General features: G+C 47.3%; 47 protein-coding genes and 1 pseudogene (1 of these 48 running past the window's edge). 16 read left to right on the top strand and 32 right to left on the bottom strand.

The features are described from left to right. Nucleotides 1-266 precede the first annotated feature (266 nt). From GXP22_04935 to GXP22_04965, 7 genes and pseudogenes are all read left to right on the top strand, one after another. Nucleotides 267-1,488: pseudogene (locus tag GXP22_04935) on the top strand (transposase). Nucleotides 1,489-1,575: 87 nt separating this feature from the next. Then, complete coding sequence (locus GXP22_04940; GenBank protein ID NOX08825.1) at nt 1,576-2,169, top strand: polysaccharide export protein; 594 nt, start codon at nt 1,576-1,578, stop codon at nt 2,167-2,169. A gap of 199 nt (nt 2,170-2,368) precedes the next feature. Then, nucleotides 2,369-3,367 carry a hypothetical protein gene (locus tag GXP22_04945; GenBank protein ID NOX08826.1) on the top strand — a complete coding sequence of 333 codons (999 nt, stop codon included), beginning with the start codon at nt 2,369-2,371 and terminating at the stop codon, nt 3,365-3,367. 103 nt (nt 3,368-3,470) lie between these two features. After that, entirely contained in the window at nt 3,471-5,210 is a 1,740-nt protein-coding gene (locus GXP22_04950) for a lipopolysaccharide biosynthesis protein (GenBank protein NOX08827.1), read from the top strand. A 17-nt stretch (nt 5,211-5,227) separates the two neighbouring features. Beyond that, nucleotides 5,228-6,034 (top strand): CpsD/CapB family tyrosine-protein kinase, encoded by an 807-nt coding sequence (locus GXP22_04955; GenBank protein NOX08828.1) that lies wholly within the window; start codon nt 5,228-5,230, stop codon nt 6,032-6,034. Between the two features lie 13 nt (nt 6,035-6,047). Continuing rightward, nucleotides 6,048-6,884 (top strand): AAA family ATPase, encoded by an 837-nt coding sequence (locus tag GXP22_04960; protein ID NOX08829.1) that lies wholly within the window; start codon nt 6,048-6,050, stop codon nt 6,882-6,884. An 18-nt stretch (nt 6,885-6,902) separates the two neighbouring features. Then, the gene (locus tag GXP22_04965; GenBank protein NOX08830.1) at nt 6,903-7,271 is read left to right on the top strand and encodes a VanZ family protein; all 369 of its coding nucleotides are present in this window, start codon (nt 6,903-6,905) and stop codon (nt 7,269-7,271) included. 26 nt (nt 7,272-7,297) lie between these two features. On the opposite strand, the gene yrfG is transcribed toward GXP22_04965, so the two are convergent. From yrfG to GXP22_05020, 11 genes are all read right to left on the bottom strand, one after another. Beyond that, complete coding sequence (gene yrfG / locus GXP22_04970) at nt 7,298-7,924, bottom strand: GMP/IMP nucleotidase (GenBank protein ID NOX08831.1); 627 nt, start codon at nt 7,922-7,924, stop codon at nt 7,298-7,300. Nucleotides 7,925-7,957: 33 nt separating this feature from the next. After that, nucleotides 7,958-8,353: a YkgJ family cysteine cluster protein gene (locus GXP22_04975; protein NOX08832.1), complete on the bottom strand. Its 396-nt coding sequence runs from the start codon at nt 8,351-8,353 to the stop codon at nt 7,958-7,960. Beyond that, nucleotides 8,353-9,099: a type II secretion system protein N gene (locus GXP22_04980; protein NOX08833.1), complete on the bottom strand. Its 747-nt coding sequence runs from the start codon at nt 9,097-9,099 to the stop codon at nt 8,353-8,355. The genes GXP22_04975 and GXP22_04980 overlap by 1 nt, the downstream gene beginning before the upstream one ends. Next, nucleotides 9,099-9,593 (bottom strand): type II secretion system protein M, encoded by a 495-nt coding sequence (locus GXP22_04985; protein ID NOX08834.1) that lies wholly within the window; start codon nt 9,591-9,593, stop codon nt 9,099-9,101. Before GXP22_04985 ends, GXP22_04980 begins: the two co-directional genes overlap by 1 nt. After that, nucleotides 9,590-10,825, bottom strand: coding sequence for a type II secretion system protein GspL (gspL, locus tag GXP22_04990; protein NOX08835.1), 1,236 nt, complete (start codon nt 10,823-10,825; stop codon nt 9,590-9,592). Before gspL ends, GXP22_04985 begins: the two co-directional genes overlap by 4 nt. A gap of 142 nt (nt 10,826-10,967) precedes the next feature. Continuing rightward, entirely contained in the window at nt 10,968-11,927 is a 960-nt protein-coding gene (gspK, locus tag GXP22_04995; GenBank protein ID NOX08836.1) for a type II secretion system minor pseudopilin GspK, read from the bottom strand. Beyond that, complete coding sequence (gene gspJ, locus GXP22_05000; GenBank protein NOX08837.1) at nt 11,924-12,532, bottom strand: type II secretion system minor pseudopilin GspJ; 609 nt, start codon at nt 12,530-12,532, stop codon at nt 11,924-11,926. Before gspJ ends, gspK begins: the two co-directional genes overlap by 4 nt. Further along, nucleotides 12,529-12,915: a type II secretion system minor pseudopilin GspI gene (gspI, locus tag GXP22_05005; protein NOX08838.1), complete on the bottom strand. Its 387-nt coding sequence runs from the start codon at nt 12,913-12,915 to the stop codon at nt 12,529-12,531. The genes gspJ and gspI overlap by 4 nt, the downstream gene beginning before the upstream one ends. Beyond that, a complete protein-coding gene (gene gspH / locus GXP22_05010) occupies nt 12,912-13,469 on the bottom strand; it encodes a type II secretion system minor pseudopilin GspH (protein NOX08839.1) in 558 nt (185 codons plus the stop codon). The genes gspI and gspH overlap by 4 nt, the downstream gene beginning before the upstream one ends. A gap of 14 nt (nt 13,470-13,483) precedes the next feature. Continuing rightward, entirely contained in the window at nt 13,484-13,909 is a 426-nt protein-coding gene (gspG, locus tag GXP22_05015; GenBank protein NOX08840.1) for a type II secretion system major pseudopilin GspG, read from the bottom strand. A gap of 111 nt (nt 13,910-14,020) precedes the next feature. Then, nucleotides 14,021-15,265, bottom strand: coding sequence for a hypothetical protein (locus GXP22_05020; protein ID NOX08841.1), 1,245 nt, complete (start codon nt 15,263-15,265; stop codon nt 14,021-14,023). A gap of 139 nt (nt 15,266-15,404) precedes the next feature. Between GXP22_05020 and GXP22_05025 the strand changes: the two genes are divergently transcribed. The 4 genes from GXP22_05025 to GXP22_05040 all read left to right on the top strand — a co-directional run bounded on the left by GXP22_05025 (nt 15,405) and on the right by GXP22_05040 (nt 18,381). Further along, on the top strand, nt 15,405-16,199 hold the full coding sequence (locus tag GXP22_05025; GenBank protein ID NOX08842.1) for a hydroxymethylpyrimidine/phosphomethylpyrimidine kinase: 795 nt from the start codon (nt 15,405-15,407) through the stop codon (nt 16,197-16,199). Between the two features lie 90 nt (nt 16,200-16,289). Continuing rightward, nucleotides 16,290-16,556, top strand: a complete 267-nt coding sequence (locus tag GXP22_05030) for a helix-turn-helix transcriptional regulator (GenBank protein ID NOX08843.1) — start codon at nt 16,290-16,292, stop codon at nt 16,554-16,556. Next, a complete protein-coding gene (locus tag GXP22_05035; protein NOX08844.1) occupies nt 16,553-17,746 on the top strand; it encodes a type II toxin-antitoxin system HipA family toxin in 1,194 nt (397 codons plus the stop codon). The genes GXP22_05030 and GXP22_05035 overlap by 4 nt, the downstream gene beginning before the upstream one ends. A 5-nt stretch (nt 17,747-17,751) precedes the next feature. After that, nucleotides 17,752-18,381, top strand: a complete 630-nt coding sequence (locus GXP22_05040; protein ID NOX08845.1) for a thiamine phosphate synthase — start codon at nt 17,752-17,754, stop codon at nt 18,379-18,381. Here the strand turns inward: GXP22_05040 and GXP22_05045 are convergent. The 6 genes from GXP22_05045 to aprB form a co-directional block, all read right to left on the bottom strand. Further along, nucleotides 18,378-19,571: a hypothetical protein gene (locus GXP22_05045; GenBank protein ID NOX08846.1), complete on the bottom strand. Its 1,194-nt coding sequence runs from the start codon at nt 19,569-19,571 to the stop codon at nt 18,378-18,380. The two genes, GXP22_05040 and GXP22_05045, sit on opposite strands and share 4 nt — an antisense overlap. Before the next feature lie 158 nt (nt 19,572-19,729). Continuing rightward, nucleotides 19,730-20,521, bottom strand: coding sequence for an outer membrane lipoprotein-sorting protein (locus tag GXP22_05050; GenBank protein ID NOX08847.1), 792 nt, complete (start codon nt 20,519-20,521; stop codon nt 19,730-19,732). 66 nt (nt 20,522-20,587) lie between these two features. Continuing rightward, on the bottom strand, nt 20,588-22,873 hold the full coding sequence (locus GXP22_05055) for an MMPL family transporter (protein ID NOX08848.1): 2,286 nt from the start codon (nt 22,871-22,873) through the stop codon (nt 20,588-20,590). Nucleotides 22,874-23,354: 481 nt separating this feature from the next. Next, nucleotides 23,355-24,218, bottom strand: coding sequence for a YkgJ family cysteine cluster protein (locus GXP22_05060; protein ID NOX08849.1), 864 nt, complete (start codon nt 24,216-24,218; stop codon nt 23,355-23,357). 208 nt (nt 24,219-24,426) lie between these two features. Next, a complete protein-coding gene (locus tag GXP22_05065; GenBank protein ID NOX08850.1) occupies nt 24,427-26,409 on the bottom strand; it encodes an adenylyl-sulfate reductase subunit alpha in 1,983 nt (660 codons plus the stop codon). Between the two features lie 34 nt (nt 26,410-26,443). Then, on the bottom strand, nt 26,444-26,917 hold the full coding sequence (aprB, locus tag GXP22_05070; GenBank protein NOX08851.1) for an adenylyl-sulfate reductase subunit beta: 474 nt from the start codon (nt 26,915-26,917) through the stop codon (nt 26,444-26,446). A gap of 515 nt (nt 26,918-27,432) precedes the next feature. Here aprB and GXP22_05075 point away from each other — a divergent pair. From GXP22_05075 to GXP22_05090, 4 genes are all read left to right on the top strand, one after another. Continuing rightward, nucleotides 27,433-30,327, top strand: a complete 2,895-nt coding sequence (locus tag GXP22_05075) for a molybdopterin-dependent oxidoreductase (protein ID NOX08852.1) — start codon at nt 27,433-27,435, stop codon at nt 30,325-30,327. A gap of 6 nt (nt 30,328-30,333) precedes the next feature. Beyond that, nucleotides 30,334-31,065 (top strand): 4Fe-4S dicluster domain-containing protein, encoded by a 732-nt coding sequence (locus tag GXP22_05080; GenBank protein ID NOX08853.1) that lies wholly within the window; start codon nt 30,334-30,336, stop codon nt 31,063-31,065. Between the two features lie 14 nt (nt 31,066-31,079). Next, on the top strand, nt 31,080-32,060 hold the full coding sequence (locus GXP22_05085; protein NOX08854.1) for a dimethyl sulfoxide reductase anchor subunit: 981 nt from the start codon (nt 31,080-31,082) through the stop codon (nt 32,058-32,060). Between the two features lie 111 nt (nt 32,061-32,171). Next, nucleotides 32,172-34,778 (top strand): response regulator, encoded by a 2,607-nt coding sequence (locus GXP22_05090; protein ID NOX08855.1) that lies wholly within the window; start codon nt 32,172-32,174, stop codon nt 34,776-34,778. Between the two features lie 135 nt (nt 34,779-34,913). Here GXP22_05090 and GXP22_05095 read toward each other — a convergent pair whose 3' ends face one another. From GXP22_05095 to GXP22_05110, 4 genes are read right to left on the bottom strand one after another with little or no spacing between them, the layout of a single operon-like run. After that, the gene (locus GXP22_05095; protein NOX08856.1) at nt 34,914-35,324 is read right to left on the bottom strand and encodes a hypothetical protein; all 411 of its coding nucleotides are present in this window, start codon (nt 35,322-35,324) and stop codon (nt 34,914-34,916) included. After that, the gene (locus GXP22_05100) at nt 35,317-36,330 is read right to left on the bottom strand and encodes an MCE family protein (GenBank protein NOX08857.1); all 1,014 of its coding nucleotides are present in this window, start codon (nt 36,328-36,330) and stop codon (nt 35,317-35,319) included. Before GXP22_05100 ends, GXP22_05095 begins: the two co-directional genes overlap by 8 nt. Further along, on the bottom strand, nt 36,331-37,125 hold the full coding sequence (locus tag GXP22_05105; GenBank protein NOX08858.1) for an ATP-binding cassette domain-containing protein: 795 nt from the start codon (nt 37,123-37,125) through the stop codon (nt 36,331-36,333). It abuts the gene before it with no gap. Beyond that, nucleotides 37,122-37,904 carry an ABC transporter permease gene (locus GXP22_05110; protein ID NOX08859.1) on the bottom strand — a complete coding sequence of 261 codons (783 nt, stop codon included), beginning with the start codon at nt 37,902-37,904 and terminating at the stop codon, nt 37,122-37,124. The genes GXP22_05105 and GXP22_05110 overlap by 4 nt, the downstream gene beginning before the upstream one ends. A 313-nt stretch (nt 37,905-38,217) precedes the next feature. Here GXP22_05110 and moaA point away from each other — a divergent pair, with 313 nt between their 5' ends. Beyond that, nucleotides 38,218-39,210: a GTP 3',8-cyclase MoaA gene (gene moaA / locus GXP22_05115; GenBank protein ID NOX08860.1), complete on the top strand. Its 993-nt coding sequence runs from the start codon at nt 38,218-38,220 to the stop codon at nt 39,208-39,210. Between the two features lie 334 nt (nt 39,211-39,544). On the opposite strand, the gene GXP22_05120 is transcribed toward moaA, so the two are convergent. From GXP22_05120 to GXP22_05170, 11 genes are all read right to left on the bottom strand, one after another. Beyond that, nucleotides 39,545-41,857 carry an adenylate/guanylate cyclase domain-containing protein gene (locus GXP22_05120; protein NOX08861.1) on the bottom strand — a complete coding sequence of 771 codons (2,313 nt, stop codon included), beginning with the start codon at nt 41,855-41,857 and terminating at the stop codon, nt 39,545-39,547. Between the two features lie 26 nt (nt 41,858-41,883). Further along, complete coding sequence (locus tag GXP22_05125; protein ID NOX08862.1) at nt 41,884-42,567, bottom strand: hypothetical protein; 684 nt, start codon at nt 42,565-42,567, stop codon at nt 41,884-41,886. A gap of 6 nt (nt 42,568-42,573) precedes the next feature. After that, nucleotides 42,574-46,137: an HYR domain-containing protein gene (locus tag GXP22_05130; protein ID NOX08863.1), complete on the bottom strand. Its 3,564-nt coding sequence runs from the start codon at nt 46,135-46,137 to the stop codon at nt 42,574-42,576. Between the two features lie 107 nt (nt 46,138-46,244). Beyond that, complete coding sequence (locus GXP22_05135) at nt 46,245-47,192, bottom strand: FecR domain-containing protein (GenBank protein ID NOX08864.1); 948 nt, start codon at nt 47,190-47,192, stop codon at nt 46,245-46,247. Next, complete coding sequence (locus GXP22_05140) at nt 47,189-48,679, bottom strand: tetratricopeptide repeat protein (GenBank protein ID NOX08865.1); 1,491 nt, start codon at nt 48,677-48,679, stop codon at nt 47,189-47,191. The genes GXP22_05135 and GXP22_05140 overlap by 4 nt, the downstream gene beginning before the upstream one ends. Nucleotides 48,680-48,877: 198 nt before the next feature. Continuing rightward, nucleotides 48,878-52,681 carry a hypothetical protein gene (locus GXP22_05145; protein ID NOX08866.1) on the bottom strand — a complete coding sequence of 1,268 codons (3,804 nt, stop codon included), beginning with the start codon at nt 52,679-52,681 and terminating at the stop codon, nt 48,878-48,880. A 43-nt stretch (nt 52,682-52,724) separates the two neighbouring features. Continuing rightward, a complete protein-coding gene (locus tag GXP22_05150; protein ID NOX08867.1) occupies nt 52,725-54,929 on the bottom strand; it encodes a type IV pilus secretin PilQ in 2,205 nt (734 codons plus the stop codon). A 21-nt stretch (nt 54,930-54,950) separates the two neighbouring features. Further along, the gene (locus tag GXP22_05155; protein NOX08868.1) at nt 54,951-55,469 is read right to left on the bottom strand and encodes a pilus assembly protein PilP; all 519 of its coding nucleotides are present in this window, start codon (nt 55,467-55,469) and stop codon (nt 54,951-54,953) included. A 2-nt stretch (nt 55,470-55,471) separates the two neighbouring features. Then, nucleotides 55,472-56,080 (bottom strand): type 4a pilus biogenesis protein PilO, encoded by a 609-nt coding sequence (locus GXP22_05160; protein NOX08869.1) that lies wholly within the window; start codon nt 56,078-56,080, stop codon nt 55,472-55,474. A 2-nt stretch (nt 56,081-56,082) separates the two neighbouring features. Next, complete coding sequence (locus GXP22_05165; GenBank protein NOX08870.1) at nt 56,083-56,649, bottom strand: PilN domain-containing protein; 567 nt, start codon at nt 56,647-56,649, stop codon at nt 56,083-56,085. Next, nucleotides 56,649-57,671, bottom strand: the 3' portion of a protein-coding gene (locus GXP22_05170) for a pilus assembly protein PilM (protein ID NOX08871.1). It continues 33 nt past the right edge of the window; only the last 1,023 of its 1,056 coding nucleotides appear in the window; its start codon lies off the right edge, out of view; its stop codon occupies nt 56,649-56,651. The genes GXP22_05165 and GXP22_05170 overlap by 1 nt, the downstream gene beginning before the upstream one ends.

Here is a 57,671-nt window from a genome sequence, read left to right on the forward strand (position 1 = left end):
AGGTCTTTGACTTTAAGAGTGGAAGGCGGGGTTTCCCCGCCAACCCTCAAAAGAATTGAAACGGGTCGCAATAGCGACCCGTTTTTTATTTCAGATTCTTGGTGCGCAGTGCGCACCCTACAGCTGATTCCTGCCTGCGCGGGAATGACAGTGCCTCTTGTCATCCTCGCGAATGCGGGGATCCTGAAAATACTTCTGTTAGCCCAAAGCTGTAATGTCCCCTTTGACCCAAGTTAAAATGTCCCCTTTTGAAATGGGAAGGGGCTATGACAAAGGAGATAATCACATTGAGTCATCAGGAACTTGATCGGTTGTCGGTCATTCAGACCACAACAAACCATCAGATCACGCAGATTCAAGCCACACAACATCTTAAGATCAGTGCCCGGCAGGTTAAACGTCTGGTTCGTGCTTATCGGAGCCAAGGGGCATCAGGGCTGGTTTCCGGCCACCGGGGTAAAGTCTCTAATAACCGAATTCCAGAGACCGTTCGTCAACAAGCCCTGGCACTCATTCATGAACACTATGCAGATTTCTCACCCACCTTTGCGCATGAGAAGCTCATCGAACGGCATGGTTACCGGTTTTCCGTAGAGACCCTACGTCAATGGATGATGACCGCTGGACTCTGGCAAGGTAAATCCAGAAAAAAGGCCTCGGTTCATCAGCGGCGGCCACGTCGCCCCTGTCGAGGTGAGTTGATACAGATTGATGGCTCACCCCATGCCTGGTTTGAGGAACGAGGGCCCTACTGTACGCTCATCGTCTTTATAGTGATAAACACGCGATATTCCGGGTTAATCATCCCAATAAAGAAGGCGAAATCACACCGTTTACCCGTGCATTAAAAACCCTGGATATTGAACCTATCCATGCTAATACACCCCAGGCTAAAGGGCGCGTCGAACGCGTCAATCAAACCCTACAGGATCGACGGGTTAAAGAAATGCGATTACAAGGTATTGATACCATTGAACAGGCAAATGATTGGCTTCCCACCTTTATCAAGGATTACAACCAACGTTTTGCGGTCGACCCCCAACACCCGCATGATGCGCACCGTGAGGTATTGCATAGTAAGGAAGATATGGCACTCATCCTTAGTCGGCACCATACCCGTAAGCTTTCAAAGAACCTGACATGCCAGTTTCATAATACCGAGTATCAGCTTCAAGGCTATGGCAAGGGTTATCGACTCAGAGGGGCCACAATCACCGTTTGCGAGGGCTTCGATGGGCATGTCACCCTTCTGCATAAAGGACGCGCCATGACCTACCGTCGATTACAACAGGGAGAAATGCCTATCCCTATTGCCGATGATAAATCCGTGCAGCATGTCGTTGAACAGGCCAAGCAACGACAACAACAAAAGTCGGGTTATAAGCCCGCCGTCGATCATCCCTGGCGACGTTATTCAGTCGATTCCACTTCCTGATAAAGGGGACATCTCTAAATGGTTTAAAAGGGGACATTTCTACTTTGGGTTGACATCCTGAAAATACTTCTGTTTCAATCACCCATACTCATTTATAATGTCAATAAAATAATCCCTGTAATCTTCACAGCGAACAAAATATGACAAATCAAGCAAATAACTGGATCAAACTGGCATTCATTACTCTGTTCAACCTGCTTATCACCCATGCGGCTATTGCTGACGAACAGACACCCATTAGCGACAACAATAATGCCTACCAGATTCAGGCAGGCGATATGCTGCTTATCTCGGTATGGAAGGAAGAAGACCTCAACCGTGAAATCCTGGTGCAGCCTGACAACAGCATCAGTTTCCCATTGATAGGTAATCTATCCACTCATGGGCTAAGCGTAACGGCATTACAAACGCTACTAAAAGACAAAATCGGGACATACATCCCTGACCCTGTTATTACTGTCGCCGTACGCCAGCCGACCGGTAACAAGATCTATGTTATCGGCAAGGTTCAACGCTCGGGTGAATTTATTGCCACACGGCGCATGGATGTGATGCAGGCACTCAGTATGGCGGGAGGCACGACCCCCTTTGCATCATTGAATAACATCAAGATATTACGCCGTACCGGCAGCCAACAGATTGCTATTCCCTTTCGTTATGGCGACGTTGAGGATGGTGAAAAACTGGAGCAAAACATTATATTGAAGAGCGGTGATATCGTTGTGGTGCCGTAAACCAGCCTGTCTTTCTGGTAGCCTTATACTCATGCTCTTATCACCTGCGGCTCAAACAGCCGAGTGGTCGTTATCGCCTTATATAACCAGCACCATCGGCTATAACGACAATCAGCTCTACTCAGCTAGAGTCAAAACCCCCTCATCTGTAGTCCGAATAAAACCAGGCATAACCTTTTCTCGAGCGACAGAAAAGGGGATGATCAGTGGCATTTTAAACCTGAGCGTGAGCCAATATGCCGCGAAAACCGTCAGGGATAGCAAAAATTACAATCTCACGCTATCCAGTAATCATCAATACAGTGAACGCAGTGCTCTAAATCTTAAGATCAAAAGCCTGCGTGAGACCTCTCAAGAAAATGATATTGGCACCGTCACACCCGAGCGCAGACAACGTAATCAGCAAACGATTAACCCCAGCTGGAGCTACAATCTGACACAAAAGATATTCTTATCGCTCAATTACCAATACGGGCAAACCCGTTATAGCGGCTATAGCACCCTGACTGATTACAATATTCACAACCTGACCACAGGGCTGAATTATTCCTACAATGCACGTAACCAGTTCGGTATCAATATCGCATCGAGCCTCTATAGCAGCGGCGAAAACATCTTCATTAATAGTGGGGCTATATCAACATCCAACTATGATCTATCCGCCGTCTATGCACATGATTTTTCTGAAACATTTAATGCTTCCGCATCAATAGGCAGCCGCTATACAGAGAACACCCGCACCGCTGGCTTCATATTTGCTGGTAACCTTATTAATGTTAACGAATACACCCTATACGGATCAGGAATGACCTTCTCTGGCTCACTCAAAAAACAATTTCAGAAAGTCTTACTCAATGCCAAGCTATCGCGTAATGTATCACCGAGCTCCACCGGTGGCATGTCATTAAATGATAATATCAGTGTTACAAGCAATTACTCATGGGATGAGAAACTTTCTTTTAATCTGGGGTTCGCATCCAGCTTTATACAAAACAACAATATTAATACCACTATTTCCGACCGATCATCGCTGCGCCTCCTGTTGGGGATGAGCTGGAAATTTAACAAACAACTACGACTAGGATTAAATTATTCACATCGGCGCCAGGATAATGGCTACGGCGACGGTTATGCTCCCATTAACAATATCGATCTGCGTCTGGAATACCGTCCCGTAAAGACATCAATATCAAGATAAATCAACCAGTTAACGAAAATATAAAAATATAGCTTAAACTTATCAAAAAATGTGCCAATATAACTCTCGAACCTAAATATACAGAACACTAAAAGACACCTCTATGGAAGAACAAACAAAAGAACTCAGTGAATACCTTGACGCATTCAAACGTCGTCGCGGTCTAATCCTTATTGTTACAATGGCGATTAGCATTATAGGTATCGCTGTTGCAATGCTCCTGCCACCCAGCTACAAATCTTCGGCAACCATTCTGATTGAGGCACAGGAGATACCGCAAGATCTCATTCGCTCTACCGTCACCAGTTATGCCAGTGAGCGCATCCAGGTCATCAGTCAGCGTGTAATGACCCGTAAAAACCTCCTGGAACTGGTTGATAAATATAATCTGTACGCAGATCGCCGCAAGAAAGAAACCACTGAAGAAATTGTTGGCCGTATGCGTGAAAACATTGATCTGAATATGATTCAATCCGATGTTATCACCCCAGGCAGCGGTTCAATGACGGCCACTATCGCCTTCACCCTCAGCTACACGGGCGAAAACCCGGCTATGGTACAAAAGGTAACCAGTGAGCTGACTTCACTCTACCTGAACGAAAATCTCAAGACCCGTACCGAAAAAACAGCGGAAACCTACCAATTCCTAACGGCCGAGTCTGAACGCCTGAGTAACCGTATTGGGGAATTAGACAAGAGCCTGGCTGATTTTAAGGAAATCAATCTCCATCGCCTGCCCGAACTCAAGAGCCTGAACATGCAGTTAATGGAGCGCACCGAGGCTAACCTGCGTGATACAGAGAATCAAATACGCGCCTCCGAGGGGCAAAAACGTTATATTGAAGGTCAGTTGGCAACCATACTACCCAATGCCCCTGCATTGGGTAGTATGGCTATAACTGACCCACTGGTTCGCTTGAAAATACTACGCGTAGAACTCCTGAGTGCCTCAACAAAATATACCGAAGGACACCCGGATCTAATTGCACTACAACGTCAGGTACGCGCACTGGAAGAAGAGACCGGTGACCTCAGTGGATCGTCCCTCGAAGATGAACGCATCAAGGAATTACGCAGTGAATTAATTACCCTGAAGGAACGTTACTCCGATACCCACCCTGATATTGTTAAACTCAAGCGTGAGCTCAAGGATCTGGAACGCAAGGCAAAATCCAAAGTAGAGCATGTCGAGAATATAGATGATATTACCAATCCAGCCTATATCTCTCTGCATACCCAATTAGAAACCATCAACAGTGAGATCCATGCGTTACAGGAACGTAAAGAAGACTTGCAAAGCAAAATGCTGGATTATGAACAACGTCTGATTGAGACACCTCAGGTCGAGCGTGCCTTTAGCGCCTTATCCAGAGACTATGACAATACTGTCGCGCGCTACCAGGAGATTAAGGCCAAGGAATTAGAGGCTCGTATTGCCCAGAAACTAGAGCAGGAACGCAAGGGAGAACGTTTCACCCTGATTGAACCGCCCCAGTTCCCGGAAGAACCTACCAGCCCTAATCGCCCTGGAATTATCTTTATTAGTATCGTACTGGCACTGGGTTGTGGTGTTGGCAGTGCCGCCTTGCTGGAGGCTCTTGATGATGCCATTCGCAGCCCTCGTGCCGTTGCCAACATTCTGACCGCAGCTCCGTTGGCATCCATTCCACTGACACTGGATCCGGGCGAGATTCTAAAGCGACCCAAACGTCGCTGGTGGATACTCCTCGCACTTATTATTACTGCCATTACCGGCGCACTTATTATTCACTTTTTTGTAACGCCACTTGATGTACTCTGGTTCAGGGCGCTACGCAAGATTGATCGCATAACAGATCTATAGGAAGTCAGGACACCCCAATGGAACGAATCAAACAAGCACTAGAAAAGGCGCGTCTGGAACGCGAAAGCGGTCAAACCAATCGCTCGCGTATCCAGGCTGATGCTCCCGAAGCCAATCCTGAAACGGATGTTATCAGTTACACCAATACCAAGACCGTCTCTGTTTCCAGAGAGGATTTGCGCAAGAAACATATTGTCAGTGGCTATGAGTCCGGTCAATTTACTGATGCCTACAAGATGCTGCGCACCCAGGTATTGCACCGTCTCGAAAAAAATGACTGGAATGTACTTGCTGTTACCAGCCCTAAAGAAGGTGAAGGCAAGACTCTAACGGCAATCAATCTTGCTATTAGTATCGCCATGGAGGTTAGCTACACCGTATTACTGGTCGATGCCAACCTGCGCCACCCCAGTATCCACGAATACTTCGATATTCCTTCCAACAAAGGTCTCAGCGATTATCTGCTGGATCCCTCAATATCATTACCTGAACTACTGGTGCACCCGGAAGAAAGTGAAAACGTGGTGATTCTACCGGCTGGCAGCCCGCAGATAAATTCATCCGAGATGTTGAGTTCGCCGCGCATGCAGCACCTGGTGGAGGATATGAAATCTTACTACAAGAAAAGAATTATCATCTTTGATTTACCACCCGTACTCACGACACCGGATACGCTCGCCTTTATGCCCCACATGGATGCTGCATTAATCGTACTTGAAAATGGTAAAACCAGTATCCGAAGCCTCAAGGATACCATGCCATTACTGGATCATATCAATGTCATTGGCACCGTCCTGAACAAGACACCCAGCCCAATAGCTTAATTGGTTTTTATTTATGTATGAATCATTTTATGGTCTAAAGGAAAAACCCTTTTCCCTGTTGCCTGACCCCTCATTTCTATATATGAGCAGTAAGCATCGCATGGCGTTGGTAATGCTTGAATATGGTCTGATGAATCAGGCAGGGTTTACTGTTATTAGTGGTGGGATTGGCACCGGCAAGACCACGCTGATTCGGCACCTGCTCAATAATATGGATCAGGAACATACCGTCGGTCTGTTATCGAATACACACAGCTCATTTGGTGAATTACTGCAATGGATACTGTTATCCTTTGGTATCAAGCATACCGGCGATGACAAGGCGAGCATGTATCAGGACTTCATCAACTTTGTCATCAATGAATATGCTCACAAGCGCCGCACCGTTCTGATTGTCGACGAAGCGCAGAATATGTCTGCCGAGACCCTGGAAGAGCTACGCATGTTATCCAATGTGAATGCCGACAAGGATCAGGTATTACAAATCATCCTGGTGGGTCAGAAAGAGTTACGGGAGACACTGCAACGCCCTGACCTGGTACAGTTTGCCCAGCGCGTTGCCTCAGACTATCATCTTGAAGGACTCAGTGAAGAAGAGACAGCGACCTATATCCGTCACCGTCTCACAGTGGTTGGTGCCACCGATGAAGGTATATTCGACGACGCTGCCTGCAAGGAAGTCTATAGGAATACCGGCGGAGTCCCCCGTTTAATCAATCTCCTCTGTGATACGGCACTGGTCTATGGCTTTGCGGAACAAACAGATCATATCAGTGCGGACCTGGTGGGTGAAGTTGCCCGTGAAAAACAACAGGGCGGGTTGTTTCCCAAGCCGATTGATGAGGCATAAAAAGCCTCAACACAGAACATGAATACCCTGTTTTTCAACCCCTGGCTCCACCGTATTCTGTTTATCAGTTGGGCCGCTACCATCTTCTTTATGTCTGGCAGAGCACACATAGCAACCCCGATCATTTTCCAGGCTCAGGACAAGCTTGTTCATGCAATAGCCTACGGCGCACTGGCATTTTTTCTAGCGGGTGCATTACAGCAATGGATCAAAAAAGATGGCACAAGGTTTTTCACCGCCTGCCTTGTGGTTATCCTATATGGCATTAGTGATGAGTGGCATCAATATTACACACCCGGTCGACATGCGGATATTTACGATGTCATCGCCGATGCTGTTGGCGCTATTCTGGGGGTCGGGTTGTTTTATCTTCTATCCCGGAAATGATGGTGCGCGGTGCGCGCACCCTACCTTTATAAACCCTGAAGGATATCGGCAAAGCTATCAATGCCGTTAAACTCTTCGGTATCCTTATCGGCCTTCATGGTATCGGGTTTACGCACAGCCAGTAGATGCTGAATACCGTATTGCTGTGCTGAACGTAGCACGGAAAGGCTATCATCCACAAACAAGGTGCGCTGTGGATCAAAGGGATGCTGCTCTCTTAATTTATCCCAGAAGGCAGCTTCTTCCTTCGGCATCCCGAGATCATGGGCACAAATAATATGATCGAAATAAGGACTTAACTGTGTCTCTTCCATCTTTAACAGCAAGCTTTTCTGGTGTGCATTGGTCACCAGCAGAATATGTTTACCCGCCGCACGCAGGCCATCAAGAAAGGTCTTCACATGAGGCAGAATACCAATAAGATGCCGCACCTCACGCTTTAACATCTCAATATCCAGATCCAGTTCCCGGCTCCAGTAATCCAGACAATACCAATTCATGGTGCCTTCGATCTCACGAAAGGTGGTATAGAGTTGGTCTCTGGCATCACGCAGCTGCATACCATGATGCTGGGCATAACGGAGTGGCACATGTTCCTGCCAGAAATGATTATCAAAATTCAGATCCAGTAAGGTGCCATCCATATCCAGCATCACGGTATCAATCTGTGCCCAGGGCAGGTTCACTTACTTACCCCAGCGCTTGTAACGTTTTTTACAATATTTCAACAGGCTTTTATAACCATCAAAGAACAAATCAAAGCTATCTTCAGCAGGGGCATCATATTCACAATAATCATTGGTATGATCACGACAAACCAAAGGACGTGTATCATAAATACCGCAACGGCCATCATCAAGTAAATGGGTGCAGGGGTTATTGATCAGCAGATACCAACCATCCTCATCCTTATAGGCCTGGATATTCTGATGCGAGACCTGCCACAGGATATGTTCAAAATCCTGTTTGGAACGCGGGGTATCAATCTCCTGTGTAAGATAAGTACAACACTTGGAGTTGGTACACAGATCACACTTATTCTCTGTTGTAACCTTGATATTAGTTGCTACAAATTTTGCCATTAAAGTTTTCCGGAATATTGAATAACATAGCGACCGGCACGATCTGGTCTACCCAACATACTCAAGGTCTCTCTCAGGTTGGCATCGGCTGACTTGCGTGGTTTTACGCTACCCTTTAATTGATAGCTATTGCTCAGTTTATTCAGCGTCAGATCAATATCAACATCCAGTGTGCCATCGACATCCTTGATAGCCGCCAACACATCCTTCTCATCCGTACCAAGATCCATTTGTATCTGTTTCAAGGGCACCAGGAACGGTCGCTGCATGACCGCTTCCTGCCAGATAATACGACCCTCCAGTTGTTGCACGAGGGCATCAGAAAAAACCAGCGCCTGAATATCCAGTTGTAATGTGCCTGCCAGTTTCACCAGCGGAAATTGCTGATTAATAAATTGCGTCCCCAGCAATGCCTGTACATCCTGAAGATAAAAATCACCGCTCAGGTGACGACCGAGCAATAGCTCACCGCCGCCATCAGGAGTCTGAAAAAACACCTTATACTCAATAGCACCCGTTAATAATGCCAAAGGTTGTAGCTGCCAGACCACAGGTCCGAGCATGATATCTTTATATTGTAGTTTGTCGACCTGTCCAGACCACACGCTACCTTCCATATTAGCACTGCGTAATTGATCGGCATCCCCTTGCACCCACGACACTAATTGAGCCATAGGAAACTGCATTACAAAAAAGACTAAAAATGAGATAACAGCCAGCATCAGCAGGCGTAATGTCTTACCCACTATATCGCTCCTTGCAACACAATACGCGCATCAACCAGCCCTTTATTATTCTTGCGCTCAAGGGTAACAATATTAGCTGTCATCTGATAGTTGTCATCCATTGTTACCATCCATTTCATCAGTAGATCAAAATCGACTGCCTCCAGCCAGACCTTAACCGCATCCTTACCATCCGGCTCAACACGTTTAACGCTATCACCAAGACCTGCCGTGCGGGTAGACTTGTCCACAATGGACAACATGGAACGACCGCTTGTGGCGGTCTTGTTCTTCACTGAAGCGGGTACACGGCGCTGACTTAACACCTCATCAGCCGCTGTACGCATCCAGACGATTGAGGCACGTTCAATCTTCAGGCCTTTCTGCAGATTCCTCAGATCATCTTCCAGTGGCAACCAGAACAACAGATAAGGCAATAAGACCAGTGCCAGTAAGCCGCCTGTAATTAACATGCGACGTTCGCGTAAATCCAGTTGCTGATACCACTCCTTCACGACTGCCTCCCGCGTATCCTGATCCGGCCCTGAACCTTCTGCCCAGCATCCGATGTTGCCGACTGAATCTCGACCTGTAACATCTTTGTCACTTCCAGCGCCTGTTTGAAGTCATCCAGTATTTGCAAATTATCAACCACCAAATCCAGATCCAGGCGGCCATCACGGAAACTACTACCGTTTAATTGCACACCCTGTTGTTTTTGTAAAACCGATCCCATCTGTGCCATTAACTCAAGAAAACCAATATTGCCTGCCTGCGGTGAACCACGCCTGATCTTCTTTAAGCCCTGTTCCATCTGTACCTTTGGATTGACGATACGTTTGGCTTGCGGGAAGGCGCGTTTATATTCCTGTCGCATCTGTTGAGCTAATTCAATCTTTTCTGCTTTAAGGATTTTATACAAGGCGATCTCTTGACCAATAGAGAGCAATAAGGCGACCACCAACAAGGCGGCAACACTACGCCACGGCCGTAATAACTTACCAAGCTGTTCACTACGACTAAAACTACCTTGTAACAAATTAATCAGGGTAACATCAGCAGGTGGATTTAAACGCTTCAGTAATTGATCCGGTTCCAGTTGATGATGCTGAATCTCGCAATCGGCCAACAGCGATTCATCCGGCAACCCTACTGCGTTGTCTGACCATAGATTAATCTGTGCAGGGGCTTGCTCACTATCCTGTAGCGATAACTGCAACTGCAAATCAAGTCCTGATGCCTCAAACACCACACCCTGATACGCGCCATTACGCAAGATCATCCATTGTTCATCCAGCCATAAAGACCAACTGTCCGGTGTATACTCCAGTGCCAACATCTCTGGAATAAGTGTGTCCGGATGAATATCACATTCCTGTAACTGCTTCAGCCAGATATCCATACAGGCTCTGGATACCACAGCAACAGGATAAGCCCCGTCTGCCAGACGACTCCCCAGGGCAAAATGAAGGTCGCTAACATCACTGGCAAATTGTTCTTCCAGGGCGTAAGGGATCGCACGCAGGATACGCTGACGACTCTGACTAGGGATGCTAACCTGGGTTAAAACCACATCGCTACCGGGCACCAGAACCTGCACCCGTCGACCACTGGCCAAGGGCGTGATCTCAAGCCAGGGCATGAGAGCATGACTGGCCGCGACATTCCCACTTTGATCCAGCACTAATACATCGGCATGTTGAGCCAATGCATCCTGCTGTAGTCTTATTATCAGTGTTTCACGCATAAGCTGATAATTATCCCTTATCTATGCGCGTTATGGAACCTCTAATCAAGCTTGTTGGGTTACACTGCGCACTCTGTCATCCTCGCGAATGCGGGGATCTATTGGTTTATGGATTCCCGAGTGCGCGGGAATGACAGGGTAGCTAATCTTTAACACCAAGGCTACGTCGCCATACCACAGGGGGCTTATCCTGGCCTTCACGGCGCTGAACCAGGCTATACATCCGTGTGACCCCATCACCGATATACGCCTCGGCAGTGATCATAAAATAATCACTTGCCAACGACAGCCCTTCCGGGCTCAAGCCTTCACGTCCCGCCAGCGCATCATTCTGAAGAAAGGCCTCTACGCTTTCAAAACCCTCCTCCGTGCGCGCCTCAAGTAATGCCTCAACATCACCCTCGGTAACCCCCTCAAACAGGCTACGCAATACCATAGGATTAGCTGTATTAATATTGATATTACTATTAATGTTGGTTTTATCCACCGGTAACACACAGACATAGCGGCTAATCTTGTTCATCACCTTACGAGAAAAACCCTTAACCAGGCGTAATTCACTGATGCTAACCAGGGCACGATTGGCACTCCGATAAGGACGATCCAGAGACAAATAATAATCATCTTCCGCACCCGTCGGGAAACGCACTTCTATATCAACATCAATCCAGTCAATCAAGGCATCGGTGAGTTGTGGATCAACACCCAGATAAGAAAAAAGGCGCTGCAACCGCTGCACGATCAGAGCCACAGGTTTTTTGCCACTGACAATATTATTCAGATTAAAGCAGCCATTCAGATCACGAATAGCACCAATGACATAGCCGCCATCAACAGGCAATGGTGGCAGGGAGCTCGCCCAGAATTCATTGAGGTGATCCTTGTTACCATCGCGCTGATCCCTTAACAAAATAATACGCGCCCATTCCTCTATCCCCTGTGCATAGGTATAGGCCTGATCCATCGCCACCATATTACTGGTTCGATGGATATCCATCTGCTGACTGGACACCATCGACACCGCAGCAATCGCTGCCATTGCCGTTACCAGCATGGTAATCACCAGGGCAACACCCCGTTGCTTGCCAAAACGACTATTCATGGCACCTGAAACAACCAGTTAATACGCTCCTGTTGCAAAAGTTTGATCTCAACCTCGGCAACAATAATCTTTACCGCAGATGAACGCTGTGTCAGTGACTGTGGTGGCCATTGACTATGCCATTTTTTTTGGTCATCCATCAAACGCACAGAAAACTCCTCGACCTTATCCATTATCACCAGATCCAGTGGCGGGCTATCCTGGGCACGATCAAGCACCAGCCAATAGCGCCGAATCAATTCTTCATCACGCACAAACCATGCAACACGTTGTAGAGTGCTACGTGGTCGCCCCAAAGGATTGCTCCAGCCCGCTCGAGTCAACTCAATAAAGCCTCTATCATTCACCAATATGGCGGGGGTCGAATCGCCAAACTCATTACGCACCGGACGACCCACAATCTGCTCAATATCCCGCTGCATTGCCCGGTATAACAGCTGCATTCGTTGCATCGCCTGGGCATGCCTATCGGTACTATTACGGTTTTGCAATACCGTATGCAGACCACCATAGGCCATAGCAGCGATAAGAGAGAAAATCGCCAGTGACACCAGCAGCTCTAACAGCGTAAAACCTCGATAGCGAACGCCTTGCTGAAACATCATGGTAAACGCGCCTTAAAACCGGATAGATTCGCCAGCACCACTTCATCATCCTGTTCCAGACCCACCTCAATATCCAAACGACGTAAATCCTGATCCGGGGTCTGTGATACCTTGAGTTGCCACGACCATTCCTGACCACCCCACTCCTCAACCCCGGTTTTGGTTGATATTGATGGCCATTGCTTTGACATACGAAACCCCACCAGGAGATTGCGTGCCACCCAGTGTGCTTCAGTACGTTTCTGTAGATAGACCTGATTACTCACATACTGGCTACTCGCCTGAATAATAGCGGCCATCGAGATCGCCAGCACAGCAAGAGCAACCAGGATTTCAATCAAGGTAAAACCGTTCTGCTTATTAAGCGAGGGATATCTCATCATGGCAGGTTCGAATTAATACGCTCCATGCTCAATTGACCCAGAGGTGTAGCAATAACCCGAAAGCTAATCATTGTCTCTTGTGCACGAAAATCAACTGAAAACGGTGTTATTTCACCACTGGACAAGATAAAAATCATCGGTTTTTTAATCTGTAACTGATCTTCATCTTCATCCTTATCCAGATCAAAGCCAGGATCCATATTAACTTCAAGTGCCTCAATGGATAATTTCAAATTAACACCATTGGGTAATTTACGCGCACGCAATGTGTTGTTATTAACCACATCTATCCAGTTGTCATTATTCAGAACCATGAAGGAATAACCGGTATCCTCAAAGCGGATACCCCACTCCTGAGTACGCAACACAGATTGTTCACCCGCATACCCGATCAATGCAAGCAGACGTTTTGCCTCACGTTCCAGCTCGACAGAACGCGAATCACCCCCTATCGACAAGACAGCAAAGCTCATGACAATCCCGATTAACAGAACCACCACTAATAACTCCAGCAGGGTAAAACCGGATTCAGAACCTGATGTACGAAACCGCATGACGACGTTCTAAACTACTGCAGATTCCAGTTACCGATATCGTCATCACTAGCAACACCATCAATCCCCAGCGAATAGATATCAATCGCTCCATTAGAACCTGGGCTCAGGTAGAGATATTCATTGCCCCACGGATCCATCGGCAGACGATCCATGTAAGGTCCTCCCTTACGATTGGAGTCCCCTGCACCCGACAACAATGACTCCAGACCTTCATCTGTAGAGGGATAGCGATAATTATCCAGTCGATACAGATTTAATGCCGACTCCAGCGCACGAACGTCCTGTTTAGCTTTGGTAATACGCGCCTGATCCGGTCTATCCATCACCCGAGGCACAACAATGGCTGCCAGAATCCCCAGGATAACAACCACCACCATAATTTCAATCAAGGTGAAGCCCGCATTTTTATTCATTGTTACATTCATATTATTTTCCATACCCATTACTTTAAACTCAAGAGTCAGGAGTTGCTCGTCTCTGTTAGCGACAGGCAACTCCTGACTCAAACTTACCAAGCACACAAAAAACCATTATATCATCTTTAACAACTACCTGAGCCACCTGTAAGCATGCTCTTCATTGATACTCTTACCGAGAACAGCCTTAAATACAAAACGATGATTACCCGACTCCATCTGCTCCCATTTATCACTCAAAAAACCGACATTACCAAAAAAACCAGGCTGACCACCGAGAGCATCCTTAGCCAGTGCATCATCTTTCAAATAGGTATACATACCAATCGGCATGTTATCCAGTGGGTTCATGGAAAAATAAAATTGCCCTTCATGGCTAACCACACCAATCCTTACATCCTCCATACCATTAAAGGCTTCCTTATCACGACCAGGAATACCATCTATTGTTATCGGTTTACTCAAGCCCTTGTGATGTATCTCAATGCGACTATGATTATTCCAGTCCATTGTGGAGTAGGTCTTTATCGCTGATAAAAACACCCCAGGCGAAAAAGGAATGTTTAACAGGGTATTCATATAAAGAGAATTGACATTTACGATATAGTCCATATACACCGTTGGTGCCTCCAACTGGAATACAATTCTGACATTGTTACTTGTTCTCCGAATCACACGCACCGGTCCGTCGATCACACCAATCAACCTGGAAAAATAATCTCTTTGTGTCTTCTTAAATGAGAACAAGCCTAAAAATCGCCCGCTATGAATCAATTGCATGGTATCCAGGACATCTTCTCCATATTGATTATTCTCATTGTCCCACCAATGAATATCCTCGATTAACATCGGTTTTTTTTGCGAGAATACAAGTCTAAAATCCTGCGTGGTAATGGCATCCGTTGCCGGATCATAGCTGACATAATCGACATAGCTTGAGGTCAACGCCTCTTGTTGATCGATCAGCGCATAGACACAACCATCTCTGCCATTTTCTTTATCATGAATGCACAATGCCGCATGATGATAGCGTTGCAAAAAGGCATCGCTGGAATCCACCTGTTCTCCGAGATCGGTACCCATAAATGAAATAAGCTCATTTGCACCGATTATTTTTTCCAGACTAAAGCCAAATTCAAACTCACCCGCATCATTTCTAAAATCAATCTGAAACGGAATGGCCTGCCAACTATTTCTAATAAAACGGTAGATAAAAACATGGTGGCTGTAATGGCCTTGCAAGACAGGAAACTGTGAGACATCCAATGTAATGGGTTCAAATTCATTAATTGAATAATCAATGATGGTTTCGTTTGCCTGCGATAATAGTGGCAGGCTTGAGATAAAAACAATTATTAGAAGTAGCAATCTCATCATTACTGTCTCATTAACATATTATTTCCACAAAAAACCAATGGTGCGTAGTACGCACCCTACCCGTCTGTCCCGTACACATAGATTCCCGTATAAGCCTTGTCATTCCCGCGCAGGCAGGAATCCAGTGTTACAATACGATATGACAAATCAAAAAAAAACACCCGTAACACTATGCTTTTCCGGCCATGATCCCAGCGGTGGTGCTGGCCTACAGGCTGATATCGAGGCGATAACAGCCCACGGCGGACATGCCTGCACCATTGTAACGGCACTGACCACACAAGACACCCGTAATATCCAGCACTGTGAACCGGTCTCGGCTGACAAGCTAATCCAGCAAGCCCACACCCTGCTGGATGATATTAATATTGCGGCTATCAAGATTGGGCTATTGGGTAGCCTGGAGATCATTGAGGCTATTGCTGGCATTTTGCAAGAAATCGAGACTATTCCGGTAATTCTTGACCCCGTACTACGCGCAGGAGGTGGCACCTCAATCAGTGATCAGGACATGTGTGATGCCATCAAACAACAGTTATTACCCCTTAGTCACATTGTCACACCTAATAGCGAAGAGGCACGGCATCTGTTTCCAGCAGCAGAGACACTGGATCAATGTGCCCAGGAGATGATTAACGCTGGCTGCCCCTGGGTACTCATTACCGGTGGACACGAACCCGGTCAACATATCATTAACACCCTGTATAACGAACAGGGTATCGCCGAACAAAGTACCTGGGACAGGCTTGCTGGTGAATATCACGGCTCTGGTTGCACCTTAGCTGCCAGCATTGCCAGCCTGATCGCACAGGGTATGGACACGGTGATTGCCAGCAACGAAGCACAGCATTACACCTGGGAGTGCCTCAACCATGCCCGACGTATTGGACAAGGACAAGGCATCCCGAATCGTTTGTTCTGGGCACAGGAATAACACAAAAAATTCATTATTCATAATATATTAGGCATTATTAAATATATAGCCTATAATTCCTAATATATTAGGTTTTATGGGTCACCAATTTTGACGACTGCGTTAAAAGATATCGGCAATCGACTTCGGATATTACGAAAAAAACAATTTCCTGACGATACACAAAAGTCATTTGCACTCAGAATCGGCATCAACAGAAATACACTCTCGACAATAGAAAATGGCCAAGGTAATGTAGGCATCTCGCACTACATAAAAATCGCTCAATTACTCGGTTGCGAACATCATTTTGAACAATTATTTAAGCTATCCCATGAAAAAAAATCGTTGTTTGACGACGATGAGATAGCAAAATGAGCCGTCATATCTATACCGTATTTGACCAGCATTGTTGCGGCAAACAGAGGGCTATCGGTGAATTAGCTTTTGAACAAACGGATACCCGGGGAGTCACTCAAGCACAATTTCGCTACCTGGCAGATTACTTAAAGCAGACTCAAGCAAGATCCATTGATCCAGTCAATCTGCCGTTAAATAATGAGGTCTTTAATTTCACCCAACTCCCCGGTGCACTCAATGATGTATTACCCGACCGCTGGGGACGTGAGGTAGCCTTAAAACTCAACAACATTACCCGCAACAATATATCCGGCTTGATCGACTGGGTTTCTGAACATCACATTGGCTCATTATCTTTTGCCAAACGAGGTCAACAGCCGGCTAAACGTGCCATTGGCCCTTCGATGAACGCACTCACGCGACTTGATACGGAATCCAATAAATTTGAAGAAACCGCTACCCCGTTAATTGCAGACGAATGGGCGATCACACTTGCCAGTGGTGCATCTGTAGGCGGTGCTCGACGTAAAACGCTGGTTTCCGAAGGACAAAATGGCTACCTGGTAAAGTTCTCTCAAAAAACAGACCGTATTAATTTACCCCGAGTGGAACACGCTACAATGACGTTAGCTGAAAAAGCAGGAATACCGGTCGCCGATACACAAATCAAACAGGTAAACAACAAGGATGCGCTCGTCGTTACTCGTTTTGATATAGTGAAGGGGTTACCCTGCAAACAAATATTATCTTTTGATACCTTATTAAATGGTCAGGCATCTCACTATGGTGAACTTGCACAGATCATTATTAAACAGGTTTCAACATCGCGCCTGGAGGCCTGCCTGAAACAACTCTTCCAGCAAATGTGTTTTAACATCTGCATTAATAACACCGATGATCACTTAAAGAATTTCTCTTTGCTACGCAATGAAAAAGGCTGGCACATATCACCTGCCTATGATCTCGTGCCTTCCACATCAGTAGGCGAATATCATCAACTGGGTTTTGATAACTCTGCTACACCGCCGAAAGGAAAGGCCTTGATTCAATATGCGGAACGTTATTTTCATCTCAACGGAAAAAAATCGCGACAAATAATAGATGCCTGTGAAAAAGAAATTGCTGAATGGCAACAGCATTTTTCTGATACGGGTGTCACAGAAAAAGACATTAACTATCTTGAAAATGTCATTACAGCAAGATTATGAATAAAATGTCCGACATACAAAATTCATTCAGAGGGCTATATGCCATCACCCCTACGAGTATCAATAATACCGAAAGGCTCCTATATCAAGTGGAACAAGCAATACTAGGTGGTGCTGCACTCATTCAATACCGTAACAAGGATAATAATCCACGACACAAAGAAAAAGAAGCGCGTGCCTTGTTAGATCTGTGCCATCAACATCATCGCCTATTAATCATTAATGATGATGTGGCACTAGCCCGCACCATTAATGCTGATGGTGTTCATATTGGCAGTGATGACATGGGCATCATACAAGCCCGACAACAACTCGGTGACCATGCCATCATCGGGGTCTCCTGTTATAACAATCTGGAATTAGCACTACAGGTCGCCGATCAGGGTGCTAGTTATGTTGCCTTTGGCCGCTTCTTCCCATCAAGATCAAAGCCGGATGCCACACTTGCCGACATAGAGACCCTGCGTCAGGCGAGGCAACAAATTGATCTACCCATTATAGCGATTGGTGGTATTACTGCGGATAATGGGAAGACCCTGATTGATGCTGGTGCAGATATGCTGGCAGTGATACAGGGCATCTTTGGGAAACAGGATATTCGTATCGCTGCCGAGGAAATAAACAGACTGTTTTAAAAATAATACGCCAGATCAAGTTGCAGATAATCATCCCGTTTCAGGCTATTTAACAGACCCGTTTTATTCACACCCCTGAAACCACGCAGCTCCAGCTCCAGTCGCCAGGCATCACCCAGCCGACGACTTGCCTCAAGACTGATAAAGGATTCACCGCTATCTACATCGACAATCACACCCAGTAATGCCTCGGTCGACTGCTCATCATTCAACACCAGGCGCAGACCTGTCATGACATCATTCTGAAAAAAAGAGGTCGCCTGTTGACCACGACTATCATAGAGATACTCCAGCACTACCCCCAGATCAGCATCACTCTCCTGTATACCGATAAAGCTGTATTCGAAACCAGCGGTAAGCGCAACAAAGTTTTTTGCCCGCCAGTTCCGGCTAATCAGCTCCAGCTTCCACAACCAGTCTTCACTGGTCGATTGTATATCCAACCCGCTTTGTCGCATCTGTAAATAGGTTGGCACCAACACCGCCTGACCATTCTTAAAACCGGGGCTAAATACCGGCTCACGACTGGTGCCGTTAAATTGTGATAAACCAATCTCCCAATCACCCAGCATATAAAACCAGCGCATAGCCAGATCAATATTCTGGTCTTTTTTACTCGACTCATAACGCACCTGATCAACATCTACCAATGGAGAAAAACGGGGTCGACCCTTGATACCGGAAAAGCTGCGTTCACGAAAACCAGGCAGCACAAAGAAATCCCATACTCCCCAATCCGATTCAACACTCGCCTGAATCATCGGCTGACCCAGCTTATCCTCGCCATCCAGATTTTCTACAAAGTCTGTTTGATTAATCACATCCACCAGGTGCTGTGATTCGGTTACCCCCCAATAAACCTTGCTGATACCCGCCTTTAATTCCCAACCATCGTAGACCTTCAACCAGGAGAGCTCTCGAATATCGTTGTGATTGCGTTGCGCATCCACATCACCTATGCGACTGAATATCTCAAACGTCAGACTTTGATCGCCATTATCCCACTCATGGTAAAACTCAGGCTGAATCGCCAGCGAAAAATTGTTCTGTGACTGTTGGGGGTTTTGCGCTAAAGGCGTACGCAGAAAACTACGCCACTGCATACTCACATCACCCGACCATTCCGCCGCCAGGGCTTGTGTCTGATACAGCATAAAAAACAGACAAACAATATATATTCTCACCACCATTCCCATTCCATTAACTCAAGAGGCATGAGGTGCTCTTCTCTAACAGAGACCGTCAGCCGCATGGACGCGGCTGTCGAGCCTACATGGATGTATTCACGGCGTGTCTTTGCTAAAAGAGGAGCAACCCCTGTCTCGATAGTTGGTGCGCAATGCGCACCCTACCGCGCCCGTTTTAAACTATTGCGACTAAAATTTTTCTCACTCAAACCGGTGTTAAATTGATAATCCTGAAAAGAAAGATCGGTCGACTTCCCTGTTTGATGGTTTATCATCTGCATGATATCAGCACGCCAGTATTGATTAAGATATTGTTTGTAATCCTTGTACTCAAGGGTCTTTAACAAGGCGTTTTTACGATCATAAAAGACAATTTTCTCAGGACGGTATTCCTGCTTATTGATCCACGCGACCTGGCGCGTATAACCGGAATTTTTATAAGTTGGATAACGCTCGATAACAAAACAGCCAACACCATTACAGTCTTCATCCCTGATATATTTATAGGTGTATTTATCCACCTCCTGGGAGGATATATCCTCATAGGAAAACTCGCTGCCCATAAACGGTCCGGATTTATTCTTTGAACTAATTCGTTTAACTCGCTTTAGAGCCGGCAGGTAAAGCCATTGATCATCCGGTCTTATGGTATGCGTATAGGTTAAAAATGCCGTACCCTTCACATCCCTTGGTTTATCAAAGATCGACAGGCTCTTGTCTCCATCACCAGTCACCTCCAGTGTCTTTGTACGCAACTCCCGCACACTACTTCTTCCCTGTTTATTTTTAAGCACCATCTTCAGTTTAACGGTGGAATCCTTAAAACCGGTATCACGCTTATCAATCTCAACGGCAATCGCCAGACCTTTTTCTTCTGCCGTTTCAGCAACCACATTCAGGCTTCCGCCTAATAATGAAACGGCCAAAAAGATATTAAAGATTATTTTTTTCAAGCTTATTCCTCTCTATTAATGTTGGTGCGCAGTGCACACCCTACCATTGGTAGCGCGGTGCGCGCCCTACCGATTATCATCACCATCAATCTTCATTAATAATGGCGGCAACATAAAAAAGTCCAGCATCAAGGCAATTGCAATAATAATACTGGTCATCAAGCCCATGCCTGCATTCAACTCAAAGGCTGATTGTGAAAGAATCATAAAACCAGCAATCAAGGCCGCTGAGGTTACCCACAATGCCACACCCACATTTTTGAAGGCATAACGCACCGCATCATGGCTGGATAGATTATTCTCTCTACGCGCACGAATATACTTACTGATAAAATGCACCGTATCATCTACCACAATACCCAGGGTCATCGCGGTGACCACCGATAATGCCAGACCAATCTCACCCACTAGAATTCCCCACAGACCAAAGGCGGCAGCAGCAGGAAAGAGATTAGGAATCAAACTAATCAGACCATACTTGAACGAACGTAGAGCCACCACCAATACTAATGAGATTAATACCAAAGCAATCGTTGTTCCGATGAGCATGCTTTCTATATTTCTCAATCCAATATGCGCAAACATAAGCGCAGGACTTGCACCCTCTGTATGTAAACCCTGTGTGTTTTTCATCAACCACTGACCAGCCCGTTCTTCCAGTGCTAATATCTGATTCGATGAAATCGTCTTTAATGTGACATTAATGCGTGTTGCCTGTTTAGCCACATCAATCTGATTATTAAGATCCAGGCCATAGGGCAGCGACATCTCGTAGAGCAATAAATACTGCGCCGCCAACTCGCGACTATCAGGCAGACGATACCATGCCGGATCATCGCCATGCATACTCTTGTTAAGCCGTTTAAAGGTATCCGTAATACTGCTGACATGAATCACTTCTGGTTGTTGACGATACCAGTGACTAAAGGCTTCAACTTGTTGCAAAAAGCCAGGATCACTAACGGCATTTTCTTCACCACTATCGAGTGAATAGGCAATGGTATAAGTTCCAGTCAGATGGCTGGTGGTGAAATCCGTGTCACGGCGAAACTCAACAGAGTCATCAAAATAATTCACGAAGATATCGTTAAGTTCATTCTTCGGAATAAAGCTAATCAAAATAACCACTGCCAAACTCAGAGACAACAATAAACCTTTGCGTCGCCGAACCACAAACTCGCCCAGATCAGCCATCATATGGGTACCTGTTACTCGATATTTCGCCTTGTTCGGTAATATAAGCATCGCGGCAGGCAGAAAGGTGACGGTCAGAAAAAAGGCACCGATAACGCCAAAGGTTGAGATATTACCTAAATCCGCAAAGGGTGGGGCATCACTGGAATTTAAGCTTAAAAAGCCCAGTGCTGTCGTCAGGCTAGTAAGCAGGATAGGCATGAAATTAACCCGCATACTCTCAACAATAGCATCATGCTTATTCGCTCCCTTATGAATCTCCTGCAACATCGTCACCAGCAAGTGCACCGCTCCGGCGATGGCAATGGTCAGGATGATAATCGGTGCAGAGGCTGACGGCGGAGTCAATTTAATACCAAGCCAACCGGCGGTACCCATACCCACTATGATAGAAAACAGTACCAGAACAAGTGTTGTCAAGGTACTACTAATCCCGCGCAACAAGATAAACAACACAATAGCAATCGCCAGAAATGCCATCGGGATCAGCGTTACACCATCCCGCTTACTCGCCTCCGGGAAGGCATTATTCATCATCACCATACCTGCCAAGCGAATATCCATCTGCGGATATTTTTGTTTCATATCAGACAGCATCTGGCGCACAAAGACAACCACCTGCGGATTCTCCAACATCTGATTCACACCGGGTAACTGGATAATCACATTGACACCCGTGTGTGCGGCATCTGGCGAGATCAGTTTATTGATTAGCATAGGCTCATTAAGCGCAACAACCTTAACCGCCTGCAGATCCTCCAGCGTTAGACTTCCCGGCTCCTCCACCAGATCACCCACAATAAGATCATCCTCCTCAGCATAGGTATGCTGAAAATTCGTTACTGAATCCACGCGAATCGAAAATGGGATCTGCCACGCCTGTTCGGTTATATCCTGTATTGCAAGCAAGGTGTCCGGGGTAAAGACTTTGCCATCTTGAGGCGACACCACAAACAGCACATTGTCATTCTTGGTGTAGGTATCCTGCAGGTTTTCAAAGGCTGTGAGCTGCGGGTTTTCCTTACTGAAAAACACGCGGTAATCATTAGTAAATTCAAGATCTGCGGCACCCTTACCAATGAGCATAACCGCTAATATTGAGACAATGACCACTAGATAACGCCATCTCAAAATCCATTCTGTATACCTGACTAACATGATCACCTCAATTGAATTTACCGAGTAACAGTATACCCCGAATGTTTCAGGAAGGGGGACAGACTTCAGTCTGCCCCCGGTATGGCAACTTGTCATTCCCACACAGGCGGGAATCCATTATATTACAGGCATTAGATCCCCGCCTACGCGGGGATGACAGCAGCCTGATACTGATTTTTTTCTCATAAACATTGATAATCCCGAAAACTGATCTACACTATAAAGCAGAATAAGCGATTTATACGAATTGAGGAGACAAACCAAACACCCCGAATCCTGACATAACGGGCATACCGGTTCAGGTGATGAATCAAATTGGTAGTGCAGTAGACAACAACGTCTAAGTCTGCCAGGATTCGGAGGTGCCCAATATTTAAGGCACCAATACCACAAAAAAGCCCCGCTAAATAGCGGGGCTTTTTTGTGGTATTGGGGGACTGAGGGACAGGCCTAAGGTCTGTCCCTCAGTGTCTCCTAACAATTATTCGCCTTTTCCTGCCTGCTCCTCTGCCGCCATCTCTCTCCGACGCGCGACCCGTGAATCTTCTGCATCGGTCTTCATTACCAAAAAGTCCTCGCCATACAATAACTGGGTAATAAACTTCATGGAAAAACCAAGGAATGCTACGTCATCATCGCCATTAATCACCTCTAAGTGCTCATCGGTTAGTTCGTAAACCTGTGAAAACCCTTCACTCTTGATGAACTCACGGAAAGTATCAATATTATAACTGGCCATAAAAAATATCTGCAAACTGCGCTTGGAAGGCTTACCAATCGAGGGGCCTGATGATTTTTTCTTCAGAATCAACTGACGCCAGGCTCGACCATGCTTATCATAGTCCTCAACACCTTGCTCCTTACGGTAGTCCTTAATCGTAATCTCTCGATCTTCATCATGCCCCTTACAGTGATCCTCAACGACCACAGCATAAGAGACATTATCTACATACTCATCCTGTTTGCGCTGAGACACCAGACCAATAGGATAATAACGACAGGAGGTCGGACGATCTTCATAAACACTACAGCCCTCATCCTGCACAAACAAACAAACCGGTGCTTCATCCTCAGTACGAAATTTAACCCCGGGCAGACCATCGGCATCCATTTCATAAGGCACGGTATAGGCAGCAAGGAATTCTGCCGAGGTCATACCCAGACGATTCTTGAGCCGCACAATATCGTACGGTGTCAGGGTAATATCAATCGCCTTGCAACAGGCATTCCAGCAGGAGATCCCCGGCTTGCACTCAAACTTGATCGTATAATCCTCATCATACTGAATCGGCATCACCGGACTGGCCGGGATCGGGGAATCTTTTATATGTGCTTCTTCTTTCATACTAAACCTCAGGAGTTATACCATTGTGGGGTTACGCGATAAAATCGCTAACCCAACCTACAGCGGAGCATTTTAACACATTTCAGGCTGGGGACAGACCCGGTTTTTGGGTCTGTCCCCTTAAAGCACGAAAAAAGACAACTCCCATAAAAAAATCCGAACCCCTTGCGGAGTCCGGATTTTTTATTGACCACTGTCTAAGTAAGACTTACTTAAACAGTTTAGACTTATCAACCAAATCTACGTGAGCACGGCGGAAACATGTCCATTTGCCGGTTTCTTTGTTGTAGATTGAGTTAACAAACACATGCCAGTTTTCTTCGTCAACAAAGTTCTTGTCGGTACGATAGTAGAAACCTGGGTAACGAGATTCCTGACGGAACTCGATGTGCTTCAGATGAGCTTCAGCAGTCAGGATGCGGTGATAATTTTCCCATGCACGAAGTAATTCGTGAAGGTCCTTAGCACGCATCTTTTCAGCATCTTCCTTCAGCATGTCTAACTTCTCACCAGCAATGCGCATCATCTCTGCATTGGTCTGGTAGTAAGTTGCAACACCGGCTACATACTCATCCATGATCTTCTGTAAACGGAACTGAAGCATCTTAGGTGTAATGTAGTTAGGGTTAACATCAATCGCTGTTGAGTAATCCTTGAATTCAAGGTAGGTCTTAACAGGCTGATAAACCATAGCAACCAGGTCTTCAACTGAAGTGTCCAGCTCAGGTTTAAAGTCAGCATTATCAAGACAATACTTAACCATAGACTTGGCAGCCATACGGCCTTCCGCATGTGAACCTGAAGAGAACTTATGACCCGAGGCACCCACACCATCACCGGCTGTAAACAGACCGCTAACAGTGGTCATACCACGGTAGCCCCAGTTCCAGCCTGAAGGAAGATGATCAGGAACACCGGCTTCGGTCTCTGTTGTTGGCGCGCCAACATCAGTAGGACCTGAAGTCCAGATACCACAACAACCGGAATGTGAACCTAACAGGTAGGGTTCGGTAGGCATTAACTCAGATTTTTTCTTCTCTGGCTCAATGTTCTCACCCACCCAGATACCACACTGGCCGATACACATATCAAGGAAATCTTCCCATGCTTCTGCTTCCAGATGCTTAACTTCACGAGGAGACAGGGTCTCACGCAGGTTAGCAAGAGCCGTCACAGTGTCCATCCAGATAGGACCACGACCTTCCTTCATTTCCTTCAGCATCAAGTGATTACGCAGACATGAAGCAGGAACAGCAGCCTGTCCATAAGGAGGGTAGTCATTCAACATCTCCTTGTTACGAACCATGTAGACTTCGCCGGTTGCATTCGTTGCCTGAGACTTGAATAACAGGAACCATGCGCCAACAGGACCATAACCGTCCTTGAAGCGAGTAGGAACAAAACGATTTTCCATCAATGTCAGCTCGGCACCTGCCTCAGCAGCCATTGAATAGGTAGAACCGGCATTCCATACTGGATACCATGCACGACCTGAACCCTCACCAACAGAGCGAGGACGGAAGATGTTTACACAACCACCAGCAGCCAGCAGACATGCCTTGAACTTGTAAACAACAACCTTATTGGAACGAGTCGAGAAACCAACAGCACCCGCGATGCGGCTAGGATCATTCTTGTCGTTGATCAGGCGAACAATGAAGATACGCTCTTCGATGTTGTCGATGCCCAGTGCCTTCTTGGCAGCTTCAGCAACAATCCACTTGTAAGACTCACCATTGATCATGATCTGCCACTTACCGGAACGTACAGGCTTGCCGCCGTCCTTCAGTGAAGCCATACCCTTGGAACCGTCATAACGTTCGCCGTTTTCGTCAGTCTTCCAAATAGGCAGACCCCATTCTTCGAACAGATGCACAGATTCATCAACATGACGACCTAAATCGTATGCCAGATCATCACGGGTAATGCCCATTAGATCGTTAGAAACCATACGTGCGTAGTCTGCAGGATCCTGCTCGCTACCAATGTAGGTGTTAATTGCTGACAGACCCTGCGCCACAGCACCGGAACGGTCCATAGCAGCTTTGTCAACCAGCTTGATTTTAAGTCCAGTACCTTCTGACCAGCGCACAATTTCATATGCAGCACCACAACAGGCCATACCACCACCGATGAGTAGGATGTCAACTTCTTCTTCGACTACCTCAGGATTACCAAATTCTCCTGCCATTTTTCTATACCTCTAAATAAAGTTAAATCTGTGATTAAAGTTTGATCAGCTCGCTGCGATCACCTTCACGGTACCCATTCTGCTCATTGTGATTGAAGAAACCATTCTCTTCGATCTTGGACATATCAGCGTCTGGCTTACCACCGAATGGGTCAATAGAACCCTCAGGTGTTGTACGGATTGGGAACTTGAAGCGTTTCAGAACGCCATTACGGAACTTGATAGTCCACATAATAGAATCAGAACCACGCAGAGGCTGCACAGATCCACCTAGTGGAACGATATCAGCATAGTGACGACATTCGATTGCCTGTTGAGGACAAATCTTCACGCAGGAATAACATTCCCAGCACTGTTCAGGTTCCTGGTTAAAAGCCTTCATTGCATGACCGGTTTCAGAACCGTCCATATCAAGCTTCATCAGATCGTGTGGGCAAATGTACATGCAAGCAGTCTTATCTTGACCCTTACAGCCATCGCACTTATCGGTACGTACAAAAGTAGGCATGGTTTATTCTCCGTTATTTACTTACTGCAGTTTTACAATCCGCTATCAGCACCATGCTATGGACTAATAACGGGTCTCTAGAGTCGTTATCGGGCGTTATGCCCGGACATCTTGTTCTTTCATTTTCATCAAACTGTTCGAGAACAACCCGATTTAAATTCTTTGGTGCGTGGTACGCACCCTACCAGTATTCACCTGCCGGGTAGGGTGCGCACTGCGCACCAAAATCAACCATAAATGCACAGCACCCAATACCAAGCGGGTGTATACCATAAAGTTTTCGGGGGCAAAAACCAAGTCATTTTATCTTTCGCGTCCATAAAGAAACTTTATCAGGACAATAAAAAAAATGTAGTGTCGCTATCTACATGAAAAATAACAATTATTAATATCCTACTATATTAGTATATTATTATACTTTATACTTCCCACAATATTGCTGATATGCAAAACAGCTCAATTCCGGTCATAATACCCCACGATTCATTGTTCTGTAAGCAAAGGTTCCCCAGCGTATGCCAATACATGACCCCTTATCAACCCCTGCGGATAAAGACAGCCGCATTGAGGTGAAAAACACCACCTGTTATATGTGTGCCTGTCGTTGCGGTATCCGCGTCACACTGCGGGATGGTGAGGTTCGCTATATACAAGGTAATCCTGATCACCCGCTAAACAAGGGTATCATCTGCGCCAAGGGTGCCTCCGGCATCATGAAACAATATTCCCCGGCGCGTCTGACCCAACCACTGTTACGTCGCCCCGGTTCGGATCGTGGCAACAATGAATTCGATCCTATCAGTTGGGATCAGGCCTTTAGCATCCTTGAGGAACGACTGGCAAAGATTCGTAAAACTGATCCGAAAAAATTCGGCCTGTTTACTGGTCGCGATCAGATGCAGGCACTGACTGGCCTGTTTGCGCGTCAATATGGTACGCCTAACTATGCTGCCCACGGTGGCTTCTGTTCGGTCAATATGGCGGCCGGTATGATCTACACCATTGGTGGCTCCTTCTGGGAGTTCGGTGGCCCTGATCTGGAGCGTGCCAAACTCTTTATTATGATCGGCACCGCCGAAGATCATCATTCTAATCCAATGAAAGCGGCACTGGCCCAGTTCAAACGTCAGGGTGGTAAATTCATCTCGATTAATCCGGTGCGTACTGGCTACTCGGCTATTGCCGATGAATGGGTGCCGATCAAACCCGGTACCGATGGTGCCTTGCTGCTGGCACTGACCCACGAGATCATCCAGCAGGGTCTGTATGACAGAGACTTCCTGGTGGAATACACCAACTCGGCACAACTGGTAAACACCGACAGTAACAGCACCGAAGACGGCATGTTCGTCCGTTTTGAAGTGCCACCGGAAGAGGGTTGCTTTGATCCACAGAACAAGCTGTGGTGGGACAGGGATCTTAACAAACCGATCTCTACCCACACCGCCGGTGTTGATCCCTACCTATTAGGTGACTTCAAGCTCGATGATGGTACCCCGGTCAAACCCGCCTTCCAGTTACTGGTGGATCGGGTCAAGGATTACACCCCGGAGTGGGCCGCCGAGATCACCGGCATCCCGGTTGAGACGATTAAACGTCTTGCCTACGAAATGGGCGTGACGGCGCGTGACCAGAAAATTGAACTGCCGATCCCGTGGACGGATACCTGGGGCAATGAACATGAATCAGTAACCGGTAACCCGGTCGCCTTCCACGCCATGCGAGGTCTGGCAGCGCATTCGAATGGCTTTCAGAGTATTCGTTCACTGTCGATCCTGATGACCTTGCTCGGCACCATTGACCGCCCCGGTGGTTTCCGGCACAAGGCACCCTTTCCACGCCCGATCCCGCCCTGCGCCAAGACTCCGACCGGGCCTGAGGCGGTACAACCCAATACACCACTGGCTGGAATGCCACTGGGCTGGCCGGGCGATCCCGATGATCTATTTGTCGATGATCAGGGTAAACCGGTGCGTATCGACAAGGCGTTCTCCTGGGAATACCCGCTCTCCGTACACGGACTAATGCACAACGTCATCACCAATGCCTGGCGTGGCGATCCCTACCACCTCGATACCCTGATGATCTTCATGGCGAATATGGCATGGAACTCATCCATGAACACGGTTGAGGTACGCAAGATGCTCAATGACCGGGATGAAAATGGAGAATTTAAGATCCCATTTATCGCCGTCTGTGATGCTTTCCAGTCCGAGATGGTCTCCTATGCTGATCTGGTACTGCCCGACACCACCTATCTGGAACGCCATGACGTGATGTCGATGCTGGATCGTCCAATCTCTGAATTTGATGGCCCGGTTGATTCGGTGCGTATCCCGGTAGTGCCACCGAAGGGTGAATGCAAACCGTTCCAGGAGGTACTGATCGAACTGGGTAGTCGCCTAAAACTGCCCGCCTTTGTCGATAGCAAGGGTGCGCGCAAATACCGTGACTACCCGGACTTTATTATCAACCATGAGACTGAGCCCGGTTCCGGCATCGGCTTCCTCGCCGGCTGGCGTGGCAAGGGTGGCGAAAAGTTTATGAAGGGTGAACCGAACCCCAACCAGTGGAAGATGTATGAGAAGAATAACTGCGTGTTCCGCTATGAGCTACCCAAGTCCTACCAATATATGCGTAACTGGAATCAGGGCTATCTGGAGTGGGCACAGCGTCATCGCCTAACACGTTATGCCGAACCGATCCTGATCCACCTGTATTCCGAGGTGTTACAGAAGTTCCGTCTCGCCGCCCAGGGCAAGAGTGATGGCAAACAGCCGCCCGATCACCTGCGCAAACGGGTCGAGACCAACTTTGATCCGCTACCGTTTTATCATGAGACTCTGGAGTCACAAGCGACGGATAACAACAAGTATCCGTTGAATGCGATCACCCAGCGTCCGATGGCGATGTATCACTCCTGGGATTCGCAGAATGCCTGGTTGCGTCAGATTCATGCCTATAATTTCCTGCATGTGAACCCGCTACTCGGCCATCAGAATGACTTTGAAGATGGCGACTGGATATGGATCGAGTCACAATGGGGCAAGGTGCGTTGCCAGTGTCGTTTCTCCGAGGCGGTTGAACCGGGTACGGTGTGGACATGGAATGCCATCGGCAAGGCATCCGGCGCGTGGAATCTGGATGAAGCTGCCAATGAATCCAGGCAAGGTTTCCTGCTCAATCATTTAATAAGTGAGGAACTACCGCCCAATAGTGATGGTGAACACCTGTCCAATTCAGACCCGATTACTGGTCAGGCGGGCTGGTATGACGTTAAGGTCAGGGTCTACAAGGCGGGGGCAGATGAACCGAAATGCACCTCACCCACATTTGATACCGTCGCCCCGGCACCGGGTACCGGTGAACGCAAGTCATGGCTCGCCTACTTTGCTGGCAAAAGGAAATAATTCATCATGACTCAACTCGCTTTAGTAATTGATCTGAACGTCTGTGTTGGCTGCCATGCCTGTGTCACCAGTTGCAAGGAATGGAACACCTCGGGCCCCGCCGGGAGTATGTGTGATGAAAACCCCTATGGTGAGAATCCCACTGGCACTTTCTTTAACCGTGTGCAGACCTTTGAGATCGGTACCTTCCCCAAGACTGAAACGGTACACTTCCCCAAGAGTTGCCTGCATTGTGAAGATCCACCTTGTGTGCCGGTATGTCCGACCGGTGCCAGTTATAAACGTGAAGAAGATGGTATTGTGCTGGTCGATTATGATAAATGTATTGGCTGTAAATACTGCTCATGGGCATGCCCTTATGGTGCCCGCGAGCTGGATGAAAAACAGCGCGTAATGAAAAAGTGTACGCTCTGTGTCGACCGTATCTACGATGAATCCCTGCCAGTGACCGAGCGCAAACCCGCCTGTGTCCTCGCCTGCCCCACCAGTGCGCGTCTGTTTGGTGATGTGCATAACCCGGACTCCAATGTATCGGTTGCCATCCGTGATAACGCTGGCTATACCCTCATGCCTGAGTGGGGTACACGGCCATCCAATCACTATCTACCTCGACGTAAATCGAAGATTGAGATCCATCCGGATGAGTTGGTTCGTGTCGATAACCCACTCAAGAAAGAACGTCAGCAGGATATGCCGAACCTTGAAGATCCTTCACTCGATGATGTAACCAGTTGGTAAACCCGGAGTAAATCATGCATCCCGCATTCTCAGTTATTTTTTTAACCACCCTGATTGGCGCTGGCCAGGGGCTGTTTCTTGCCTTGTATACCGGCCAGGTCTACGCCGTTGCCGAGGTATTAAGCGCACAATCCAACCCGCAGACCTTTTATGGTATCGGTAGCTTGCTGGCACTGGTGTTGCTGGTTGCCGGACTGGCCGCCTCATTCTTCCATCTGGGTCATCCCGAACGTGCCTGGCGTAGTGCTGCACGCTGGCGCACCTCCTGGTTATCACGCGAGGTGCTGGTACTCCCCGCCTTCATAGGCATGGTCGCCATTTATGGTTTGATCCACTACTTGGGGATGGATGTTGAGGTCTTCCGCATTAGCGACAAGGTGAGTATATCCCTGAGCCTGGTCGCCGGTGCGATTACCGCTGTATTGGGATTCGCCCTGTTTCTATGCACCAGCATGATCTATGCCTGCATGAAGTTCCTGCAAGAGTGGCATACGCCGCTAACCGTGGTCAATTACACCCTGTTAGGTAGCACCTCCGGTTTCACTCTGGCGGCCGCCTTTGCCGCCTGGGGTGCCAATGAATTCACCCAGTTCTATATTGGCTGGGCGATCCTATTCAGCGTGCTCAGCTTTATCACCAAGATAGCGAGCATGATCCGCAACCAGCGCATACAGAGCATCTCCTCACTACAGACCGCCATCGGTATCCGTCACCCCAATATCGTGCAAAAGGCGCAGGGTGCAATGGGCGGTTCATTTAATACCCGCGAGTTCTCCCACGGCAAGAGTGATGGTTTTATCAAGGGCATGCAATGGATCTTCATGGTATTCACCTTCCTCATCCCCGTCACTTTATTGCTAGCGTGTATGAGTAATCCATCCGTTGGTCTGCTTGCCGCTGCCTTTGTTATTCAATACCTCGGCTTGATTGCCGAACGCTGGTTGTTCTTTGCTCAATCCAGCCATCCACAGAATTTGTATTACCAAACCGTGTAGTGTTTGGTTTGTTGGGTTACGACCAAGCCTAACTTGACATTATAATACGCTAGCATTTGAGTTATAGAGATATAAATTTGTCGCAGTGTGTTTTTTTACTATAATGGACGGATGAGTAACAATGATTTCAGCACCTATCTAAAAAAGAAAATTCTCATTGTGGTCTCTGTTGGTTTACTTCTGTCATGCCTAGGTGTTACAGCAATCGGTATATGGCCTCTATACAATCAACTTAAAACACAACAATATGATCGCCTTTTTTTTGCGGTTAAAACAAGAACCATGTTGATTGAGCAATTTCTGGAAAAGGCACGAGAAACCGCAAAACAGATCACCAGTCGTTCTAAAGCCCGTGAGGCTCTGGAAAAATATAACGCTCACAATATTAATCTCTTAGACTACCAAAAATTCTCTGCGCCCATCTTACGTGATGCTATAAATTTGTCTGCATTTGCTGTTGGGATAACGCGACTAGATATCTATGGAAAACCGGCACTTCAGATAGGTGTGCCAATCCCGGTAAGTTTTCTACAAATTTCTAATGCCATAGATACTGAACCAGCATTTAGTGGCCCGATAACGATTGGAAATGAAATGTTTATTGTGGTGAGTGCGCCAATTATAAACAGAGATAAAAAACACGTGGGCACGGATGTCGTACTTTTTACCGTTTCAACATTGCGGGATATTGTCCAGAATTACACTGGATTAGGTGCCACAGGAGAAACTGTTCTGGGACGATATACACCTGATGAAAAAGCGGAATTGTTTTTTAAGTTGCGTTTCGAAAAACAATCAAAAATAAAATCACTTCAGCTTCAAAATTTAGCCGTTGCGCAGCAGGCTAGAAATAATATTAGTGAGTTTGCTGAAAAACGCACTGTAGAGTTACTCAATAATACAGATGAGTTAGCAGCTTATGGCTTTATTAAAAGCGTTGACTGGATCATCATTGTTAGAATGACGAAAGAGGAACTTTTCGCAACCGTTACCCGGAAAGTATTAACTAATGTTCTAATTATTATTTTACTGGTTATCCCTCTGTTCTTAATCGGACTTGTTCTTCTACTCCGTCCCCTTTCCGATCGAATACTGATTCATGTTGAGACCTTGCAGCGAGAAATAAGCGCTAAAGAAAATGCCACACGGAAACTGGAACTGGCAGAAAAAAATCTACAGGATGAAAAAGAACAATTAAGTGTCACATTAAGTTCGATTGGAGATGGTGTTATTGCTACTGATCTTGACGCTCGTATTGTACTAATTAATAAGGTCGCCGAGCATTTAACGGGCTGGAGTAAGCAGCAGGCGATTGGTCAGCCATTAGATAAAGTATTCAATATTGTTAATGGGAAAACTGATGATCCATGTGACAATCTTGTTTACAAAGTTGTTGCTTCAGAAAAGACTATCGAACTGGATGATGATGCAGTTCTAATTAACAAGGGGGGAGTTAAATACCGGGTTGCTGATAGCTGTGCACCAATAAGAAATGAAACGGGGGATCTTTTGGGTGTTATCATTGTGTTTCGCGACATGACTGAACAATACAAGACCGAAGAAGCTTTACGCCGCTCACAGAAGATGGATGCCATCGGTCAAATTTCCGGTGGCATCGCCCATGATTTCAATAATCAGCTTGCAGTCATCATCGGTTACCTGGACTTTTTGCACGAATCTACAGCCAATGATAAAAAGTTGCACGAGTGGGTAGAAACTGCTCGCCGGGCCACAATGCGGTGTATAGACTTAACTCGGCAATTGTTGGCTTTTACCCGCAATCACAGCAAGGAAAAAAAGCGGGTGAATCTCAATACCATTTTCAAGGAACTGGAAACCATGATTGCACGATCAATCACTCCAGCAATTGAGATAGAGTATCGTTTATCTGACACCTTATGGCTAACTGAAATAGATCCCGGTGATTTTCAGGATGTTATTTTGAATCTGGTTATCAATGCTCGTGATGCAATGCCAGATGGCGGTAAGCTGCTTATTGAAACTACAAATAAAATGCTGGATGCAAATGCTACTGCGCTTAATCCAGATGTTCGGCCCGGTGACTTCGTGCAATTAATGTTGAGCGACACCGGGGTCGGCATGGATAAGGCCATACAGGAACATATTTTTGAGCCTTTTTATACCACTAAACCGAAGGGCAAAGGAACCGGGCTGGGAATGTCGATGGTCTACGGTTTTGTGAAACGCTCTAGTGGATTCATCAATGTTTATTCAGAAAAAAATGTTGGCACTACGCTGCGACTGTATTTTCCTCATGCTGTTGCAACTGAAGACGATGTTGTTAAAAAACATATAACGGAGGAAGAACCACCGTTAGGAAGTGAAACTATATTGATAGTTGATGATGAAGTTGATTTATTGCATCTGGCGGATCAATATTTAACAGACCTAGGGTATCGCACTTATCTGGCAGAAAATGCCAGTCAGGCACTGGCGATACTGGCTAAAGAAAAGGGCATTGATTTACTGTTTAGCGATGTGGTGATGCCTGGGTCCATGAATGGTTATGAACTGGCACAACAAGCGACGGAGCAGAAGATGGATCTAAAAGTATTGCTGACCTCTGGTTTTACCTCAAAAACAATTTTCCAGACTGGACAACAGCAATTTTCCATGCGGCTGCTAGACAAACCCTACCGCAAGATAGATTTGGCTAAGCGTATTCGGCAGACGCTTGATGGCAAAAAGCTTTCATAGTCTCAACCTGTTAATAAATTACCTCGACACAGTGCAAGCCGAATTTATATTATAACCGCGTTATGAATGGACGTTGCCGTATGGGTTTATACGTCCTATACACTCCACAAAAAAACCGACAAACCCATGCCCCTGTTATGGTCTCAACTGTTGTTTCAACAACCTGTAACGGGCGGCATATTCTTGCGTACCCGCTTGAGCAATCACACTATCCAGCTGTTTAAGGTAATCCACTGCACTAATCCTGTCATCCAGCTTGAGTGAGACTTCGGTCAGATTAATCAGAGCCTCGGCCTGCCCCTGACGATATTGTTGCTGCTGATAGATAGCCAGGCTCTTACCAAACATCCAGCTGGCACCTTTGTAGTTCCCCTCACGATAGGACTGAACACCTATACGCATATACTTACTCGCCATCTCAATACGACTGGAGAAAAACCCTGTGCTGGATTCAGCATTATTGGATGGTATCGGTGCCTGTGAGCTACAGGCTGTGACAGATAGCATTAGCAATAAAATCTGGCAATGACGCAAGACGCTATTCATCAGCTGTTCCCTTGATCAAGGTCTGAGTCGATGGCTTTTTAACCACGCCGTCCAATGGCCAGGAGGTCTCAATCGCGGTTAATACACGTTCAAACTGTTCCATCAATAAATTAACTCGCAATAACATATCGGGATAATTGGTCATCTGCGCGCCCACATCATCAAGTTGATGATGGAGTGTGCCGACTGTCTGCTGCATACCACCAATCATGCCGCGTATATCCTTTATTACTGGCTCACCCTGCTCTGCCAACACAGCAGAAAAACGGGTTAATGGTTTAAGTTCCAACATGCGTTGCTCACCCTCTGTCAGCACCCGTTCCATAGAACTCATCATGGCGGATAGACGCAAACGAAACGCCTCAACCGAGGCTTCATCATCAATCACAATTAAAGCAGTTAAACGCTCTAAGCGAGACATTGCCTTGGCGGTATCCTCTACAATACCCGACAAACCTTGTAAACCCTCGGGACGAATAATGCTATTCAATGAGACCAGGGTTTTTTGTAGCTCCATCAATGCAGGCACTGCAGTTGCAATCATATCCTCCAGTACTGCCTGATTTTTCACCGGTATCGTACTGCCACCGATAATCATTCCACTCACTGCACTGCCGGGCACAATCTCAATGGAGGCATTACCCAATACCGATAAACGTCGCAGGGCCGCACTGGCATCACGATAGATCCAACGCTGATAACGCTCAAAGACCTGCATCACCACCTTGATCTGATTATTCTCTGTCGGTTCAATCGAGCCAATATTCCCCACCTCAATACCGGACATCATAACCTTACCTTCCTGGGTCACGCCCTGTGCATTCTGCACATAAAACACCAGATCAAAACGCGGCTCAAATAAATCCCGCATACCACTACTAAAGAACAACAGCGCCAGCAGAACACCGGCACCAATCACAATAAAGAAACCAACCACGCGTTCCTTCTGGGTATAACTCAAACGATGAATATAATGAATCGTCGGATCGGGCGTTCTATCAGTCATCTACTCTACCATCTCATGTCTATGCCCCTGCCCCGCGGTACCTTGTATTACATCCGGGTGCAAGAAGGCTTGTATTTCCTGATCTGAATCATTCTCTAACTCGGACCAGGACTTGTAGTAACGCATCCCTTGCGGATGCGAAAAGATTATATTATCGGCATGCATACGAATAAATGGAATATTATGCGTCACTACCACCAGGGTCAAACCATCCTTACGCACCAGATCCACCAGGTTGGCAAGAAAAACTTGTCGACACGGGGTATCCAGTGGCTCTGCCGGTTCATCAATCATTAATACCTCTGGCTCCAGGATCAATGCACGCGCCAGTGCTAACACCCTGTTTTGTGGCTCCGAGGCATGACCTGGTAACAAAGCCAGATCTTCAACCGAGCCTAATCTTTCGATCAGTGCGCGTGCCTTCGCCTCGACCTCTTCATCATTGCCCATGCCATGATAAAGCGCGGGTAACATCACATTTCTCAAACCATTCATTACCGATAGCAGGGGGGCGGACTCAGTAATAAAACCGACCTTCTTACGCAGCTCCCACCAGACCTTTTCACCCGCATGCCAGACATCCTTACCGAGTAAATGCAGCTCACCATCATAGGGTTTATCCACTGCACCTAGTGCTCTAAGATAAGTGGTCTTGCCACAATTATAAGGCCCCATCAGACAGGTAATGGTATGGCTATCAATCACACAATCCAGTGGCCGGGGCTCCCACAGTTGATTAGCACTACGATCAGGGACCAAGCCCTTGGCCTCAATGACGATGCGCTGATTCTTCATCGTGTTGCCGCCACAATCAAACCATCCAGAATAAAGATCATCACCAGGGCATTAATCATTGCACTTTGCGTTTGCTGCGGTAACTCAGTAGGTGAATGCCGCACACGAAAACCATGAAAACAGGCGGTTGAACCAATAATCAAACCAAACATCAGATTCTTCAGGATAAAAATGGCAATCAATGGCCCCTCAAAGGTACTCAACAAGGGTTCCATATAGCCGAAATATCGATTGGAGATAAAGAAACCACTAAACAGGATACCACCGAGCACGGCAATGCCGGAAAAATAAACCGCTAACATCAGTTGTGATACTGCAACGGCAATCAAACGCGGCGTAACAAAAAAGGTACTGGCATGAATCCCCAGTAATTCCAGTGACTCAATCTCCTTGCGTAGCTGCATCCCACCCAGATCCACCGTAATGGCTGAACCCACACGTCCGATCAATACAATCGCCGTCAACAGCACACTGAACTCATTCACCATCACGGTAACCAACGCCCGACTCACATCAGCCGCCGAACTGACATCACCGAGCAGCACAATAATCTCTGAGGTGACACCCATGGCAACCACTGCGCCTAACAGCGTAATCGCGGGTAGCGTATCGATACCGGTAAAGATAAACTGATTTAACAAAGAGCCGGAAAAGGCATATTTTGCTGGCGCACCAATGCTACTCCAACCACGAACAGCACGCAGAATAAAGGCACTCAAATAAACGAAATATAATGCCCGATCTATTGCCCAGCGACCCAGGCTATCGATACTATGCACTCAGGCCTCCCAGGATACCCATAGCGTGAGCCCCCCCAGCCCGTGTTTTTATAACCTACAATGTAATGAAGTGGTTATTGTTTTGCAATGAAAATCGTTTCTGGTGCGCAATGCGCGCCATTACCCTCCCCGAAACCAACAACCTCGTTCATTTGGTAGGGTGCGTACCACGCACCATCCTCTTTTGGTGCGCAATGCGCACCCTACCTCACTCCTGCCAAGGGACCTGCTGCTAATTATTATGATAAAATCACTCACTACTTGATATGAATCATCATTCCTCAGTACGCATTACTTTAGATTAGCATCTAATATGAATATAGCATCGACACTCATTGACCCCTTTAATCGTTCCATCGATTATGTGCGCCTGTCGGTTACTGACCGTTGTGATTTACGTTGTTTTTATTGCATGCCTGAAGGCTTTGACGACTATGAAGAACCCGAACATTGGCTCAACTTTGATGAGATCGAGCGTGTCATCGCGGCCTTTGGTCGACTCGGTGTCTCCAGGGTACGCATTACCGGGGGTGAACCGCTAGTACGTAAGAATATCCCGCAACTGGCACAACGCCTCACCCGATTAAAAGGGATTGATGACCTGTCACTCAGCACCAATGCGACACGTCTGGCGAAACATGCTGAAGACTTGTATCAATCGGGTATCTCCCGCATCAATGTCAGTCTCGATACCCTGAAACCCGAGCGTTTTAAACAAATCACCAAGGGTAATCTGGATAAGGTAGTGCGCGGTCTAATGGCGGCCAAAGTAACGGGCATCTCACCCATCAAGATCAATATGGTCATTATGCGCGGCATTAATGATGATGAGGTCGAAGACATGGTGGAATTCTGTCTGCAACACGGCTTCACCCTGCGCTTCATTGAGACCATGCCGATGGGCGATACCGGCAGGGATATTGCCAATAAATACTTTATTGATTTGCAAACCATTCGGCAACGACTGGAACAACGCTACAAATTAATACCCGGTGTGATGCCCGGTGGTGGCCCGGCACGCTATGTGCAGATCGCCAATACCGATCTGCATATTGGCTTCATTACCCCGATGTCGCAACACTTTTGTGAGACCTGTAACCGTGTACGCCTGTCCGCAGACGGCACGCTATACCTGTGCCTGGGGCAGGAGCACAAATTTGAGCTGCGCCCCCTGTTACGCGCGGGGATCAGCGATGCTGAATTGGAACAGGCGATTCGTAGCGCTATTGCACAGAAACCGGAACGCCATGAGTTTAATGACAAGCCCGAACAGGTGGTTCGGTTTATGTCGATGACGGGTGGGTGAGCCGAAACCGAATGTTCAGTGAACATTCGCAGTTCGGCGAACGACTGCACACGATGTGCAGGCTGGGGCCTAGGTAAAATCACAATAAAATCACAATACCTCGCCAGGGATGGCGAAATACCCCCTCAGGCAGATGCACGTTCCGAAACCGAATGTTCAGTGAACATTCGCAGTTCGGCGAACGACTGCACACGATGTGCAGGCTGGGGCCTAGGTAAAATCACAATTCGCCAGGGATGGCGAAATACCCCCTCAGGCAGATGCACGTTCCGAAGCCGAATATCCAGCACCCAAAAACCCCGAACCCAACCTCCTGCGGTGCGTAATACGCACCCTACTTGCTGGTCAGTGTCGTCACTCCATCCCAATCATCAGGTGGTGGGGTCTCCAGATAGTGACGACAACGCGTAATATATTCTTCACAGGTCTTGTCATTCGGATGTTGCTCAAGACTCTCTTCCAGTAATGCCTTTGCGGTAGAAAAATCATGCCCCTGAAAAGCTGTTATCGCCTCTTGCCAGCGTATCAGATAGGCTTCATTATCCCGCTCGCCCTTGCGACAACAGAGTTCATAAATACGAATAGGCACCTTCTTGCCTTTAACCCGTACCAGATCCAGGAAACGGAAATCAAAATGTTCCTGCACCTGTTCGTAGCTCGCTTCGCTGACGACAATATCCACGCCATACATCTTGCTCAGGCCTTCTAACCGTGATGCCAGATTCACGTTATCACCTAACGCGGTATAGGCAAAACGAAAACTGGAACCCAGATTACCCACCACCACCTCGCCGGTATGCACACCCACACCGATCTTGATGGGAAACAGATGCGCCAGTTCCGGGCAACAATCGACCACATGATCCAGTGCCTCAATCATTATTATTGCAGTATTACAGGCATCCAGCGGATGATTTTCAGTGGGGTATGGTGCGCCAAACAATGCCATCACTGCATCACCAATATACTTATCCAGGGTACCATTATTATCCAGCACCGCTGCTGTCATGGGGTCCATATAACAATTCAGAAAACGCGCTAATTGCTGCGGCGTAAGATTCTCCGAAAGATTGGTAAAACTACGGATATCTGAAAACAACAGGGTGATATTTTTATTCTCACCACCAAACTGCAATAACTCGGGATTCCTGGTCAACTGGTCCACCAAACCTGGATGCAAATAAGACTTAAAGGCAGAACGCACCGTTGAATAACTACGTTCAACGGCTACAGTAAAATAGAGCGTTAACATTAAATAGGACAAGAACCACGCCATCACAGGATAGATTAAAATAATCCACAATTGCTGATGTGCAAATAAATAATAATTAAGAACAACATAGGCGAGTAGCAGGGCAAGCGAGAATATAAAACGACCCAACATAGTGTTAAGGCGTGGTAACACTATGACCAATACCATGACCAGAATAAACATGGTGACCAGATCCAGTAGAATATCAATGTTAGTGCGTTGCAAAGGACGGCCATGTTGCATAATCGCCAAGGTCTCAGCCGATATCCCTGATTGATCATCCAACGACAGATTACTAATCATGTCAGCAAGAATATTGTCAGCAACATTGGCCTGTATCTCCAGCCCTGGAAAAGTCGGCCCAAAGGGTGTGCTATGCGCGTCATAGACCCCAATTGCCGTCACCCCTAACAACACCAGCTTGCCCTCCAGGGCACCCGCAGGTGCTTTTCCATGCAAGACATCCACTGCGGAATAGGTGGGGATCGTTCCTCTAGGGCCACGATAATTAATGACCATGCTGCCACCCTCGTCCACCTTAACCTTATTGCCACCCACCGAGAGATGGGTCAAACCATACTCTTCGGCATAGACCACTAAAGGAGCATCGCCAAAATAATGCACAATGCCTTTTAATGCCAATGATGGATAGAACTGATCGTGATAACGCATCACCAACGGTGCCTTACGGATCACACCATCGGCACCCGGAGGGAAATTAAAATAACCAGCACCCAGACCCACACCGGCAATCAAGGGAATATTAGTTTCCACTCCATAGGCATCACGCGCTGGAAAATCTTCCACCCGCGCACGGATTGCAGTCACCGCTGAACTAGCTAACAACAAGCTCTCTTCATCGATGGGTATCGGAGTCAGGTTCTCGATCTGTTTCTCGCTGGTATAAAAAAATTGCCCGTTGACGACGTTACCAAACTCCATAATGGTACCCGCCAAAACTTCATCTGCCGAGCGCATATCCACACCTTGCAATAACTGTTCATACAGATTGACATCCCGTGCCTTTCTCGCCTCAATCTGCTCCATGATCAAATTACGTTCGGGTTCGGAAAAAACAATGTCCAGCGCAATCACAGCAGCCCCCTGCTGATTCATCGCCCTGATCATGTCAGCAATAACGGTACGCGACCACGGCCAGCGCCCCACTGTCTCCAGACTAACATCATCCACTGCCACAATAACAACTTGGTTAGTGACTGCAATCGGGCCACGCATACGGAAACGCGCATCCAGCAGACGACCTTCGATATCGGTCAAGGATTGGGAATCAGAGAAATAGGCAGCCAGACAGATAACAAAAATAATAAAGCCTATCAGATAACTGGTTAGCTGAATCTTGCGTGGACTGGGTGGTGGTTTTAAGTGTGCATCCATTGATTTATTGGTGCGTGGTATGCACCCTACCGGTTATTTTTCACAGCGATGAGTGATAGATTCAGCAATTGATTGCGGCCTTTAATTGTTCCATCCTTGCTTGATATCATATAACGTCCGGGGATATTAAACTGCCTTTTATTATTATCCAATACTATCTTTTTCGCCACCAGGCGATAGTCCGGCTGTTCAATTGTCACCATCTGCATCGCAGTTTGTTGACTGCGCAGATCCAGGTTTGCTGTCTTTGCCTGTATTACAAGATCGGGGGTATCGCTTTGATGGATATTAATCGTCAAACCATCAATGCTGGCACTATTGACGATACCTGCCAGTTTGTTTAATAACTGTTTGTCCAATACCAGTTGGTGCAGAGCTAAAAAGGGATCAGGGGTATCCGCTGATCTATCCTGATGAATATAGATGTCCAGCACCACATCCTTGAGTTGCGCCTCCAGCACCCGATTAATATTAAACACCAGATACTTCTTTGGTCGCATTAAAAAAGAGCCCGCCTCAATCCTTGAGGAGACTCTTTTATCGTATTGTATGGATTCAATATATCGTAACTGCAAGCGAAGCTGCGGGTTTACCTGAACCGGCATATCAACTGATTCGTTAGCACCCTCCCGCAAATAAAACCCGGCAACCAGAACACCCAATATCAACAAGACCAATAATAGCCCCTGCAACCGCTGCCGAGCCACCATCAAACCCTACCAGTTCGAAGCCTGGGTCGTAAGCTGAATACCATTGACTACGCTACCAGATCCATTCTCATCAGCATAGGCATCAATCAACAGGAAGTCACCCATACCGGCCCATAAAGAACCGCCTGCAGGGGAATTAGGATTCAGTGCATCCACAACCGAACTCATTAAAGAGGAACTCCAGTCAAAATACTGCCCCCAGATAACACCCACAAACGGATCAACGTAACAATTCGAAAGTGCTATGCTACAACTGTATTCCAGCACATCGAAAATGGCCTCCATATCACCAATATAACCTCCGTTATCCACCACCTTGATCAAGTAATGCTTATAGGCTCCACTAAAGACTGTTGTGGTATTGGTTGATTCAGCAACACCCAGCGAGGTAAAACCATTCGCCTCAGGATCAGCGGCAATGACAATATATTCACCCTCGGTTAAACTGGAAATATCGTTTCTATCGGTGCCGAACACCTCATACAAATTGCTCTGAAAGATATCTGCGGTGCTATTATTATCTCGATCTCGATCCAGTACATCGGCAGGAGCTTGCCCCTCCAGTTGCACCAATAAACCACCGAGGTCACTATTGCCCGGCAGGAAACCTGTCATATTATCACCAGCAAAGGCAGGTAGAACATCGGCTCTGATATCCACACTATCCAGCTTGGTTAGATCCAACTTGTCATCATCCGAAGGATCATTCAGATCATTATCATTGGATATACAAACTGCGCCCAAACATGCCAGCAGATCATCCGCAGTGGTAATCGCATGCGCAATCTCTAGCGCATCCATTATGATCAGATCATTCGCCTGGTCATCACTCTCACCCTGAATAGCTAATGCGGCTGCCTTACTATCATTCATTGCTGCAATAAAGTAATCACGCATCATCGAGTTTTCATACCCTGGCAAGCGGGTTAATGCAGAGGGATAAGCGGCTAAAAATGCCTGCGTAGTAATGGGATTATTATGCAAATCATCAATATCCGCCGCTGCCATATCATGTGCCAGAATACTCATAAGCAGATTAGCCAGCCCCGCATTCATTGATGAACGCAGGAATAATACATCACCATAATCCGATTCAAGATTAACATCGGTGTGTGTATTATTCGGATTACGTAGCGATGTCCAGCTCATGTTGAAACTAGTGGAGATGGCATCCAGGTTGGCAACAGCACCCACCAGTTCCGGTTTTAATGTGTTGGTCAAAAAGTCCTGCACATCGCTTGCTGTAGGTGAACCCACAGGATAGACATTAGGGCTTGAACCACCCGTATCACTCACACAGGTCATACTGGAATTCGTTTCATGCAGCGGCGCATCCGCACTACAACCAAAGCCATTAAGCAGGTCTGCAATATTAGTCAAGGGGTTGCCGGTCAATACACCCACATTAGAGTCTACCGCCATAACACGACTAAAAGCATACATGAAGTTTGCCATATCCCGTTCATTATCGACCACAGGCTGCCCAACATTCGGGCCATAATTAATCCTTGATAGAGCGGCCCGGCACTGGTCAGCCGCCAATAAATAATCACCTGTTGATATATCCTCCTGACACAGACCAAGGGAACCCACCATAACTTCCTGGGTTTCTGTTGTCTCATTGCCGGATGCATCGGTTGCCATCCAGGTGACGGTGGTCAAACCCAATGGAAATTCTGAGTTTAAAGGTATATCTGTTGTCTCTGCAACCACTCCGGTATCGACATCATCATCGGCATAGACTGCACTCAGATCAACATAGGTTTTTACATCCTGTGCCTCAATCGAGATATCAGAAAAAGCCAGTATCACCGGTGGGATAGTATCCACCAGGGTCACCAACTGGGCCTTGATTGAGCTATGAGTATTGGCATCGGTTGCCGTCCAGATAACGGTGGTATCACCTAACGGGAAATCGGTAGGAGCATTACTGGTAACCGTTACCACAAAGGCATCGGTTGCCGCTGGTGGAGTCAAGACGAGGGGCGTATCAGGCCCGGTCGCCTCCTCAATAATATCATCCAGTGGCAGGACTTCGGTAAACACAGGATCCGTCGTATCCTGCAGGGTAACCAGCTGGGTTATGGTTGAATAATTACCATTGGCATCGGTTGCTGTCCAGGTTACTGTGGTGTTACCCAATGGAAAACTTGCCGGTGCATTACTGGTGACAGTCAGCGTAAAGATATCGCTTGCTGTTGGCGGAGTCAGGGTGAGTGACGTATTAACAGCACTAGCCTCCTCGATGACTGCTGACAATGGCAGATTATCAAATATCGGTGGCAGATTATCCACCATAGAAACCACTTGTGTCGTTGTTGCGCTATTACCCTCCGCATCGCTCGCCGTCCAGGTCACCGTGGTATTACCCACCGGGAAGGCCGCAGGGGCATCACTGCTGATAGAGACCGCACTAGAGTCATCGGTTGCTGTTGGCGAATCTAGAGTTAGAGGTGTAGCCACACCGATAGCTTCCACTATCACAGCAGTTAATGGCAGATTATCAAATACCGGTGCTGTTACATTCGCAGCAACCGTCACCTGAACGAGCCCACTGACCTGTGCCCCATTCAGATCCGCAATGGTCACTAAAAAGGAATCGCTAGCCCCACTCGCTGGGGCAACATAAGTGATCACACCATTAGCAAGGTAACTGTTACCATTCTCCGGCTCACCGACAGACACAACCGTAAATACAGCATTTTCATCCGCATTAACAATGGTCAGATCAGCCACAGCAATGTCCACACTCTGAGAGGTGGGAACAGAGACTGTACCACTCACTCTACCCGGTATCATTACAAAACGAGGATAACCATCAGTAGTTGCATCACGTCCATCCAGATAATCAGAGACACCATCACCATCCGCATCCTGATCATTGGAGTTAGGGAAGCCATCATTATCAATATCGGGTAGTCCGGTAACCGGGTTCAGAAACAGGTCTTCATAATAATCACAAAAACTATCCCCGTCTGTATCAACACAGGGAACCGACGGGTTGTCCATCACTGTTTGCTCGATAGCCGTATCAATATCCACTGCCATCGGTACCGACAATGCTACATCGGCCTGTTCAAGTGCCCCCACACTCAGTGAAGAAACACCCCTGAACAACTGGAAACCATCAGCGTTAAACGCCTCAACAATAAAGGTCAGCGCCACGTTATTAGGCACATTAAGACTAACCTCAGTCTCCTCAACCCTGATTGCATTTTCATTATCGACATCCAGTGTAAAGCGATTACTATTATAGTCGGCATTGATCGAGGCCGAGGTCACACCGGTACCGGTAATATGCAGAGCAACATAACTCAAGCCGGTATTGCTCGCACTTAATAGCACGGCATGGGCATCACTAATCAACTGCGACAACACCATCTGTATCAGCTTATCACGCGTGGATTCAACACGCGCAAATTGATAAGGCAGGGTGACATCATTGGCAGCCACCTGCTGCGGTGCCAGATTAATAGTAACCTGCGTAGTACCCGCCGCACCACCTGAAACACCACCGCCACCACAGGCTGTGAGAGCCAATACCGCAATCAGTGCCAAACATCTTTTCATTATTTTCATCTTCATACCATTTCAAGGGGTCAGAGCTCTTGAAAGCTCAAAACTTTCATACCATTCATATCAATTCCATTCAAGAGCTCTGACCCCTTGAAATTTTCTTATGGCGCAGTGATTGTAGGGATCTCGATGACAATAGGAATCGTTACTGAATTAACGAGAATATCCTCTTGCACATCCTGTTCATTAACAATGGCATCCTGAGGACTCAGTGTTTCCTCAAGTGGCACAAGATCAAAGGATCGACCCTGTTGACCCAGAGCACCACTCACAGGGGCTTGTGGCTCAAATATAGGCACATCAACACCAGTGCTGCCACCTAGTACCTGATCTGCCTCAGCCTGCTGTAAGGCATCACCGTCATTGGCATCATGTCCTGAATCGCCATCGTCAGCACTATGCCTGCCGCCGGAACCAGAACCACCACTTCTTCTATGCGAAACATCATCCTCAGGTGCAATATGAAGCGGATTCTCAGGTGGGTGTTCGGCATCCACCATAGTGAAGGTATCATGCATCAACAAGACCTCACCCAGTACACCCTCAACCAGACTATGAACCGCTACAACCCCCTCAAAACTACGCACCAGGGTTTCACCATCATGAACCACCAACACTTCAAAATCGGTACCACGCACACCGGCAACAGCCACTGAGGTATGAATCTCATAGTGTGAATTAGCGGATAGTTTTTTACCAATGACTGAACGTAGACGACCTTTGATCAGATCAACCGTGGTCTTGCTGTCATTATTCCTGCCCACCACCATCTCATTAACCTTCAATTCACTGGAAGGCCCTACCTTGAGGATACTGCTATCACTCAACAACAACTTGGCCTGACTACCAACACCAGTAATAATCCGGTCATTCAGATAAATCAAACTCTTGAATGCCAATGGCTGACGTGCATTATTCTCACTACGCACCACATCAACAGCGCCAATCACAGAGACTACTCGTGCCACTTGATCCTTTGCCCAGGTGACACTACTCAATAGCACCAACACTGCACACAAAAGCGTTCTTAACCCCTGTTGTCTTATCATGGCTGCCACCTCAATGTTCCAAATATTGTACGTCTGTTATAGTCATTCGCGGTCTGGTTGGATGGGTTCCAGGTATAACTCGCCAGCACCTCAAACTCCAGATCTTTTGCCACCGGCATAGTCACACCCAGACTCAGATCACGACGTTTATCGATACGCCCAAGCGGGGAATCATAGTAATCCTTACGTTCAATAGAAGCGCGTGCATTCATCCGTATCTTGCGCCACAAACGTTGGGCACCAATCTCAGCATTCACCACCTTGTAGGCAACCGTTGCATCACCGCTACCCTCATCCTGCCACTTGCCACCGAGGTAAACCCTGTTCTGCTGGTTAGCTTCATTAATCCAGTAATGGCGATAATGCACTATCTTGACCTTACCATCACGATTACCCGTGCCAGTACCGGTATTCAGATAATTATTGTTACGCCAAGTCAAACGCAACATAGACAGGCGTGAACCCTCATGGGATTGAATAAAATAAGGGTTAATGGTATTGGTCAACAGGTAATTATTGCCACCCAGCAAGGACTTGCTCATCTGGTAGGTCACACCCACGGAACCCGATGCCAGGCGACGACGCAAATCCAGTGAGAGCGCATGATTTTGTACATCATAGATATCCAGATCCTGATGCAAACTCTGGAATAAACGATAACCGGCACTCAGGGCATATTGCTGATTATCAAACAGGCGGTAATTGGCCGCCAGACCCAATTGAGTCCGCACATCATCACCCTTACCAATAGTGCCTACCGTTGGTTTATCCGGATCCGGGAACAGACCAACATTACTGTCATAGCCCCAGCCCAGGCTCACATTTACCTTAAAACGACGACTATCCTTCGCTGAGCCAATACGCGCCAACAACTCACGTGAGGGATTGACATAAACCGAGTCAGGATAACGATTAACTGCCATCTCCAATACTTGCCGTGCCTCGCTATTACGCTGCAAATTAACCAGGGATTGACCCCGTAGATAACTGGCAACACCACCAAACTCATCACTCAAACGAGCCGCCACCTGCAATGGTTTGAGACTCTCCTGATAATGCTTGTTCTGATAATAGACCAGACCCAGATAATAATTACTGGCAGCATGATTAGGCTGCCCATCAACCGCCGCCTGCAAGGCAAGCTGAGCCTGATCAAGCTGCTCGGCACGGTAATAGGCAAAACCCAGCTCGAACAATAGATCCTTATAAGGCAAATTATAAGCACTTGCCAGCTTCAGATCCTCTGCTGCTGCCTGATAACGCCCCAAACGCGAAAGGGTTACACCACGATAATAGCGTGCATGCCCGTCACTGGCATCATCCTGCACCGCCAGATTGAGCATTTTCAAGGCGTCGTCATACGCCTTGTCAGAGAAGGAGAATAAGGCCTGGGTTCGGTACATCTCAGAGACCGTGGAGGCTCCGACAGAATTCATAAAAAATAGCGATAACAGGCACAGGCTGATCACCCGAAGATTGACAAGCATATCCACACGTCCTCAATAGCAGAAAATTATAATAATTATTCAGGAGAGGATTATCACCACTAGCGCGTAAAATTGCAAATCACAATGGTGCGTGGTACGCACCCTACCAAAAATCGCCCCAACCGTGGTGCGTGGTACGCACCCTACCACAAACCACCATTCCAATCGGTAGGGTGCGCGTACCACGCACCACAAACCCTATGGCGTGATATAAGTAATCACTGCAGTGGCATAGACACTACCATTCGGGCCATCGGCAACATAGGTTATCGTGGCGGAATCACCCGCCACCAAACCTGCTGGAATAGTTACCACAGATGTCGCCTGGCCGCTGACATCGGTTGCAGGCAAGGTCAGCGCGATCAGATCAGGCCAGATACCCAGACTATTATTACCTGAGCTATACTCAATGAAGGTCGTCATGATGGTGCCGACAATCGGATTACCCAACTCATCCCGTAAGGTTAAGGTCACATCAGTATCTCCTGCCGCCGTAATCTGACTAAGATTCGCTACCAAACTACCACCGGTATAACAGGTGTTACCGGTACCAAAGAGACTTGGATTACCCGGTGGTGGAGACGTCTTGACATTAACATCCGTGTTCAGAATGGGCAAAATAAACTCAATACGATCACGTGACTCACTACCCACACCACCCACTGTTGCAGTTAGTTCAATCTGAACCCAACCCGCGTAGTCTTTAGCATAGATCAATGGAATATTGGCAAAACCATTGGCATCCGTCGTCACCGTCACCGGTACACTAAGAATATTACCCGGTGTCAGCACGGCATCAACATTAATATCCTCACCCGCATCAAGCAGACCATTGCGATCAATATCTTCTGATAGACAGCTTAAATTTTTAGCACCTGTTGCACCCGGTATGGTAAACACTGGTACCCATAGCTCAGCCGCCGCATCCCATACCCTATAACCTTTATCATAGAAAGTCGGGATGGCAGAGATAGTCACCTGTACATTGGGTACAGGGTTACCTGCCACACTAGTAACCAGTGCCTCATAATCCTTTTGATACAGGGTATTACTCAACGCCTCCATCAAGTTGCCGGTTGCCAGGCGCACAAATAATGCCTGTTCTGTTACTGTGAGATAAACCGTATCCGTGACCAGGGGCAGACCCTGTGCTACGGCATTAATCACCACACCATTCAATGCCGTAGCACCCGCGCCTGAGGTAAAGGTGGTCGATGCCTGACCAACACTATTGGTGGTTGCAGTCGCATTACTCAGACTACCCTGACTAATATCCACCAATTCAAATCGAACCACCTGATTCTTAACCAGGTTATCATTTATATCACGCACAATGGCAGTAATAATTGCCTGCTGGGTTCCACTCTGATTACCATTATTGGGGGCTACCGTTGATATATCGGTCTGCAAATCAAGCCTGACTGGCGCAATCGCAATAAACTCAATATCCACACTAGTGGTCGGCCCGCCATTATCCACATAGGCTGTAATCAGCGATGGCCCGGCATTGGTCGAGGATATGTTTATTGAGGCATCACCACTGGCATCCGTCACCGCAGTTGATGCCAACAAGGTGCCTCGGGTAGCACTGAAGTTTACTGTTTGCCCTGCTTGTGCAATACCATTACTCAGCCAACGTACAGTGACTATCTCATTAGCACCCAAATCAACCTCGGTGGCTGAGGCAGGTGTTAACACCTGAAAACTATCACTGGAAACAGCAATGGTATAAACAGCCGATACAGTCGCCACACCCAAGCTATTATCCATACTGGTAATCGTCAGGCTATCATTACCACTAGCCACATCCGCATTATAGGTTGCCAACACCTGACCGGCGGCATCCGTTACCAGTGTAACGGCTGTCACCGAATTACCCAGTGCCGAGGTAATCACCAAAATTTCTCCCACAATCGGCGCAGCTGTTGAGTCCGTCAGGGTTAAAGTCAAAGGCGTATTACCACTAAATGTCAACGCTGATTCACCATTCACCACAATACCGGTACCGGCAACATCCACAACAATCGCGCTATTCTGGCTACCCGCCGTTGCCGTAACCACTATGCTACGATTCATGGTATCGCCACCCGTGGACAGAATCGCCAGCGCCTGACCGGCGGCATCACTGGTCGCCTGAGTAACCTGAACAGCACCGCTATCAGCCACAAACACCACATCCACACCTTCCAGCAGATTATTGTTACTGTCTTTCACGATAGCAATCAGATCAACGGTATCAGCACCCCCGGTACCCATCTGTGGCACATTGGATAACAGAATAATGCTATCAACCTCGGGCCCTGATACGGTTGCCACCACGCCTACGTTAATGGTCTTGGTAATCCCGCCACCGGTTGCCGTCACCAGGATAGTTCTAACCGTACTATCACCACCGGTTGACAAGGTAGCGGTGGCCTGACCATTCGCATCCGAAGTACCCTGTGTAATCACAACTGCGCCGCTGTCGGCACTAAAACTAACCACCGCACCCTCAACAGCAACACTATTACTATCGGTCAGAATAGCCGTCAGATCAATCGTATCCGCACTACCGGCCTGAATCTGGATGGTACTAGCCTGTAGATTCATTGTATTGACGCTAAGAGCAACATTCACCACAGCCACATCAACGGTTTTATTAACCCCACTAGCGGAGGCTGTTACCGTAATTGTCCTGGGAGTCGAGGCATTTGCCGCAACACCGAGTGTTGCCGTGGCGATACCATTCTCATCAGTAGTCCCCTGCGTGACAGCAACAAAGATGACGTTATCATTCGTCGTATCATCTGCAGCAAAACTAACAACAACGCCCTCAATAGCAATATTATTGGCATCCACTGCCGTTGCTGTCAGGGTCACTGTACCACTACCATTTGCATTCAACTGCGCCGAACTGGTCTGCAACAAGATCGAGTCAATCGTCAGGGGCACGACTACATCCACCACATCCACCGTAATCTGAACAGGCACTAATGTACCGACATCCACTGTTACCGTTATCGTACGCGGTGTCGCATTACCTCCTGGAGTCAAGGTGGCAATCGCATTACCATTACTATCCGAGATAGGCTGATCAATAACAATCGAACCTGTATCCGGTGAAAAACTAACCACCGCACCTTCTATGGCAATACCATTAATATCCGTCAAAAACGCCGTTAATTTCACCTCATCACTGCCATCTGCACTAAGTTGAGCGGCACTAAGCTGCACATTCAGGGTGTTTACCGCAGCGGCAGCAGCGGCACCCACATCGACAACCGCAATATCAATGGTCTGATTGACACCACCTGCTGATGCCGTCACGGTGATCGTACCCGCTAGTGTTGTCAAAGTATCGATACTCAGCGTTACGGCAATCTCACCATTCGTATCAGTCGTCGCGGGATCTCCATTATTATCCACAGGAACGACGACCACACCACCATTATCGGCTGTAAAACTAACCAGCACACCTTGCACAGCAACACCACCTGCCACCACCGGAACAACTGTCAAAGTTAGACTATCACTACCATCAAGGTTCAACTGTGATGCGCCAAGCCTCACAACCAGTGCATCCACAGTTGCACCCGCACCAAGATCCACCACAGTAACCACGGTGGTAACTGTCAACGTACCGACTTTTACTGTTGCCGTAATCGAGCGTAGCGCAGAATTTCCACCCGCATTTAAGGTGGCTATTGCCTTACCCGCACTATCCGAGGTGCCCTGGGTAATAACAACCGAACCACTACTCGCTAAAAAACTAACCTCAGCATTTTCGACAGCCACCCCGTTGATATCCGTTAAAAACGCAGTCAGAGTTACCTCGTCACTGCTATCTGAATTCAATTGTGCAGCACTGGCCTGAACATTCAGGGTCACTACCGTCGTTGCCGGATCAACAACCAAACCGGCAGCAGGCTGATTAAAGGCACCGCCCCCACCGCCACCGCCGCCACAGGCACTCAGCAACAATAAGACAAACAAGACAGATACAGACTGAAAGAATTGACGCATGGTCAACCACTCCTAATTAAAATAAATTCAACTACCAGGACTACTACTGAATGCGTAGCCCTTCCTTAATAATCTTGGGTGTCACGAAGATCAATAACTCTGATTTCTTCTCCGACTTACTATTACTCTTGAACAGGTACCCCAACACCGGTATATCACCTAACAATGGCACCTTGTCAGAACCCACCACATTCTGTTCCTGATAGACACCACCCAACACCACGGTCTCACCGTTACCCACTAGCACCTGGGTAGAGATCGAGTTGGTATTGACACTGGGGACACCGGCATACAGCTCACCGACTGAATCCTTACTCACATCCAGGGTCATGGAGATATGATCATCCGGGGTGATCTGCGGGGTCACCTTCAGGCTCAATACCGCCTTCTTGAAACTCACCGAGGTCGCACCACTGGAAGACGCCTGTTGATAAGGGATTTCAACGCCCTGTTCAACCACGGCCTCTTTCTGATTCGATGTGATCACGCGTGGACTAGATATCAACTCACCACGATTTTCTGCCTGTAATGCCGATATTTCCAGATCCAGCAGATAATCAGCCGCCAGGATACCCAACGAGAAACGCCCGGCAGCACTACTAACCGGCAGATCCACCATCATACGATCCGCCTTATCAGGAATACCTAACGGGAAGGGCTGACCACTGGTCTGAATATTGCTGGCAGCATTCACCATCATACTATCGGTTGCTGTTGATGAACCGGAAATGGTTGTCACCGTATTATTGTTGTTCCTTGCCCCGGTAATACCGAAGCGGGCACCTAGTTCACGAGAAAAATCATTATTCGCAACAACAATACGCGATTCAATCAATACCTGACGAATCGGCACATCCAGGATGACGACCAGCTCCCTGATCTCGGCCAACTTGTCCGAGGTATCTTGCAACAACAAGGTATTGGTACGCTCATCAATGGATACATTGCCACGTTCAGATAACAGCGAATTATCCTTCGCCTTTAACAGGTCGGCAATATCGGCTGCCTTGGCATAATTGATCTGAATAAACTCAGAATAGACCGGTGTCAGATCCTCGATCTGTTGCTGTGCCTCCAGCTCCATCTTCTCACGCACTGCAATCTCTTCACTCGGGGCAACCAGCATGACATTACCCACCTTACGCTGATCCAAGCCCTTGGTCTTGAGGATAATATCCAGCGCCTGATCCCAGGGTACATCCTTGAGGCGCAGGGTCAAACTACCGGTAACGGTATCTGAAACCACGATATTTACGCCGGTAAAATCAGCAATCAACTGCAATACCGAACGCACCTCGATACTTTGAAAGTTTAATGAAAGCTTATCGCCAGTAAAACCAAACTCCTCTCGTTTGCGCGCATCCATCTCGGCGCTGGTTACCTTGCGTACCTCAATAATAAAACGATCATCCGATTGATAGGCGAGATGCTCATAATCACCAATCGCACTGATGACCAGACGCGCCCCGTCCTTACGCACAAAGGCATCTACTTCTTTAACCGGGGTGGCAAAATCAAGCACATCCAAACGCCGCTGCAGATGGCTAGGCAACATAGAACCATGAAAATCAGCAATAATTTTACCGGCACGCTGCGACATATCAATTGGTAAAGAAGGGTCCGACAAGGTCACAATAATCCGCGCTTCGCCCTGTTCACCACGACGAAAATCCACATTCTTGATCCCGGTACGCATGACGGGTCGTTTCTTCACTACACGCCGTTCGGGCTTAGTAGAAAACATCCGATTAAAGACCGACTTAACCACAGAGGGTTTCTCCACCGCCGCCGCTGGCACCACCACTGCCGGTTTCTCATTCTGCATGGTGATAACAATGCGTGTATCTTTAATCTGTAGATCATAGTTAGCAATCTTATCCAGGCTCAAAATAACCCGCGTCTTACCCCCTGCCTCAATCGCAGTGATACTCTTGGCAACACCAATAGATAATGGGCGTGGGCGCTTGTTGATCAATGAACGAGTGTCAGCCAGATCAAACACAATGCGTGCCGGCTGCTTGATAATAAAACTAGCAGGTTTACTCGCAGGGGCCTGACTCAGATTAAGCACAATCTGCGCACGATCATCAGATAACACACCAACATCAATAGATTTCAGGGTATTCATTGCTGCCGCAACGGCAATATTCGTACTGCATAGCCATAGCAGCAAAACACCGACAACGGCGAGCATCCATTGAGCCCTGTTACTTCTAATCACCTGTTCGATCCGGGGCGATACAATCATTTTTTTATCTCCATCATAATCCTATTCTGCCAGGGTTATGGTTGTGTTACTTTTAGACCAGGCACCCATACCATCCGGGATAATCTCTGTCAGTTCGATCTCATATTCACTAATACCAATAATGCGACCATAATTCTGCCCCATATAATTACCCACCCGCAGGCGATTAATGGCATCATCCGGTGCCATAATCAATGCCCACATCACACCATTCTGTTCCAGGGTACCGACCATACGCAGACTATCGAGAGGGAATAACTCCATCGCTTCACGGGAACGATCCGGATCCGGGGCAACACCGCTCTTATCCCCCGCCGCGTTCGATTGCACATCCGATAACTCCGGCGCAATAAAAGGGTTACGCAGTTCAGCCGACTGATACAGGTAGGTTTCATAGGGGGTAAATTCCGGTAATGGCTTTATCTTGGGCCGCTGCCGCGCCTCAACATCCGCAACATACTGATCAAGATCATGAAAATTCGCATCATCGCTGCAGGCCGTCAAGCCGAGTATCAACAAGGGTATTGTGTATCGTAGCAATCTCATTCCTCGTTACCCAACTCATTCTCATCCAGATAACGATAAGTCTTGGCAATCATTTCCATGGATAACAAGCTACCATCTGCACTATCACCAATCGGTTTAATAATGATATCATGCACCGTCACAATACGCGGTAAAGCGGCCACCCCGCTAACAAACTCGCCAAACTCATGATAACCACCTAACACTTTGATACGAATCGGTAATTCCGCATAAAAATCCTTTGGAAGCTCTTCCATAGGGCGAAACAACTCAAATTCCAGACCACTCACCAGACCGGTCTGCGAGACATCAACCAGCAGGTCAGCCACCTCGGTCTTGTCTGGCAATTGACGCAACATCGCACCAAAAGACTTTCTCATCTCTGCCAGCTGTTTTTTATAGGCATCCAGATTAGCCGCCAGCACACTACGGCTCTCAAAGATCATCTTGAGCTCACCTTCACGCTGCTCCTGCTGCTGCAGTTCGACCAGTTGATCCTTGGTATCAAACCAGTAACCCAGCCCCAGCACCAAAGATATAATCAATACCACCACCACGATACGCACCGGCAATGGCCAGGCGCTGACATCGCTAAAATCAAGTTCGTTGAGTTCTGCCAGATCCATAATTATTCCTCAACACCCGTGTCTTCATGCTTGCCTTCCTGTAACGCATGCAGACTAAACTGCGCGATCCGGTGTCGATTCAACTCTTCTGATTCGATAACATCCAGCACCGGTTTTTTCATCCAGTCAGAACGTTCAATACTCCGCATATAAGCCGATACGCGGGCATTGGATTGCGCCACACCAGACATCTCCAGCCGATCCCTATCCTGCTTAAAGTTAGACAAATGCAGCCCTTCTGGCACCGTAGTGACCAGCTCATCCAGCAGATGTACACTCAACGAACGGCTACCCTGTAGCTCCTGAATAACATTCATACGCGCCAATAACTGCGAGCGCACCTTATTAAGCTCTTGAATTTCTTTAATTTTCTCATCAAGCCTGCTTGTTGCCTGCTCAATATAGGCATTCCGTTGCATCTGCCAATCAATCATGCCGGCAATCTGTATGTGAACCAGCAAAAACACCAGGGCGGTAACAATCGCCGCACCACCCGAGATAACCACAAACGCACGTTTCTTTTCATTGCGTAACTCTTCACGCCAAGGCAGTAAATTGATATAGGCCATTAACGCGTTCCTCTTAGCGCCAAACCACAGGCAATCATCATTGCCGGCGCATCTTTCGCCAGTGCCTGGGCATTCACCTTGGGTGCAAGAGTCATGTTACTGAAGGGGTTAGCAATAATTGTTTCAATCTCTATGGTGTCCTGTACTAATTCCTGAATTCCGGGCAATGAAACACCACCACCTGCCAGCACAATACGATCAACACTATTATAATTGGTCGAGGAATAAAAAAACTGTAACGAACGGCTCACCTGCTGTGCCAGCGCCTTCTTGAAAGGATTCAATACTTCCTCTTCATAAGTCTCCGGCAGCCCGCCTTGACGTTTCGCCATACCGGCCTCTTCATAGGACATACCATAACGACGCATAATCTCTTCAGTCAGCTGCTTACCACCAAAGACCTGATCCCGGGTATAGACAATTTTATTGTCATGCAATACGTTTAATGTGGTCATAGTCGCACCCACATCGACCATGGCAATCGTCATACCCTTACCACGATCAGGGAAATGTTCCGCAATCAGGGAAAAGGCATTTTCCATCGCATAGGCCTCGATATCTACAATCTTAGCGATTAATTCGGCCGACTCGACTACCGCTGCGCGCATATCAACATTTTCACTACGTGAGGCAGCCAACAGCACATCAACAGATTCAGGATCATCCGCAGTCGGGCCCTGCACCTCAAAATCAATGCTCACTTCTTCAATGGGATAAGGAATATATTGATCCGCCTCAAGTTCGATCTGCATCTCCATCTCACGATCTGACAGTGCGGCGGGCATGGTAATAATTTTGGTAATCACCGAAGAACCTGCCACAGCAACCGCCACCAGGGTGGCCTTGGTGCCCGAACGTTTCACCGCATGCGCAATCGATTCACCAACGGCATCAATGTCGTTAATGTTCATTTCAACCACGGCATTAGGGGGCAGGGGATCGACCGCGTAACTTTCTACCCGGTAACGTGAACCATTGAAGCTTAATTCCAGCAACTTGACGGTCGTTGAACTAATATCAAT

The sequence above is a fragment of the Gammaproteobacteria bacterium genome (assembly GCA_013151035.1).
GTDB lineage: Bacteria > Pseudomonadota > Gammaproteobacteria > JAADJB01 > JAADJB01 > JAADJB01.

Bases quoted from the DNA above. Each gene is read 5' to 3' on its own strand.
- GXP22_04940 (NOX08825.1), top strand. From the start codon at position 1,576: ATGACAAATCAAGCAAATAACTGGATCAAACTGGCATTCATTACTCTG.
- GXP22_04945 (NOX08826.1), top strand. From the start codon at position 2,369: ATGATCAGTGGCATTTTAAACCTGAGCGTGAGCCAATATGCCGCGAAA.
- GXP22_04950 (NOX08827.1), top strand. From the start codon at position 3,471: ATGGAAGAACAAACAAAAGAACTCAGTGAATACCTTGACGCATTCAAA.
- GXP22_04955 (NOX08828.1), top strand. From the start codon at position 5,228: ATGGAACGAATCAAACAAGCACTAGAAAAGGCGCGTCTGGAACGCGAA.
- GXP22_04960 (NOX08829.1), top strand. From the start codon at position 6,048: ATGTATGAATCATTTTATGGTCTAAAGGAAAAACCCTTTTCCCTGTTG.
- GXP22_04965 (NOX08830.1), top strand. From the start codon at position 6,903: ATGAATACCCTGTTTTTCAACCCCTGGCTCCACCGTATTCTGTTTATC.
- yrfG (NOX08831.1), bottom strand. From the start codon at position 7,924: ATGCTGGATATGGATGGCACCTTACTGGATCTGAATTTTGATAATCAT.
- GXP22_04975 (NOX08832.1), bottom strand. From the start codon at position 8,353: ATGGCAAAATTTGTAGCAACTAATATCAAGGTTACAACAGAGAATAAG.
- gspL (NOX08835.1), bottom strand. From the start codon at position 10,825: ATGCGTGAAACACTGATAATAAGACTACAGCAGGATGCATTGGCTCAA.
- gspK (NOX08836.1), bottom strand. From the start codon at position 11,927: ATGAATAGTCGTTTTGGCAAGCAACGGGGTGTTGCCCTGGTGATTACC.
- gspJ (NOX08837.1), bottom strand. From the start codon at position 12,532: ATGATGTTTCAGCAAGGCGTTCGCTATCGAGGTTTTACGCTGTTAGAG.
- gspI (NOX08838.1), bottom strand. From the start codon at position 12,915: ATGATGAGATATCCCTCGCTTAATAAGCAGAACGGTTTTACCTTGATT.
- gspH (NOX08839.1), bottom strand. From the start codon at position 13,469: ATGCGGTTTCGTACATCAGGTTCTGAATCCGGTTTTACCCTGCTGGAG.
- gspG (NOX08840.1), bottom strand. From the start codon at position 13,909: ATGGAAAATAATATGAATGTAACAATGAATAAAAATGCGGGCTTCACC.
- GXP22_05020 (NOX08841.1), bottom strand. From the start codon at position 15,265: ATGATGAGATTGCTACTTCTAATAATTGTTTTTATCTCAAGCCTGCCA.
- GXP22_05025 (NOX08842.1), top strand. From the start codon at position 15,405: ATGACAAATCAAAAAAAAACACCCGTAACACTATGCTTTTCCGGCCAT.
- GXP22_05035 (NOX08844.1), top strand. From the start codon at position 16,553: ATGAGCCGTCATATCTATACCGTATTTGACCAGCATTGTTGCGGCAAA.
- GXP22_05040 (NOX08845.1), top strand. From the start codon at position 17,752: ATGTCCGACATACAAAATTCATTCAGAGGGCTATATGCCATCACCCCT.
- GXP22_05045 (NOX08846.1), bottom strand. From the start codon at position 19,571: ATGGTGGTGAGAATATATATTGTTTGTCTGTTTTTTATGCTGTATCAG.
- GXP22_05055 (NOX08848.1), bottom strand. From the start codon at position 22,873: ATGTTAGTCAGGTATACAGAATGGATTTTGAGATGGCGTTATCTAGTG.
- GXP22_05060 (NOX08849.1), bottom strand. From the start codon at position 24,218: ATGAAAGAAGAAGCACATATAAAAGATTCCCCGATCCCGGCCAGTCCG.
- GXP22_05065 (NOX08850.1), bottom strand. From the start codon at position 26,409: ATGGCAGGAGAATTTGGTAATCCTGAGGTAGTCGAAGAAGAAGTTGAC.
- aprB (NOX08851.1), bottom strand. From the start codon at position 26,917: ATGCCTACTTTTGTACGTACCGATAAGTGCGATGGCTGTAAGGGTCAA.
- GXP22_05075 (NOX08852.1), top strand. From the start codon at position 27,433: ATGCCAATACATGACCCCTTATCAACCCCTGCGGATAAAGACAGCCGC.
- GXP22_05080 (NOX08853.1), top strand. From the start codon at position 30,334: ATGACTCAACTCGCTTTAGTAATTGATCTGAACGTCTGTGTTGGCTGC.
- GXP22_05085 (NOX08854.1), top strand. From the start codon at position 31,080: ATGCATCCCGCATTCTCAGTTATTTTTTTAACCACCCTGATTGGCGCT.
- GXP22_05090 (NOX08855.1), top strand. From the start codon at position 32,172: ATGAGTAACAATGATTTCAGCACCTATCTAAAAAAGAAAATTCTCATT.
- GXP22_05095 (NOX08856.1), bottom strand. From the start codon at position 35,324: ATGAATAGCGTCTTGCGTCATTGCCAGATTTTATTGCTAATGCTATCT.
- GXP22_05100 (NOX08857.1), bottom strand. From the start codon at position 36,330: ATGACTGATAGAACGCCCGATCCGACGATTCATTATATTCATCGTTTG.
- GXP22_05105 (NOX08858.1), bottom strand. From the start codon at position 37,125: ATGAAGAATCAGCGCATCGTCATTGAGGCCAAGGGCTTGGTCCCTGAT.
- moaA (NOX08860.1), top strand. From the start codon at position 38,218: ATGAATATAGCATCGACACTCATTGACCCCTTTAATCGTTCCATCGAT.
- GXP22_05120 (NOX08861.1), bottom strand. From the start codon at position 41,857: ATGGATGCACACTTAAAACCACCACCCAGTCCACGCAAGATTCAGCTA.
- GXP22_05125 (NOX08862.1), bottom strand. From the start codon at position 42,567: ATGGTGGCTCGGCAGCGGTTGCAGGGGCTATTATTGGTCTTGTTGATA.
- GXP22_05130 (NOX08863.1), bottom strand. From the start codon at position 46,137: ATGAAAAGATGTTTGGCACTGATTGCGGTATTGGCTCTCACAGCCTGT.
- GXP22_05135 (NOX08864.1), bottom strand. From the start codon at position 47,192: ATGATAAGACAACAGGGGTTAAGAACGCTTTTGTGTGCAGTGTTGGTG.
- GXP22_05140 (NOX08865.1), bottom strand. From the start codon at position 48,679: ATGCTTGTCAATCTTCGGGTGATCAGCCTGTGCCTGTTATCGCTATTT.
- GXP22_05145 (NOX08866.1), bottom strand. From the start codon at position 52,681: ATGCGTCAATTCTTTCAGTCTGTATCTGTCTTGTTTGTCTTATTGTTG.
- GXP22_05150 (NOX08867.1), bottom strand. From the start codon at position 54,929: ATGATTGTATCGCCCCGGATCGAACAGGTGATTAGAAGTAACAGGGCT.
- GXP22_05160 (NOX08869.1), bottom strand. From the start codon at position 56,080: ATGGATCTGGCAGAACTCAACGAACTTGATTTTAGCGATGTCAGCGCC.
- GXP22_05165 (NOX08870.1), bottom strand. From the start codon at position 56,649: ATGGCCTATATCAATTTACTGCCTTGGCGTGAAGAGTTACGCAATGAA.